Source organism: Streptomyces sp. NPDC040718, from assembly GCF_055593565.1.
The window spans coordinates 221,531-276,462 of record NZ_JBVIXO010000010.1; the positions used below are offsets into that span (position 1 = coordinate 221,531).

Consider the following 54,932-nt stretch of genomic DNA (forward strand, 5'->3'; position numbering starts at 1 on the left):
CCGACCAGGTCCTGCGGGGTGCTGTTGCGGAGCCGGGCGAAGCTGGTTCCGGGGAGCAGCAGCACGTGCCGGACGGCACCGTCCGCGCAGGCGACGCGGCGCAGCAGGACCAGTCCGTGGTTGCCGAGGGCTCCGATGTCGTTGACGTAGCTGACGATGTCGTTGCGGGAGGTGCCGAGGACCTTGGCGAGGATCGGGTCCGGGTCTGCGCGCTCGGCGCGGCCGGGACCGGGGTTGAGGTACGCGAGCAGGGAGCTGGGCAGGCCGAGGAGCGGGTCGGTGGTGGGGACGCCGCCCGCGAGGGTCACCCAGGAGAACTCGTCGTTGACGGGGTTCTCGTCCAGCAGTCCGGTCAGCGCGAGCAGCTCCATCACCACGGGGCTGATGGTGGTGATGGCGCGGGTGACGCCCAGCCGTTCCACGAGGGCGTGCAGGGCGCGGACGGCTTCGAGCCGGTCCCCGGCGACGACGGCGCGGGTGAGCCTGCGGGCGTGGGCGGAGTCGAGGTTGGGGTGGGCCGTGGTGGCCGCCTCGATGCGCAGGGCGAAGGCGTCCACCGCCATGGCCACCGCCGCCGGCCGCCGGCGGGTCATGGTGCCCGCGATGCGGGCGGCTTCGCCGATGGGGCCGCCGTTGGCGCCGAAGCCGAGACCCGCCGGGCTGGTCAGGGCGCGTACGCAGGACAGTGCCGTGCCGAGGGCCCAGGCGGGGCGGCGCAGGGCCTGCAGGGAACAGCGTGCCCCGGTCAGGGCTCCGGTGAGGCCGGCTCCTGCCTGCCTGGCGGCCAGGGCGGCTTCGGCCAGCAGCACGGAGGCGGAGATGAGGAGTTCGGCGTCGGTGCGGGTCCCGGCCGGATCCGGTGCGGCGGGTCCGGCGTCCGGGGCGGCGGGGTTCGAGGTGCCGCGGTTCGAGGTGCCGCGGTTCGAGGTGCCCGAATCGGCGGTGCCCGAATCGGCGGTGCCGGGGTTCGCGCTGCCGGGGGCGTCCTTCCGGTGCCCGTCGGAGAGCTGCCGGGCGGGGTTCCCGGTCGCCTGTGACGTCACGTGCCAACCTCTCGTCGCATGACCGCTGTTCGCGACGCATGGTGGCACCGAACGCGGGAGCCTCCGGCGCACCGGGGGTGCCCGTCGGCGCACGACCCGGATCCCAGCGCCGGCGCGCGCCCCGCAGGCGCTGGGATCCGGGCACCCGCGACACCTCCCGCGGTTCGCCGGATCCGGGGGATGAACGCCGCGTCCCGCGGTTGACGGGGAGGTCAGCGCAGGGATTCCCGCGGGGGCCGTTCGCGCAGGGCGCCGTAGCCGATGAAGTAGGCCGGGACGCGGTTCAGCCAGCGGGACTCCGTGACCAGTTCCGTCATGCGCTTGGCGCGGCGGGGGTCGCCGAAGGCGGTCCGGCCCGCCAACAGGGGTTCGATGACCTGGGCGTGGGCCAGGCGTTGGAGGCCCTGGGTCAGCACGGTGGTGGGCCAGCGGCGCAGTTGGACGCGGCGGACGTCGTGCAGCCCCACGGTGCCCCCGCGCAGCGGCCGCACCAGGTGCCGGGCCGCGGCCACCGCGTCCTGGACGGCCAGGTTGATGCCGATGCCGAAGACGGGCGACATGGCGTGGGCGGCGTCGCCGATGCACAGCAGCCCCGGACGGTGCCAGCGGCGCAGCCGGTCGAGGCGTACGTCGAGCAGCTTGACCTCGTCCCAGGAGGTGACGGCCCCGGCCCGGTCGGCCAGCCACGGCGCGGCTTCCGTGAAGCGGGTCATGAAGCGCTCCAGCCCTTCGGCGCGGCGCTCGGTGTCGGTGCCCTTGGGGATCAGCGCCGCGCACTGCCAGTAGTCACCGCGGTCGATGAGGGCGGTGAAGAACCGGTCGCCCAGGCCGCCGACGAGCCCGCTGGGGTCGTCCTCGCGGCGCGGCAGGCGGAACCACCAGGCGTCCATGGGGCAGGGGAAGCCCTCCAGGCCGAGTTCCGGCAGGGCCCGGGCCAGGGAGCCGCGTCCGTCGCAGGCCACGGTCAGGGTGGCCCGCAGTTCGCCGGTGCGGCCGTCTGCGGTGCGGTAGCGGACTCCGGTGACCCGGCCGCGCTCCATGAGGAAGGAGGTGGCCCCGGTGTCCATGCGCAGCCGGAAGGAGGGTTCCTTGCGGGCTTCGTCGGCGAGGAGGTCGAGCAGGTCCCACTGGGGCACCATCGCGATGTAGTTGTACTTCCCGGGCAGCGCCGCGATGTTCCCGACCGTGACCAGGGACCGGTCCGCGCCGAGGGGCAGCTGTACCGAGGACACCCGGCGCTGCGGCAGCCGGGCGAAGCCTTCGGCGAGGCCGATGTCGTCGAGGAGCGACAGGGTCGAGGGGTGCACGGTGTCGCCGCGGAAGTCGCGCAGGAAGTCCCCGTGCTTCTCCAGCACCGTCACCTCGACCCCGGCCCGGGCCAGCAGCAGCCCCAGCACCATGCCGGCCGGACCGCCCCCCACCACACAGCACGTCGTGCGTTCCACAGCAGCCACAGCAGCAGCACACCCCTTCGCGGGAATTCCGGCGGGCCCCAGGAGACGTATACCGCACGGCGGCGGTGGGGAACGGCAGCGGCGTGGCCGGTGGCGCGACGCGTCCCCGGCTCCCGAGGTGACGACCCACAGGTAGGTGACTAGCATGGACAGGAGACGGCCGCCATCGCGGGAACGGGCCTTTCGCCCGCGGTGATTCACACGGCCCTTGGAAGCGCGATCCGGCCCCCAGGTCCGCGGCTCGAACAGCCGCGTTGACGGCGGACGCGTCCTCCGACACACGTTCATCGGGCGAAGGCAGAACTCCGTGAAGTGACGGAAGGAGGCCGACGGCACTCCGCGCCGTATGAGCGGCGCAGTTACCAGAAGGGTTTTGAACCATGCGAGCACTGAGAGTGAAGCGGCTCTTCGCGGCGTCCGCGATCGGAGTCCTCATGGCCGGCGGCGCCGCCATCGGCGCGGCGGGTACGGCCTCCGCGGCGGTTCCCACCCAGACGGTCGCCGTGAGCCACGGTGGCGGCGGTTGGGACGACGACCACGGCCACGGCTGGTACGACGACGATGACGACTGGGGCGGAGGGTACGGCGACGACTGCTGACGGGTGACCGCCCGAGGCACTGCGCGGACCGCCGAGCCGACGGTCCGCGCAGTGCCGTGTCCGCGTGCCGGGCCGCCCCGGCGCTCACCGGGCGGATCGGCCCGCGGGCGGTGCGGCGGCCGTCCGGCGCGCGGCGGGGCTCAGGGCCGCGTACTCCAGGGGGGCGGACGGGTCGATGGACACGTCCGGCGGCGCCGGATCCGCTCCGGCCCGCACGAGCAGGTCGCCGACGGCCGCGATCATCGCCCCGTTGTCGGTGCAGAGCGTCAGCGGCGGCACCCTCAGTTCCACGCCGGCCGCCGCGCACCGCTCCTCCGCCAGGGCCCGCACCCGCGAGTTGGCCGCGACGCCGCCCACGACCACGAGGGTGCGCACGCCGTGCTCCCGGCAGGCGGCCAGCGCCTTGCGGGTCAGCACGTCGGCGACGGCCTCCTGGAGCGAGGCGGCCCCGTCGGCCAGCGGAACCTCCCGGCCGCTCTGCCGGTGGCGTTCGGCCCAGCGCGCGGCGGCGGTCTTCAGGCCGGAGAAGGAGAAGGCGTACGGGTCGTCGCGCGCCCCGGTCAGCGGGCGCGGGAAGGCCACCGCGCGCGGGTCGCCCGCCCGGGCGGCACGGTCGATCGCGGGCCCGCCGGGGTAGGGCAGTCCGAACACCCGGGCCACCTTGTCGAAGCACTCGCCGGCCGCGTCGTCGACGGTGTCGCCGAGGTGCAGGATCGGGTCGCGCACGAGGTCCCGTACGAGCAGCAGCGAGGTGTGCCCGCCCGACACGATCAGCACCACGCACGGGTCGGGCAGCGGCCCGTGCTCCAGGGCGTCGGCGGCGACGTGCCCGGCCAGGTGGTGCACCCCGTACAGCGGCACCCCCGCCGCGTACGCGAGCGCCTTCGCCCCGGCGAGCCCCACTTGGAGCGCGCCCGACAGGCCCGGCCCGGTCGTGACGGCGACGGCGTCGAGGTCGCGCGGCCGCAGCCCCGCCCGGTCCAGGGCCTCTTGGACGACGGGGGTGAACGCCTGGAGGTGCGCACGGGCGGCGATCTCGGGCACGACCCCGCCGAAGCGGGCGTGCTCGTCCATGCTGGACGCCACGACATGGGCGAGGAGCCGCCCGCCGGACACGATTCCGGCCCCGGTCTCGTCACACGAGGACTCGATGCCCAACACCACCGGAGCGGCCACGCCGGCCCCTTTCACACAGGACTCGCTGTTGCACGTAATGTGCAACAAGATACCCGTGGTGCCGGAGGCTCCTCGAACGCCGTGGCCTGGGGTGGCGGGTGCAGCTGGTTCGCCCCGTCCGCCAGGCGGGATGCGTCGTAAGAGGTAACCCGGTGGGAATCCGGGACTGCCCCGCAGCGGTGAGCGGGAACGACCGCCGTCATACGCACTGGGACCGGACAACGGTCCTGGGAAGCGACGGCCACCACACGCCGCCGGGTCCCTCAACCCGGCCGCGACACCGGGTCCCTCGGCGGCCCCGGTCGTATGTGCGCCGCCTCCGCCCGGAGTTCCGTGGCGGGGTGCCCAAGCTGTGATCAGCGACTCATCCGCTTGGTCCAAAGGCCCGCGGGGTTGTAGCGTCACGGCGACATAAAGACATAGCGACGACGGCGAGACGGAAGTCCGGTGTGAATCCGGCATGGTCGCGCCACTGTGTGCTGCGGCGGCTCCCCTCCCCGGGGTGGCGGCGCGGCGAGTCAGACCCGAGGACCGTCGTCCCGCACCACCGTATGGGACGCGTTGTTCCCCGAGGAGGTTCCACCATGGCCGAGGCTCTCGCTTCCGCTGCCGTATCCGCCCCCGCCCTCTCGCCGTCGGCTCCGCTGCCCGTCAAGGCCGTGCTGCCCTGGGCGCTCTTCGTCGGGCTGCTGATGCTCGTGGCCCTGTACTTCGTCGGCGCGGAGCAGGGCGCCACCGCCGTGTTCTCCGGCGAGGGCGTCCACGAGTGGGTGCACGACGGCCGTCACCTGCTCGGCTTCCCCTGCCACTGAAAGGCGCACGCACCATGTACGCCTCCACTGTCAGAGGTCTGCTGGTCCGCGGCATGCTCGCGGGCCTGATCGCCGGACTGTTCGCCTTCGCCGTCGCCTACGTGGTCGGTGAGCCGCCGGTACGGGGCTCCATCGCCGTCGAGGAGGCCGCGGCCGCCAAGGAAGCCGCCCCCGCCGGGCACACCGGTCACGGGGGCGCCGCCCCCGCCGCCGCGGAGGAGGAGGAAGAGCTCGTCAGCCGGCCCGTCCAGTCCACCGTCGGCCTCGCCACCGGCGTGCTGGTCTACGGAGTCGCGCTGGGCGGCATCGCCTCCCTCGCGTTCTCCTTCGCCCTGGGCCGTGTGGGCGGGTTCAGCGCCCGGGCCACTGCCGCCCTCACCGCCGGGGGCGCGTTCGCGCTGGTCTACCTGGTGCCGTTCCTCAAGTACCCGGCCACTCCGCCGGCCGTCGGCAACCCGGACACCATCGGCCAGCGCACCACGCTGTTCTTCCTGATGATCCTGCTCAGCGTCCTGCTGGGTGTCGGCGCGATCGTCCTGGGGCGGCGCCTGGCACCGCGCCTGGGCAACTGGAACGCGACCCTGGCGGCCGGGGCGGGCTTCGTCGTCGCGACCGGGCTGGCCTTCCTGGTCCTCCCGGACAACACCGACGCCGTCAAGGCCGAGTTCCCCGCAGCCCTGCTGTGGGACTTCCGGGTCGCCTCCATCGCCGTCCAGCTCGTCCTGTGGACGGTGTTCGCCGTCGTCTTCGGCGTCCTCGCCCAGCGGCTGCTGGCCCACCGCACCGATGCCGCCGCTGCGGAGGCGACGGCCGCCCGGCCCGCGTCGGCCCTCGTCTGACCGTACGCCGCGCACAGCGCAGAGCCCTGCCGCCCCGGACCTCCGGGGCGGCAGGGCTCTGGCGATTCCGCCCGGAGCGTCAGCCCGCGGGCCGGGCGTCGCCGCCCGTGAGGCCGGCGCGGACCTCGCGTGCGGCGGCGACGAGGTTCTCCAGGGATGCGCGGGTCTCCGGCCAACCGCGGGTCTTCAGGCCGCAGTCGGGGTTGACCCACAGCCGCTCTGCCGGGATGGCCTCCAGGCCGGTGCGCAGCAGGCCGGCCGCTTCCCGGGTGCCGGGGACGCGCGGGGAGTGGATGTCCCAGACGCCCGGGCCGGCCTCGCGGGGGTAGCCGTGGGCGGCGAGTTCGCGGGCGACCTGCATGTGGGAGCGTGCGGCTTCCAGGCTGATGACGTCGGCGTCGAGGTCGTCGATGGCCTGGACGACGTCGCCGGGGTCAGGGGCGGCGCAGGCGGGGGGCCAGGGCCGCCATCGCCGCCATCAGCGCCGGCAGCACCAGCATCGCCCACCGCAGGGTCGCCGCCTCCGCCAGGGCGCCGATGACCGGGGGGCCCGCGAGGAAGCCGACGTAGCCCACGGCCGAGACGGCGGCGATGGAGGAGCCGGTGTGCCCGGGTCGCAGGGCGGCCGCGTGGGCGAAGACGAGGGGGATGACCGCGGCCATGCCCAGGCCCAGCAGGGTGTAGCCGATGAAGCCCGCCGTCGTCGTCGCGGCGAGGATCGGGATCAGGGCGCCGGCGCCCGCCACGACGGCGCACAGGAAGGTGAAGCGGGCCGTTCCGAGGCGGGCGCGCAGCCGGTCGGCGGTGAGGCGGCCGATGACCATGCCGGCGGAGAAGACGGCGTACCCCAGGCCCGCCGCGCCGGCCGAGGCTCCGGTCTCCTCTTTCAGGTACACGGCGCCCCAGTCGTTGACGACCCCCTCCCCCATCAGGGCGCAGAACGCCACGAGGCCGGGGATCCACAGGCCCGGTCCGGGCAGGGCCAGCAGGGGGCCGCTCCTGGAGGGGCCCCCGGCCGGCGGCGGATCGGGGGCGAGGGCCGTGGCCGCCGTGCCCGCCACCACCAGCAGGACGAGGGCCGTCACCGTGAAGTGGGCGCGGATGCCGATCCCGGCGGTGGCCGCGAGGCCGCCCGCCGTGGCGCCGGCGATGCCGCCGAGGCTGAACATGGCGTGGAAGCCGCCGAGTACGGGGCGGCCGTAGGCGCGTTCGACCAGGACGCCCTGGGTGTTCATCGCGACGTCGACGGCCGTGTTGCCGCACGAGAACACGGCCAGGGCGGCCGTCAGTACGGCGAGGTTCGGGACGAGGGGCAGGCTCGCGAGCGCGGCCAGGTAGGCGGCCATGCCGGTGCACAGGACCTTGCGGCTGCCGTACCTGGCCACCAGCCCGCCGACCAGCGGGAGCCCGGCGAAGGCGCCCCCGCTCAGGCCGACGAGGGCCACGGCCAGTTCCCCGGCGGACAGGTCCAGGCGGCTCTGGACGCCGGGTACCCGGGCCGCCCAGGTGGCGAAGGCCGCTCCGGTGACGAAGAAGACCGCGCAGACGGCCAGCCGCATCGTCCGCGGGCTCCGGCTGCGGTCACGGCCGGGCGGTGCCGTGCGGCCGCCGACGGTCCCGGGCTCGTTGCGCATCTACGTCCGTCCCCTTGTCGTTCGTGCCGGGCCGTGCCCGGCCGGTCAGTGCGCCGAGCCGGCGGCCGTCCGCCGGGTCAGGGCGATCAACGCGTCCCGTTCCTCGACAAGGACCTTGTACAGGACTTCGGCATAGCGGTGCATCGTCGTCACGTCGTTGGGCGGGCCGAAGGAGCTGAAGCTCTGGCCGAGCACGAGGCGGCGCAGGCAGACCTCCTCGCTCACGGGGTACTGCGCCGGGTCGTAGTGGTGGCCGGGGCGGGCGTGCCCGCAGCTCCAGGGGCATCCTCGGCCGTAGCCGCGCAGCTCCTGGAACAGGGTCTGCCCGGGTACCGGCTGGGGCTGCCAGCGCATGATGTGCAGGCCTTCGGCGTTCACCGCCCGGGCGAGCGCGTCGCGGAAGGCGGCGACGGGGAGGCCGTCGAGTCCGAGCTCCTCGGGCATGACGAGCAGCGGGTAGAAGAAGTACACGTGCGTGCGGTCCTCGGGCACGGCCGGTGTGCGGATGCCGGGTACTCCGGCGAGGGCCCGGGTGAGGGCCGCCCCGTTGGCCTGCCGGACGAGGGACATCTGTGACAGGCGGGTGAGCTGGGAGCGGGCGAACGCGGCGGCGAGGACGTCGATGCGGTAGTTCCAGCCCATGATGCGGGCGTTGTAGTCGCGGCTCTGGCCCGGGAGTTCCTCGCCGAACATCAGCACCCGCCGGGCGAGCCGGTGCTGTTCCTCGTCGCGGGTGGCGAACAGGCCGCCTTCGCCGAGGGCGGAGAGGGTCTTGGACCCGTTGAGGCTGGCGCCGCTCATGGTGCCGAGGGAGCCGACGGGGCGGCCCCGGTAGGAGGCGCCGTGGGCCTGGGAGGCGTCCTCGACGAGGACGAGGCCGTGCCGGTCCGCGATCGCCCGGAGGGCGTCGTAGTCGGCGGGCAGGCCGTTGAGGTCCACGGCGACGATGGCGCGGGTGCGGTCGGTGATCCGTTCCTCGATCCGGGCCGGGTCGATGTTGAAGGTGGCGATGTCGGTGTCCACGAAGACCGGGATCGCGTTGGCCTGGAGCACGCAGGAGGCGGAGGCGAGGAAGGTGTCGGCCGGCACGAGCACCTCGTCGCCCGGCTCGACGCCGGCGGCCGCGATCGCCATGTGCAGGGCCGCCGTACCGGAGTTGGCGGCGAGGACGTGGGGCATGCCGGTGAACTCGGCCCAGGCGGCCTCCAAGTCGCCCACCGTACGCATGGGCCAGTGCCAGGGGGTGGCGTCGTCCAGGGCGTCGAGCACGGCCTTGCGGTCGGCGTCGGTGATGTGCGGCCAGGGTGCCGCCGCCTCCCCGGAGAGCAGCGGCGTACCTCCGTCGACGGCTAGCACGGCTTGGCCTCCAGGCTCCGGCGGCCCGGGGTATCACGGCGGAACACCGCCCTGGCGGAGGGGAGTTCGGGGAAAGGCCCGAGCAGGGCGGCCAGCCGGGTGAGGCCCTCGGCCAGGGTGACGCGCGGTGCGAAGCCCAGCCCTGCCAGCCGGGTGGTGTCGGCGAGGAGCGTGAAGCTGTCGGCCAGGCTGGAAGGGTCCGCGTCCAGCAGCGCCGGGCGGCCGGTCGCCGTACCCACCGCCTCGGCGAGCTCGCGCATCGAGACGGCGGTGCCGGTACCCAGGTTGTAGGTCTCGCCGTCGGCGCCGCGGCCGGCCAGGGTCATCAGCGCCCGGCAGAGGTCCTCGACGTGGATGAAGTCGCGGCGCTTGCGGTCGATGTCGCCGACCACGGGGATCGGTTGCTCGTTGAGGTGCCAGCGCAGGAACTGCGAGACCTCCCCGCCCGCCCGGCGGGGGTCTTCGCCGGGGCCGTAGACGACGAAGGACCGGCCGATGACGACGGGCAGTCCGGCGGTGGCGTGCAGGCTGCGCAGGGTCAGCTCGCCGGAGAGTTTCGAGGCGCCGTACGGCAGGAAGGGCTGCGTGGGGTGGTCCTCGCGGATCGGGCTGCGGCGCGGGGTGCCGTAGACGATGGCCGAGGAGAGGTAGACGAGGCGGCGCACCCCGAGCTCCAGGCAGGCGTTGCCGACGTTGCAGGTCGCGAGGGCGTTGAGGTGGAAGTCGTGGCGGGGATTGACCACCGACTCGGTGCCGCTGGCGTTGCCGGCCAGGTGGAACACGGCGTCGGCGCTCCGCAGCGCCAGTAAGGTCTCGCCGTAGTCGCGCAGGTCGGCGCGGACGTGGGTGACGCCGGGCAGCTCCGCGAGGCCGGGCGGAAGGGGGGCGTGGTCGACGACGGTGACCTTCCGGGACAGCAGGCTGAGGGCCGTGACGAGGTGCCGGCCGACGAAGCCGGCTCCCCCGGTGACGGCCACTTCCTCGTAGTGGGTTTCGGGCGTATCGGGGCCGTGGTGCACGATCACTCCGTTTCGGGGTCCAACGGGATCCTTCGAGGTCCTACGGGATCCGTCTCCTCCCCGTCGGCGCAAGGGGGGCCGGGGAGACTGGCCGAGACCGCCTCCCGCCCGGCCGGGCGACGGCGAGAAGAGCGGAGTTGGTATGTTTCCGCCCCCGCCGAGCGCGGAGGGAGAGGCTCCGCCCGAACCGGAAGCAGGGGGCGCACTGCTCCGCGGCAAGGCCCGGATGGCCGGTTCGGCGGCCTTGACCTGGGGCTGGGGAAGGTGCTCCACGGCGGTGGAGTCCCGGGCGCCCGGCGATCGGTGGAACCGGTCGGAAGGCTTGAACACCAATTTCACTGATCTGCTCTTCATACCGGGCCGCGATGGTCTAGATTGACCGTGCTTCAGCTGTTCGTACACGAGCAACCAGTAAACGATCTACAGGCCAGGCGCTACGGAAAAGCAGCAGTCGCGTCCCCTCGGCACGAGGGGTGGGGGATGATCAATTCGCGGGGCCCGGGAAAGGGCCTCGGATGCGGGGGAGCATCCGGGGTTTCGGCGGGTTCTCGCGCTCTTCGGAAGTCTGGCGGGGCATGCGGGTGTGCCACCGCCGGGGGCGGGTTGCCCGAGCAGTTCTGAGATGGCCGGGGGGGGATCCCGGGAAGGAACGGCGCGGCTCGGGAGGCGGGGGCCTCCCGTGCGGAGCACAGTGATTGGCGAACACGTCGTACCACTGGGGACCTGGGGGGTTCTGTGCGGCAAGGGGGATTAGTCAGCCCGTTCCCGTCGGCGCGCGGGCGTCTGGCGAACGGGGCGATCAGCCGGCCCGCGAGTGACTGGGAGCAGCGGTACCGGCGTACCGTGATCATCAGCGATACGGTGGCCACCGCCCTGGTGGTGGCGGCCATCGGCAACTTCTTCGGGGCTCGGGACGCGGCCAACTGGCACGAGAAATGGGGAATTCTCGCATTCGGCACCGAGCTTCTGGTATTGGCCGCGCTCGCCGTCAACCGGTCGTGGGCTCCGGCGGTTCTCGGTCAGGGCGCCGAGGAATTCCGCCGCCTCGGCCGCTCACTGTTCACCGCGACCGTCGTGTTGGCGCTCGGCGGAATCGCCCTCGCCTCGCGCAACATCAAACTCTGGATCTTCGTGGCGATCCCCGCGATCGCGCTCGTCACCATGACCACGCGGTATCTGCTGCGCCTCTGGCTGCACAAACAGCGGAAGGAGGGGCAGTGCCTGCGACCGGTGCTCGCCGCAGGGAGCCCGGCCACCCTGCACGACCTGATCACCCGGACCCGCAAGTTCCCGCACCTCGGCTGGCGGGTGGACGCGGTGTGCACGACGGACGGTCTCGGGCTCGACGGAGACGGTGACCAGCTGGACGGCGTACCGGTCGTCGGCCGGCTGGCCGACGTGGCCAACCACGTCCGCCGCGACGGCTACCGGGTCGTCGCGGTCACTCCGGACCCGCACTGGTCTCCGGACCGGCTCCAGCGGCTGGCCTGGAACCTGGAGGGCAGCGACGCCGAGATGGTCGTGGCCCCGGTACTGATGGAGGTGGCCGGACCGCGGCTGCACGTGGACGCGGTGCTGGGGATCCCGTTGCTGCGGGTCAGCATGCCGATCTTCACGGGCGGCCGCCGGGCGGTCAAAGAGGTCGTCGACCGGGTGGGCGCCGCGGTCCTGCTGATGCTGTTCGCACCGCTCATGGTGTTCGTCGCGCTGCTCGTGCTGGCGGACAGCCGGGGCGGGGCGGTCTACCGGCAGCGCAGGGTCGGCAAGGACGGACGCGAGTTCACCATTCTCAAGTTCCGCACCATGGTGGCCGACGCCGACCGGGTACGTGCGGAGCTGGCCGACCGCAACGAGGGCGCCGGCCTGCTGTTCAAGCTCCGCCGGGACCCGCGGGTGACCCGGGTGGGAGCGGTGCTGCGCCGGTACTCGATCGACGAACTCCCGCAGCTCTTCAACGTGCTGACGGGGTCGATGTCGCTCGTGGGTCCACGGCCTCCGCTGCCGGAGGAGTCCGCCGCTTACGGTCCGGACATCCGGCGCCGGCTGCTGGTCAAGCCCGGGCTCACGGGCCTCTGGCAGATCAGCGGGCGCAGCGACCTGTCGTGGGAGGAGGCGGTCCGGCTGGACCTGCGGTACGTGGAGGACTGGTCGCTCGCCCTGGACACGGTGATCTTGTGGAAGACGCTGCGTGCGGTGGTGTACGGGCAGGGGGCCTATTGATGCGCGGGAGCCGTCGTCGGGCAGGCGCGCGGACCGCAGGCCGTGGGGGCCTGCATGGGGGGAGGAACGAGTCATGAGGGTCAGCGTTTTCGGGCTCGGCTACGTGGGCTGCGTCTCGGCCGCGTGCCTGGCCAGCATGGGCCACGAGGTCATCGGGGTGGACGTCAGCCAGGTGAAGGTCGACCTGGTCAACGACGGCAAGGCCCCGGTGGTCGAGGAGCGGATCGGCGAGCTCATCGCCGAGGTCGTGCGGACGGGGGCGTTACGCGCCACCGGTGACGTCCGCGAGGCGATCATGGACAGTGAGGTGTCGCTGGTCTGCGTGGGCACGCCGTCGGAGCCCAACGGCAGCCTGTGCACCACGTACTTGGAGCGGGTCGCCGAGCAGATCGGCGCGGCGCTGGCCGAGCGGGGCGGGCGGCACACCGTGGTCTTCCGCAGCACCATGCTCCCGGGCACCTGCCTGAACCTGCTGGTGCCGATCCTGGAGAAGGCCGTCGGCGGCACCGCCGGGGTGGACGTCGGGGTCGCGGTCAACCCGGAGTTCCTGCGCGAGGGCACGAGCGTGCGGGACTTCTTCGACCCGCCCAAGACCGTCATCGGCCAGCTGGACCGGGCGAGCGGCGACGTGGTGGCGGCGCTGTACGACGGACTGCCCGGAGAGGTGTTCCGGGTTCCGGTCCCGACGGCCGAGGCGATCAAGTACGCGGACAACGCGTTCCACGGCCTCAAGATCGGGTTCGCGAACGAGCTGGGCGCGGTGTACCGGGCGCTCGGGGTGGACTCGCACCAGGTGATCGACGTGTTCCTGGCCGACCGCAAGCTCAACATCAGCCCCGCCTACCTGCGGCCCGGCTTCGCCTTCGGCGGGTCCTGCCTGCCCAAGGACCTGCGCAGCCTGGTCCACGCGGCGCAGCGGGCCGACGTGTCGGTGCCGATCCTCTCCCACGTGCTGCCCTCCAACTCCGACCACCTGCAACGCGCGGTGGAGCTGGTGGAGCGCACCGGCAAGCGGCGGGCGGGCCTGTTCGGGCTGTCCTTCAAGCCGGGCACCGACGACCTGCGCGAGAGCCCGCTCGTCGAGCTGGCGGAGCGGCTCTTCGGCAAGGGGTACGACCTGAAGATCTACGACGCCAACGTGAGCCTCTCCAGGCTGCTGGGCGCGAACCGCGAGTACATCGAGAACCGGCTGCCCCACCTCGCGCACCTGCTCGCGGACTCCGTCGACGAGGTCCTCGAACACGCCGAGGTGTGCCTGGTCGGTACCAGGGACCCGGACGTGCTGTCGGCGCTGCCGCACGGCGACGGCCCGGTGATCATCGACCTCATCCACCTTCCCGACGCCGACGCGCGCCGGACCGAACCGGGGTACGTGGGCCTTGCTTGGTGAGACTTCGCGTGGTGCGGCCGGCGGCGGCCGCACCACGGGCCGGCGCGCGCTGGTCCTGGTCGAGAACCTGTCGGTGCCGTTCGACCGGCGGGTGTGGCAGGAGTGCACGACGCTGCGCGACGCGGGCTGGACGGTGCACGTCATCTGTCCCCAGGGCAGCAAGCGCGACACGGAGCCGGAGGCCGAGATCGACGGGGTGCGGATCCACCGCTACCCGCTGCGCGCGGCCACCGGCGGGCCGGCCGGCTACCTGAAGGAGTACGGCTCGGCGCTGTGGCACACCATGCGGCTGGCCCGGAAGGTCGGGCCGGTCCACGTGGTCCACGCCTGCAACCCGCCCGACCTGCTGTTCCTGCCCGCCCTGTGGCTCAAGCGGCACGGCGCGCGGTTCGTCTTCGACCAGCACGACCTGGTCCCCGAGCTGTACCTCTCCCGGTTCGACCGCGGCGAGGACCTGCTGTACCGCGCCGTGTGCGCGCTGGAACGGATGACCTACCGGGCCGCGGACGTCGTGCTCGCCACGAACGAGAGCTACCGGGACGTCGCGGTGCGCCGTGGCGGTCGGCGGCCGTCGGACGTGTTCGTCGTGCGCAGCGCGCCCGACACGGACCGCTTCCACCCGGTGGCGCCGGAGCCCGGGCTGAAGCGCGGCAAGCCCCATCTGCTGTGCTATCTCGGTGTGATGGGCCCGCAGGACGGCGTCGACTACGCCTTGCGGGCCCTCGCGAAGCTGCGCGACGAGGTCGGGCGGAGCGACTGGCACGCGGTGTTCGTCGGCGGCGGCGACACCTTCGACGCGATGGTGGAGCTGTCCCGGCGGCTCGGGCTCTCCGAGCAGGTGCAGTTCACCGGGCGCGTGCCGGACGCCGACCTGGCGCGGTACCTGTCGACGGCGGACGTGTGCCTCTCCCCCGACCCGCGCAATCCGCTGAACGACGTGTCGACCATGAACAAGGTCCTGGAGTACATGGTGATGGGCCGGCCGATCGTCTCGTTCGACCTCAAGGAGGCGCGGGTGTCCGCCGGCGACGCCGCCGTGTACGCGCCCGCCAACGACGAGGGCGAGTTCGCCAGGCTCATCGCGCTGCTGCTGGACGACCCGGAGAAGCGGGCCCTGATGGGCAAGATCGGCCAGGAGCGGATCGGCGGGCCGCTGTCCTGGCGCAACTCGCAGGCTTCGCTGCTCTCCGCCTACGCCGCCGCCTGTCGTGACCGCGGTACGGCGTCGGCGGGCTCTTCCGACCGTTCGGGGAAGAGGCCGCGCCGTTGAGCGATGACACGATACGCCTGGTCACGATCGGGCGGATCTTCCGCCGGCGCTGGCGGCTGCTCGCCGTCCTCGCCGTGTTGGGTGCGCTCGTCGGTTACGGCACTTCCCTGCTGGTGCCGCCGCGTTACACGGCCTCGGCCTCGGTGCTGCTGCCGGGGGCGTGGGAGGAGCGCGAGCTGCTGACGCAGGCGGAGATCGCGGCCAGTTCGGTGGTGGTCGACCGTGCGGCCTCCGCGCTCGGCTGGACGAAGGTCAGCCGCAGCGAGCTGCTGGACCGGGTGAGCGCCAAGGCGGCGGACGGGAACATCATCAAGATCTCGGGCACGGCCGACACCCCGGAGCGCGCGCAGCGGCTCTCGGACCAGGTGGCCCAGCAGTTCGTTGCGTTCGCCGCGCGGATCTCGGGTGCCAACGCCGGCCCCGAGGCGGCGGCGCGGCCCGAGGCGCTGCGGCAGCTGGTGACGCAGACCAGCCGCCGGATCACCGAGCTGGCCGACGCGGCGGGACGGGGGCAGACCGTGGAGAGCGTGCAGACCCGTACCGAACTCGCGAAGCTGCGCACCACGCTGCAGGAGGCCGTCGACAAGCTGGACCAGGCCGATCCCGCCGCGGGCAAGGCCATCAAGGCCAACATGGTCGTCATGGGGCCGGCTGCCCGGCCCACCGGCGAGGCCCCGCCGACCAGGACGCAGCTCATCGTCTCCGGGGCGGTGCTGTTCTTCCTGCTGGGGGTGATCGGCCATCTCGCCGCCGCGCGGATGGACCGCCGGCCTCGCACCGGTGCGGAGATCGCCGCGGCGCTGGGCGCTGCGGTGCTGGGCACCGTCGACGTGCCCGCCGGGCGGCCCGCGGACCGGCCGGAGGGGCGTGGCCCGAGGGGCCGGATCCGCCGGCTGCTGGGCCTCGACGTCCGGTGGGACGTACCGGCGCCGCGCACGTCCGGCGACGAGGCCGGCAGGCAGGTCCGCCACCGGCGGGTGCACGCCCGCCTGCGCGACGGGCTGCCGGCCCCCCGGCGGCTGCTGCTGCTCGTCCCGGAGGGCGACGACGACGCCCTGCGGGCCGCCGGGGAGTTCACCGCCGGGACCGGGGGCGATCCGCAGCTGCGGGTGGCCGGGGTCTCGGCGTCCCGGCCGATGGTCGCGGACCGCGACGGGGAGTCCGGTGCCGTGGTCGTGCTGAGCCCGGGAATCCGGACCGCCGGGGAGCTCTCCGGGATCGCCGAGGCGTGTGCGGACGCCGGGCACGAGATCGTCGGGATCCTCCTCGTCGGCACGGCCCAGGCCGGTCCGACGGAGTCCGCCGGCCGTACCCGCGAGGCCGCCGCACCGGCACTCGCGGTCGGCGCCGACGCGACGGGAAGTTCAGGGTGACGATGAGTACGACTCCGGAGCCGTCTCACGCCGCTCCGCTGCTGGACCTGCAGACGCTCGTGGTGTCGGTGCGCAGGCGGCGCCGCCTCTGGTGTTCCCTGGCGCTGCTGGGGCTGCTGATCGGCGCGGCCGTGGCCGTACTGCTGCCGCCGCCCCCGACGGCGGTGACCAAGGTGCTGGTCGCGCACCAGCAGGACCAGCCGAACGACCCCGGAACGCTGATCCGCACCGACGTCGCGCTGCTGCAGACCACGCGGATCGCCGAGAAGGCCCTGCAGGCCCTGAAGTCCCCGGACAGGCCGGAGGACTTCATGAAGGACTACGCGGGTGCCGGACTGACCAACAACCTGCTCCAGATCGATGTGACGGGTGACAGCGACGCGCAGGCCGTGGCCCGTGCCAAGGCGCTGGCCGACGCGTTCGTCGCGGACCACGTGCGGCGGATCCAGGAGGCCGCGGAGGCCGAGTCCAAGACCCTGCTCGACCAGCGCGACCGGTTGCGGGACGAGCTCGACCAGGTCAACAAGGCGATCGGGAACGGAACGCCGGAGACCGGGCCGAAGGGGTCCGCGAACGCGGAGACGCTGTTCGCCCGCCGGGCCGAACTCACCGCCCGGATCACCGACTTCGGCCAGCGCGCCGCCGAGGCGCGGATCGGAACGCCCCAGCTCGTCGCCGGCACGCAGGTCGTGGACGCGCCGCGCGCGGTACGGCACTCGCTGCCCAAGGCGGCCGCCACCGACGCCGCGATCGGGCTGGTCCTCGGGCTGGTCCTCGGGCTCGCGGTGGCCGCGGTCGGCGCGGTGGTGGCCGACCGCCCCGTGCTGCGCCGGGAGATCGCGGCGAACCTGGGGGCCTCCGTCATCGCGGAACTCCCCCGCCGGCCGGCCGGGCGCTTGCAGCGGCGCGGCACCCGGGCGGCGCGGGAGCGGCTCACCGCATCCCTGGCCCGCACGGTACGCGGCTCCGCGGAACCGGTGTCGCTGCTGGAACTGGGCTGCGCGCAGGGCGCGGCCCTGATCGCCCTGGACCTCGCCGGAGCACTGGCGGCGGAGGGACCGGTGTCCGTCGTCGACGGACTGCCCGGTCGCCGGCTCACCGGTCACCGCCGCGAGCCCGGGGGCCTGACGGTGGTCGGCGAGGGTGCCGCGGAGGCGGCCCGCGGAGAGCACCGGTTCGGCGTGGGCTCGGTCTCGCCCGGCACCGCGTGGACCGACCTCCAGTACCTGGGCACCCGGACCGTGCTCGTCGTGCGCGCCGGGCACGGCAGCGCCGCGTGGCTGCACACGGTGGCGCGGCAGCTCGCGGAGCAGGACATCACGGTGCTCGGCGTGGTGCTGATCGACCCCGATCCGCGTGACCGGACCGACGGCACCTTGTGGGACGGGCCGCACAGCGCGCTGCGCGGCCGGAACGAGCGGCCCGCCCGGCCGAACGACGGGGGTACCTCCCACGCCGTCCAGGCAGTGGGAGAGGGCGAGCGGCAGACGGAACGGCTGCCCGTGTGGGCGGCGCGGGTTCCGGACAGCGACCAGGAGGCACGGTAGGACATGTGTGGCATCGCAGGCACTTACCGGTGGCCGGACGGGAAGGCCGTGACCGACCGGCTCACGGAGACCATCGCCCACCGCGGTCCGGACGGGGCGGGCCGGTACGGCCACCCCGTCGGTGACGGCGAGGTGCAGCTCGGGCACCGCCGGCTGGCCATCATCGACCTGTCCGAGACCGGCGCCCAGCCGATGGTCTCCGACGGGCTCGTCCTCACGTACAACGGCGAGCTGTACAACGCGCCCGAGCTGCGCGCCGAGCTGGCGGCCGCCGGGGTGCGCTTCCGCGGCACCTCCGACACGGAGGTGCTGCTGGAGGCCTGGCGGCGCTGGGGCACCGACTGCCTGCCCCGGCTGCGCGGCATGTTCGCGTTCGGGATCTTCGACGAGCGGACCGGGGAGCTGGTGCTCGCCCGCGACCAGCTCGGCATCAAGCCGCTGTTCCTGCTCCGGCGGGGCGGGGGCCTGGTGTTCGCCTCGGAGCTGAAGGCGCTGGCCGCCGCGACCGGGGGGTCGCTGGAGGTGGACCACGCGGCGCTGGTGGCCTCGCTGCTGTACTACTGGGTGCCGGACTCGCGGTGCGCGTACCGCGAGGCGGAGAAGCTGCCGCCGGGGAGCTGGCTGCGGTGCCTGCCCGACGGCCGGGTGGAGCGCGGCCGGTACTGGAACCTCAGGGACGTGGCCGCCGAGGGCCGGGAGCGGGCCCGCGCCGGTGAGCTGCCCGACCTGGCGGCCATCGTCGAGGAGTCGACCCGGCGGCACCTGCTCTCCGACGTGCCCGTGGCGACCTTCCTGTCCGGCGGTCTCGACTCCAGCTACCTGACCGCCCTGGCGGCCCGCCACCGGCCCGGGATGTCCGCCTACACGATCGGGTTCCGCGCCGAGGACGCCAGGTTCGAGGCGATGCCGGACGACCTGCGCTACGCCCGGACGGTGGCCGAGCGGTTCGGCGTCGACCTGCACGAGATCGAGATCGCCCCGGACGTGCTCGACCTGCTGCCGCGGATGACGTACCACCTGGACGAGCCGATCGGCGACCCCGCGGCGATCAACACCTTCCTGATCTGCTCGGCCGCCCGGGAGGCCGGGGTCAAGGTGATGCTCTCGGGGATGGGCGCGGACGAGCTGTTCGCCGGCTACCGCAAGCACCTGGCCAACGTGCTCGCACTGCGCTACCAGCGCGTCCCGCGGCCCCTGCGGCGCGGCCTGTCCGGCGCCGTGGACCGGCTGCCGGTCGCCACCTCCCGCCGGGGGTTCCGGTCGGTGCGCTTCGCGAAGAGGTTCCTGTCCTTCGCCGATCTGCCGGAGGAGACCGCCTTCCGGCGCAGCTACACCATGTACGACCGCGGCGAGCTGCTCGGCCTGATCGATCCGGACCTGGCCGGGACGGTCGACGACGTGCTGACCGAGCACGCGGACGTCTACGAGGACAACGGCCTCGACGACTTCGTCAACCGCATGTGCCTGGGCGACTCCCGGATGTTCCTGCCGGGCCTGAACCTCGCCTACACGGACCGCTCCAGCATGGCCGCGTCGACCGAGGTGCGCGTGCCGTACGTGGACGTCGAGGTGGTCAAGGCCGCGTTCACCTTCCCCGGCGACCGCAAGATCGTCGGGCGGCAGGGCAAGGCCGTCCTCAAGGAGGCGGCGACCTCGGTCCTGCCCCGGGAGATCGTCTACCGGCCCAAGGGCCTGTTCAGCGCCCCGCTGCGCGCCTGGATGAGCCGGGACCTGGCACCCCTGGTGCGCGAGGTCATCAACGACGGCGAGCTCGTCCGCTCCGGGTTCCTGCGCCGCGACGCCCTGGCTCGGCTCGCCACCGAGGACGCGGCCGGGCAGCGGGATTTCTCCAAGCATCTGTGGCATGTGCTGACCCTCGAGTACTGGTATCGCGGCGCGACCTCCGGGTCCGGTCAGAGCGCTCGGTTCACGGCTTAGGAATTTCAGAGGAGTTCGGGTGAAGCAGGTCGTACAGAACTACAAGACCGGCGAGCTGGCGGTGCTGGACGTGCCGGTGCCGGGGTGCAAGCCGGGCGGGGTGCTGGTCCGCACCGCCTACTCGCTGATATCCACCGGGACCGAGATGATGAAGGTGTCCGAGGCCGGCATGTCGATGCTGGGCAAGGCCCGTTCCCGGCCGGACCAGGTCGCCAAGGTCATGCAGAGCGTGGCCGTCAACGGGGTGCCCGCCACGTACCGCAAGGTGATGGGCAAGCTGGACTCCTACACGCCGCTGGGCTACTCGCTGTGCGGGGTGGTCGAGCAGGTCGGTGCCGGGATCGACGACGTGGCGGTCGGCGACGTGGTGGCCTGCGCCGGCAACGAGCACGCGCTGCACGCCGAGTTGAACTGGGTGCCGAAGAACCTGTACGCCCGGGTGCCGGACGGCCTCGCGCCGCGGCACGCGGCCTTCGGCACGGTCGGGTCGATCGCGATGCAGGGCGTGCGCCAGGGCGGGCCCCAGCTCGGCGAGGTGGCGCTGGTCATCGGCCTCGGGCTGATCGGGCAGCTGGTGGTGCAGCTCCTGACCGCCTCGGGGGTCCGCGTCGTCGGAGTCGACCCCGACCCGGTGCGCTGCGAGCTCGCCGAGCGCCTGGGCGCCGCGGCCTGCGGCGACCCGGAGTCCGCGGCCGTGGAGGCCGCCGTCGCCGAGCTCACCGACGGGCACGGTGTGGACCAGGTGTACCTGGCGGCCGGCGGCGGCAGCAACCAGCCCGTCGAGCTGGCCGCCCGGCTCTGCCGGGACCGCGGCCGGGTCGTCGACATCGGCAAGTGCCGCCTGGACCTGCCGTGGAACGCCTACTACGAGAAGGAGCTCGACGTCCGGTTCTCCCGCAGCTACGGCCCCGGGCGCTACGACCCGGAGTACGAGCTGGGCGGGCGGGACTACCCGATCGGCTACGTGCGCTGGACCGAGCGGCGCAACCTGGCGTGCTTCCTCGACCTCGTCGCCCGCGGCAGGGTCGACGTGGAGCCGCTGGTCTCCCACATCGCCGGGTTCGACGACGCCGTCGAGACGTACCAGCGCCTGAAGGACGGCGAGCTGAAGGCCGTGGCCGTCCTGTTCCGGTACCCCGGGCAGGCGCGGGAGGCGGAACCCCCGGTGCTGGCCGTACCCGCGGTCAGGCGCTCCGGCGAGGGGGTGTCCACGCCGTCCCGGGCCGCCGGCACGCCGGTGCGCCTCGCGTTCGTCGGCGCGGGGAACTACGCCACGTCGATGCTGCTGCCGCACCTGGTGCGGCGCGACGGCGTCGAGCTCGCGACGGTCGTCACCACGACGGCGCTGTCCGCGGCCAACGCCCGGCGGAAGTTCGGGTTCGCCGAGGCGACCACCGATCTCGACGCCGTGCTGGGCGACAAGTCCGTCGACGCGGTGTTCGTGGTCACCCGGCACAGCTCCCACGCCGAGCTGACCCGGCAGGCGCTGCTGGCCGGCAAGACGGTGTTCGTGGAGAAGCCCCTCGCCCTCACCGAGGACGAACTGGCCGGTGTCCTCGCGGCGGTGGAGGAGTCCGGCAACGACCGGCTGCAGGTGGGCTTCAACCGCCGCTTCTCGCCGCTGCTCCAGGAGGCCCGGAAGCGGTTCGGCACCCGGACCGGTCCGGCGAGCCTGCGCTACCTGGTGAACGCGGGCCGGCTCCAGCACGGCAGCTGGTACCTCCAGCAGGGCACCGAGGGCTCGCGGTTCGCCGGTGAGGGCGGGCACTTCATCGACACGGCGAGCTGGCTGCTGGGCGCCGACCCGGTCTCGGTGTACGCGGCCGCCACGTCCGGCAACGAGGACCTCCAGGTCGTGCTGCGCTACCCGGACGGGTCCACCGCCACCCTCAGCTACGTCACCACGGGCGCGTCCGGCTTCCCCAAGGAAACCATCGACCTGGTCGCGGACGGCAAGGTGCTGCGCCTGGACGACTTCGTGCGCGCCTCCGTGTATTTCGAGAAGGGAGCGGCCGGACGCAAGCGGTGGGTCAGCTCGCGGCTGCCCCAGGCCCGGGACAAGGGCCAGCTCGCCGAACTGGCCGCGTTCGTCAGGGCCGTGCGGACGGGCGGGCCGATGCCGGTGCCGCTGGAGTCGCTGGTCGCCACCACGGCGGCCACCCTCGCCGTCCAGGCCGGTCTGGCCTCCGGCGTGCCCGTGACGCTGGCGGACGGCCGATGACCGTGATCTCGGGGAGTCCGGGCTGGTACCTGCGGCGGCTGTCCCGGATGGGACCGCAGGAGGTCGGCGGCCGGGTGGGTGACACGGTGCGCAGGCGGCGGTGGCGGTCGGTGCCGCCGGACGCCCCGGCCCTGAGCGGTGCCCGGTTCACCGCGGTGCTCCCCGCGGGGGCGGTCGACGCGGTGCCGCCGGACGCCGCCAAGCGCCTCGTCGCCGAGGCGGACCGGCTGATGGCCGGGCACGGCCGGTTCTTCGGGGTGGACCGCGACGACCTGGTCGACCCGGACTGGTTCTTCGACCCGAAGACGGGGCGGCGGGCTCCGGAGGGCTACGCCTTCGACGTGCCGTACCGCGACGAGGACGCGGTCGGGGACGTCAAGCAGATCTGGGAGCCGTCCCGGCACCAGTACCTCACCGTCCTCGCCGCCGCGTACGCGGTCACCGGGGACGAGCGGTACGCCGAGCGGGTGGCGGCGCACCTGCGGTCGTGGTGGGCGGCGAGTCCGCCGCTGCGCGGGGTGCACTGGACCAGCGGCATCGAGCTGGGCATCCGGCTGCTGTCCTGGGTGTGGGTCCGCCGGCTGCTCGACGGCTGGCCGGGCGCGGCCGGGCTGTTCGAGGAGAACCCGGTGGCCCGGAACCAGATCTGGCACCACCAGCGCTGGCTGGCCGCGTTCCCCAGCCGGGGTTCCTCGGCGAACAACCACGTCATCGCCGAGGCCGCCGGGCAGTTCGCCGCGGCCTGCGCGTTCGGCTGGTTCCCCTCCTCGGAGCGCTGGCGGGCCGACGCGCTGCGGTCGCTGGAGGGGCACCTGCGCGGCAACACCTTCGTGTCCGGCCTCAACCGGGAGCTGGCCACCGAGTACCACGGGCTGGTGCTGGAGCTGGGCCTGGCCGCGCTGGCCGAGGCGGACGCCGCCGGCGTGCCGGTCCCCGTTGCGGTGCGGCTGGTCCTGCTGCGGATGACCGACGCGCTCGCGGCCGTCGTGGACAACCGGCTGCGGCCGCCGCGGCAGGGGGACTCGGACGACGGGCACGGCCTGGTCGTGGACGGTGCGGGCACCGACCGCTGGGGCTCGCTGCTGGCCACCGGGAACGCCGTGTTCGGCCGGCTCGCCTGGTGGCCCGAGGGGAGCGGCACCGATGTGCGCACCGCGCTGCTGGCCGCGCTCGTCCGGCCCGGGGCGCCCGCGGTGACCCGCCCGGCGAGCCGTCCGGTGCACTTCCCCGACGCCGGCATGAGCGTCCTGCGCGGTCCCGGGGAGATCTGGGTCCGCTGCGACGGCGGTCCGCACGGCTTCCTGTCCATCGCCGCGCACGCCCACGCGGACGCGCTGTCCGTGGAGGTCCGGCACGACGGGGTCGACGTACTCGCGGACCCGGGGACGTTCTGCTACCACGGGCAGCCCGAGTGGCGGCAGTACTTCCGGTCGACCCTCGGGCACAACACGCTGGAGCTGGACGGCGGTGACCAGTCCGTCTCCGGCGGGCCGTTCCTGTGGACCCGGCACGCGCAGACCCGCGTCCTGGTCGCGGACACCTCCGACCCGGGGGTGTCGCGCTGGGTGGCGGAGCACGACGGCTACCGGCCGTCCGTGCACCGCCGCCGGGTGGAGCTGACGGCCGCGAGCCGGGAGGTGCGGGTGGTCGACGAGGTGAGCGGGCCGCGCCGGGCGGTGCGGCTGGCTTTCCACCTCGGCCCGGCGGTCACCGCGGTGCTGGAGGGTGACCGGGCGGTGCTCACCTGGAGCCGGGACGGCGAGGACCGCTCGGCGGTGCTCGACCTGCCCGGTCAGCTGTCCTGGCGGGCGCACCGCGGCGAGACGGGCCCGCCGCTGGGCTGGTACTCCGCCGGCTTCGGGCGCAAGGAGCCGGCCACGACGCTGGTCGGCACCGGATTCACCGACGGCACGGCGATGTCAGGGGAGTTCGTCACCGTGCTCGGGTTCGGCGGCTAGGCGGAGGGGGGTGGTTCTGGTGATCAAGTGGCGGAACTGGGCGTTGCCGGCCGTGCCGGTGGCGCTGGTCCTGCTGGCGGCGACCGGCTGTGACAGCGGGCCGGGCGCCCCGGCGGCGAAGCCGAGCGCCGCGCCGTCCGCGACCGCGGCGGTGGCCGCCCGGGTGTGCGCGGCTCCCGCCGCGGGGCCGGCGCAGGTGCCCGCGGGTGCGGTGACGGTCGACCCCGCGGTGGCGGGCGATCTCGCCGCGAAGACCAAGAGCAGCCCCCCGAAGACCACGTTCTGGCTGATGCCGGGCACGCACAGGCTCGATCCGGACCGGTTCGCCCAGGTCATCCCCAAGGAGGGGAACAGCTACGTCGGGGCGCCGGGCGCGGTGCTCGACGGGGGGAAGACGAACCAGTACGCGTTCGGCGGCGCGGCCCCCGACGTCTCCATCCGCCACCTGACCGTGCAGAACTTCGTCGCGCCGCCGGACGAGGGCGTGGTCAACCACGAGTCGGCCGACGGGTGGGTGATCGAGCACTCGACCGTCCAGGACAACTCCGGGGCGGGGCTGATGGCCGGCGCCCGCCAGCAGGTGCGCGCGAGCTGCCTGCGCGGCAACGGCCAGTACGGGATGAACGCGTACAAGGGCGGCGGGCCCATCTCCGGCCTGGTGGTCGAGGGCAACGAGATCACGGGCAACAACAAGGACGACTGGGAGCGGCGCAAGCCGGGCTGCGGCTGTACCGGGGGCATCAAGTTCTGGGCCGTCAACGGTGCCGACGTACGCGGCAACTGGGTGCACGACAACCGCGGGGCCGGGTTGTGGGCGGACACCAACAACAACGACTTCCGCATCGAGGGCAACGTGCTGGAGGCCAACGACGGCGCCGCGCTGATATACGAGATCAGCTACAACGCGGTCATCCGGAACAACACGATCCGGAAGAACAACTGGGTGGAGGGCCGCAGGTCCGCCGAGCGCGGCGACGACTTCCCGTTCGCGACCGTCTACCTGTCGGAGTCCGGCGGGGAGCCGCGGGTCCGCGCCCGTACGGACCGGATCGAGGTCTACGGGAACGCGCTGGAGAACAACTGGAACGGGATCACCCTGTGGGAGAACGCCGACCGGTTCTGCAACAGCCCGGCCAACACCTCGTCCGGCGTGTGCACGCTGCTGGTGGACCGCGCCGACCGCTGCGCGGCGCCGGCGATCGCCGGTGCGCCGCTCTACGCCGACTGCCGGTGGAAGACCCAGCGGGTGGACATCCACGACAACCGGTTCGTGCTGGACACCTCCGTCGTCGACTGCACCGCGAAGTGCGACCGCATGGCGGTGCTGGCGAACTACGGCACCTATCCGGACTGGTCGCCGTACCAGGGCGAACAGGTGGCGGAGGACGTCTCCCTCAAGCAGCAGAACCGCTGGCACGACAACGTCTACGTCGGACCGTGGAAGTTCGTCGCCCACGACCCGAGCCGGGTGCTCGACTCCGGGCAGTGGCAGGGCCCGCCGTACCAGCAGGACCAGGGCAGCACCTTCGGCCCGCGGGCCGGTGGTTGAGGTGGGCGAGAAGAGGACCGTCGGGATCGTCTGGGCACTGCTGATCCTCAACACGCTCGGCTCGGCCGGGGCCAAGACCATCGTTCCGCTCCCCCGGTCCCTCATCCAGATGGCCACCATGGGCGCGCTGGTCGCCGCGTTCGCGCTGGCGCTCTCGGTCAACCTCCGGCTGCGCTTCCGGCCCAGCGCCTACCTGCTCCTGCTCACCCTGCTGCTGGTGCCGAGCGTGATCTCCAGCGCGCACCTGGAGTCCGGGTTCGGCGCGCTGTTCCGCTGCGCCCGGCTGGCCCTCTTCGTCGGCACGCTGTGGCTGCTCAGCCGCTGGTGGGACGGCGGCCTGACGTTCGTCCGGCACCACGTCCGGATGTACCTGGCGGTGCTCGGGTCGGTGGCCGCCGGGCTGCTCGTCTCACCGGGCGCGGCACTGCCCGACCTCTACGGCGGGCGGCTGGTCGGTGCGCTGTGGCCGCTCACCCCGCCGCAGATCGGGCAGTACGCCGCGGTGATCATCGGGCTCACCGTGCTGCTCGTACTGGGCCGCAGGACCGACCGGGCCGGCGCGGCGGTGGTCATCGTGCCGTCCCTGGTCCTGCTCGCGCTGACCCACACCCGGACGGCGACGCTCGGCCTGTTCGCCGGGCTCGCGCTGGCCATCGGCTCGCTGATGCCGACCAGCTCCGCCGCCCGCCGGTTCTTCGCCTGGGCGGTGCTGTGCGCCACGGTGGCCGCGGTGGGGTTCGCCTCCGCCCTCCAGTCGTGGTTCCTGCGCGGGCAGAGCCAGGAGAACTTCTCCAACCTGACCGGCCGGGCCAAGGTGTGGGACGCCCTGCTGGCGGCCCGCCGGACGGCCTCCGAGGAGCTGTTCGGCATGGGCCTGGGCGACAAGTCCTTCGGCGGGCTGCCGATCGACAACAGCTGGCTGGCCGTCTACAACGAGCAGGGGCTGACCGGCACCGCGATCGTGGCGGCGGTCTTCGTCGTGCTGGGCGGCGTCGCGCTGCTGCGGCCGCCTTCGCTGGAGCGGGCCTGCGCGATCTTCCTGATCAGCTACTGCGCGATCGCCTCGTACACCGAGGCCGGGCTGGGCGACGCCTCGCCGTACCTGCTGCACCTGGCCGTGGCCGCCTCGCTGCTGGCGGCGCCCGCCGGGGCCGCGCCGCTCCCGGCGCACGGAGCCCCCGCACGGCGTATCCACCGATGGACCCCGGACCGGGAGGTGACCTGAACGTGCGCGTCCTCGTGGTGCACAACCGCTACGCCTCGGCGCAGCCGAGCGGGGAGAACAAGGTCGTCGACCAGGAGGCGGAGCTGCTGCGCGCGGCCGGCCACCGGGTCGACGTATTCGAGCGGCGCAGTGACGACATCGGCGCCCTGTCCCTGCCTGCCAAGGCCGCGCTGCCGCTGCTGGTGCCGTGGAACCCCGCGGTCCGCAGGGAGCTCGCCGCCCGGCTCCGCGCCGAGCGGCCGGACGTGGTGCACGTCCACAACGTCTTCCCGCTGCTGTCGCCCGCGGTGCTGGCCGCCTGCGCCGACGCCGGCGTGCCCGCCGTGGCCACGCTGCACAACTACACCCAGGTCTGCCCGCCCGGCACGCTCCAGCGGGACGGCCGGCCGTGCGGGGACTGCGTCGGGTCGACGCCGCTGCCCGCCGTCCGGCACGGCTGCTACCGGGGCTCCCGGCTGGCGACGGTGCCGCTGGCGGTCAGCCTGTCGGTCAACCGGCGGCGGTGGTGGTCGGGTGTGGAGCGGTTCCTGTGCATCTCCGCGGCGCAGCGCGAGGTCCTGGTGCGGGCCGGCATGCCGCCCGGGCGGCTGGCGGTGAAGCACAACTTCGTGCCCGACCCGGAGATCCGCCGGACGGGCGCCGGCGAGCACCTGCTCTACCTCGGCCGGCTGGCGGAGGCCAAGGGCGTCCGGCTGCTGATGGCCGCGTGGGACGACCTGGCCGCGGACGGCGGTGTGGGCGTACCTCTCGTGATCGCCGGGACGGGGCCGCTGGAGGGGGAGGTGACCGCCTGGGCGGCGGGCCGGGACGACGTGCGCTACGCCGGCCTGTACGACCCGGAGCAGTGCCGTCGGGCGATCGCCAGGTCGGTGGCCGTGGTGGCCCCCTCGACCTGGCTGGAGGCGTTCGGCCTGGTGGTCGTGGAGGCGATGGCGGCGGGGGTCCCGACCGTCGCCGCCGGTCACGGCGCCTTCGTCGAACTCGTCGGGGACGGGGTGACGGGGCTGCTCCACCGGCCGGGCGAGTCCGCCTCGCTCGCGTCCTGCATGCGCCGGATCACGGCCGATCCGGCCCGCAATCAGGAGATGGGGCGGGCGGGCCGGCGCCGTTACGAGCAGGACTTCAGCCCGGCGGTCGGGCTGGAGCGCCTGCTGGAGGAGTACCGGACCGCGATCGCGGGCCGGTCCGGTGGCGGGGAGTTCCCGCCACCGGTTGGGGAACAAGGGACTGGCCCTCGGCGGGGCGACCTGCCGGGGGCGGGATGGGGGCAGTAGATGACACGATGCCGACTCTGCGGTTCGGCGGCGCTGGCGAGCGTCGTCGACCTGGGGGCGACCCCGCCGTGCGAGAGCTTCCTCGCGGCGGACCAGCTGGACCTGCCGGAGCCCGCGTACCCGCTGCACCTGCGGGTCTGCACCGACTGCTGGCTGGCGCAGATCCCGCCGCTGATCACGCCGGAGGAGACGTTCAAGGAGTACGCGTACTTCTCCTCCTTCTCGACCTCCTGGGTGGAGCACGCCCGGACGTTCGTCGCCGACGCGGCGGAGCGGGTGGGACTGGGCCCGGACTCCTTCGTGGTCGAGGTCGCGAGCAACGACGGGTACCTGCTGAGGCACGTGGTGGAGCGGGGGATCCGCTGCCTCGGCATCGAGCCGTCGGTGAACGTCGGCGCGGCGGCGCGGGAGGCTGGTGTGCCCACGCTCACGGAGTTCCTGGACCCGGCCACCGGCGCCGGCGTCCGCGTCGAGCACGGGCCGGCGGACCTGGTCGTGGCCAACAACGTGTACGCGCACATCCCCGACGTGGTCGGGTTCACCCAGGGGCTGCGCTCCCTGGTCGCCGACGACGGCTGGGTGTCGATCGAGGTGCAGCACCTGCTGACCCTGATCGAGGAGAACCAGTACGACACGATCTACCACGAGCACTTCCAGTACTACACGGTCGCGTCCGCGGCCCGGGCACTGGCGAGCGGTGGACTCTCGCTGGTGGACGTCGAGCTGCTGCCCACGCACGGCGGTTCGATCCGGCTGTGGGCCCGGCCGGCCGAGGCGGCCGGTGAGCCGACCCGGAGGGTGGCCGAGGTTCTGGACCGGGAGAAGGCGGCCGGGCTCCAGGAGCTGTCCGGGTACGCCGAGTTCTCCGCCCGGGTGGCGAAGGTGCGCCGGGACCTGCTGCGGTTCCTCATCGAGGCGGCCGAGCGCGGTGAGACGGTGGTCGGCTACGGCGCCCCGGGCAAGGGCAACACCCTGCTCAACCACTGCGGCGTCCGGCCCGACCTGCTCGCGTACACGGTCGACCGCAACCCCTACAAGCACGGCAGGTTCACCCCGGGCACCCGCATCCCGATCCTGTCGCCCGAGCGGATCGCCGCCGACAGGCCGGACTACGTCCTCGTCCTCCCCTGGAACCTGCGGACCGAGCTGGTCGAGCAGCTGTCCTTCGTGCACGAGTGGGGCGGCCGGCTGGTCTTCCCCATCCCGGAACTGAGCGTCGTCGAGGTGAAGTCGTGAAGGTCGTACTGTTCTGCGGCGGTTACGGGATGCGGATGCGCAGCGGCGCCGCTGACGACGTGCCCAAGCCTATGGCGATGGTCGGTCCGCGTCCGCTGATCTGGCACGTCATGCGCTACTACGCGCACTTCGGGCACAAGGAGTTCATCCTGTGCCTCGGTTACGGTGCCCACCACATCAAGGACTTCTTCCTCAACTACGAGGAGACGACGTCCAACGACTTCGTACTGCGGGGCGGTCGGACCGAGCTGTTGTCCACCGACATATCCGACTGGACGATCACGTTCGCGCAGACCGGCGTGGAGTCGCCGATCGGGGAGCGGCTGCGCCGGGTGCGGCACCACCTGGACGGCGACGAGATGTTCCTCGCCAACTACGCCGACGTGCTCACCGACGCGCCGCTGCCGGAGATGATCGACCGTTTCTCCCGGCGCGACGCCGGCGCCTCGATGATGGTGGTGCCGCCCCAGTCCTCGTTCCACTGCGTGGACCTGGGCGAGGACGGCCTGGTGGGGGGCATCACCCCGGTGAGCGAACTGCCGCTGTGGGAGAACGGCGGCTACTTCGTGCTCCGCCAGGAGGTCTTCGACCACATCCCGGAGAACGGGGACCTGGTCGCCGACGGATGCGCGGAACTGGCCAAGAGCGGCCGGCTGGTGGCGCACCAGCACCGGGGCTTCTGGAAGCCGACCGACACCGTGAAGGAGCGGGCGGCGCTCGACGAGGCCTACGCCCGGGGCGAGCGGCCGTGGGCCGTGTGGGAGCGGGACGGCGCCGGAGCGGGGACCGCGTGATCAAGCTCAGTGCCGGGCGCGTGGACCGGGTCGTCGCGGTCGGCGCGCACTGCGACGACATCGCCATCGGCGCCGGCGGCACCCTGCTGACCCTGTGCGGTGCCCGGCCGGGCGTCCGCGTCGACGCGCTGGTGCTCTCCGGCGGCGGAAGCGAGCGGGAGAGGGAGGAGCGGGCCGCGCTCGCCGCGTTCTGCCCGGGTGCCGACCTGCGGCTGACGGTGCTCAAGCTGCCCGACGGGCGGATGCCGACGCACTGGGACGAGGCCAAGGCCGCGGTCGAGGAGCTGCGCGTGCGGACCGATCCCGACCTGATCCTCGCCCCGCGCACCGACGACGCGCACCAGGACCACCGCGGCCTGGCGCGGCTGGTGCCCACCGCGTTCCGCGACCACCTCGTGCTCGGCTACGAGATCGTCAAGTGGGACGGCGACCTCGGCCGTCCGTCGGCGTACCAGCCGCTGTCGCCGGAGACGGCCGAGCGGAAGGTGCGGCTGCTGCAGGAGCACTACCCCTCGCAGCGGCACCGCCCCTGGTACGACCGGGAGGCCTTCCTCGGGCTGGCCCGGATCCGCGGCATCGAATGCCACGCGCGCTACGCCGAGGCGTTCGCCGTCACCAAACTCACTCTGAACCTGGGGGATTGAACCTTGCGCGTACTGCTGACCGGACACCAGGGCTACCTGGGCACCGTGATGGCCCCGGTGCTCGCGGCCGCCGGCCACGAGGTCGTCGGCCTGGACTCCGGCCTGTTCGCCGACTGCCTGCTGGGCCCGCTGCCCGCGGACCCGCCGGGGCGGCGGGTGGACCTGCGCGACGTCACCGCCGAGGACGTGGCCGGGGTGGACGCGGTGATCCACCTGGCCGCGCTGTCCAACGACCCGCTGGGATCGCTGGCGCCGGAGCTCACGTACGACATCAACCACCACGCGTCCGTACGCCTGGCCCGGCTCGCCCGCGAGGCCGGAGTGCGGCGCTTCCTGTACGCCTCGACGTGCTCGGTCTACGGCGCCGCGGGCGGCGACGTCCTGGTCGCCGAGGACGCCCCGCTGCGCCCGGTGACGCCGTACGCGGAATCCAAGGTGCGGGTGGAGGACGACCTGCACGCCCTGGCCGACGGCGACTTCAGCCCGGTGTACATGCGCAACGCCACCGCCTTCGGCTACTCGCCCCGGCTGCGCGCCGACATCGTCGTGAACAACCTGGTGGGCCACGCCCTCCTGTCCGGCGAGGTGCTGGTGATGTCCGACGGCACCCCGTGGCGCCCGCTGGTGCACGCCGGCGACATCGCGCGGGCCTTCACGGCCGCGCTGGACGCGCCGCGCGGGGCGGTGCACGACCGGGCGTTCAACATCGGCAGCGAGACCAACAACGTCACCGTCGCGGAGATCGCCGGGCAGGTCGCCGACGCGGTGGCCGGCTCGAAGGTGGTGATCACCGGGGAGACCGGTGCCGATCCGCGGTCGTACCGGGTGGACTTCTCCCGCTTCCGCGCCGCGGTGCCCGGCTTCGAGTGCGAGTGGACGGTGAAGCAGGGCGCGCTCGAACTCGCCGACGCCTACCGCGAACACGGGCTGACCCGGGAGGCCTTCGAGCAGCGTTTCACCCGGCTGGCCGTGCTCCGCGCGGCTTCCGAGGCCGGTGCCGTCGACGACACCCTGCGGTGGCGCCGGTGACCGCGCTCGGCCGGGAGATGCACGCCCTGGTGGAGCGGCTGTACCCGCTGTGCCGGAGCATCACCGGCGACGGTGTGCGCGCCACCCTGGACATCGTCGGCGAGTACGTGCCGCTGGAGGTGCACGAGGTGCCGACCGGGACGCAGGTCCTGGACTGGACGGTTCCGCAGGAGTGGAACATCCGGGACGCCTACGTCGCCGACGCCTCCGGGAAGCGGGTCGTGGACTTCGCCGCGTCCAGCCTGCACGTGCTCGGCTACAGCGTGCCGGTCTCGGCGACGATGCCGCTGTCCGAGCTGCGCGCGCACCTGCACACCCTGCCCGACCACCCGTCCTGGGTGCCGTACCGGACCAGCTACTACAAGCCGGAGTGGGGGTTCTGCCTGGCTCAGGAGACCCTGGACGCGCTGCCGGACGGCGACTACGAGGTGCGCGTCGACTCCACCCTCGCGGACGGCCACCTCACCTACGCCGAGCACGTGGTCCCCGGGCAGGTCTCCGACGAGGTGATCGTCTCCTGCCACGTCTGCCACCCGTCGCTGGCCAACGACAACCTGGCCGGCATCGCGGTGGCGGTCTTCCTGGCCCGGGCGCTGGCGGAGCGGACGCCGTACTACACGTACCGGTTCCTGTTCGCGCCCGGCACCATCGGGGCGATCACCTGGCTGGCCCGCAACGCCGAGCGGATCGACCGGGTCAAACACGGCCTGGTGCTGGCCTGCGCCGGCGACCCGGGGCGGCTGACGTACAAGCAGAGCAGGCGCGGCGACGCGGAGATCGACCGGGTGCTCCGGCACGTGCTGCGGGCCTCGGAACGCCCGCACCACATCGCCGAGTTCACGCCGTACGGCTACGACGAGCGGCAGTTCTGCTCGCCGGGGTTCGACCTCGGGGTGGGATCGCTCAGCCGTACCCCGTACGCCGGGTACCCCGAGTACCACACCTCGGCGGACAATCCGGCCTTCGTCAAGCCGGAGGCGATGGCGGACACGCTCGCCCTGTGCCGGGAGGCGTTCGCCGTGCTGGACCGCAACCGGCGGTACCAGAACCTCAGCCCGTACGGTGAACCGCAGCTGGGCCGGCGCGGTCTGTACGACTCGCTCGGCGGCCGCAGCGACGCGAAGCAGGCGCAGATGGCGATGCTGTGGGTGCTGAGCCTCTCCGACGGCGAGCACAGCCTGCTGGACGTCGCCGAGCGGTCCGGGCTGGCCTTCGACACCGTGGCCGACGCGGCCGGCGCGCTGCACGGCGCCGGACTGATCAAGGCATGACGCCGGTGCCCACCGAGGGGGAGAAGACGACGGCGTCGGCGGGCCCGGACGCGGACACCGCCCCGCGGACCGCCAGGCGGGCCGTCCTCGGCCGGCTGTCCTGGGGGCTGGCCGACCAGGCGGCCTCCAGCGTGTCCAACTTCGCGGTGGGCATCTACGTGGCGCGGTCCCTGGGGCTGGCCGCCTTCGGTGTGTTCAGCCTGGCCTGGGTGACCTACGGGGTGGTGCTCAGCGTCTCCCGCGGGCTGGCCACCGACCCGCTCGTGGTGCGCTTCAGCGGGGTTCCGGAGGCGTCCTGGCGCGGGGCGGTGGCCCGGTCGTCGGGTACCGCCCTCGCGGTCGGCGGTGCCATCGGCGCCGTCTGCCTGGTGGCCGGCACGGTGCTCGGCGGGCTCGTGGGGACCGCGTTCGCCTGTCTCGGCGTCGTGCTGCCGGGGCTGCTGCTCCAGGACGCCTGGCGGTACGCGTTCTTCGCCGCCGGGGCCGGGCGCAAGGCCTTCGTCAACGACGTGGTGTGGGGTGTCGCCCTCGTCCCGGCCATGGTGGTGGCCGCCCGCGTGGGCAGCGTGGCCGCCTTCGTGCTCGCCTGGGGCGCGTCCGCGGCGGTGGCCGCGGCGTACGGCTGCTTCCAGTCCGGGATCCGGCCCCGCATGGCCGGATCCCGCGAGTGGGTCCGCGAGCACCGCGACCTCGGCTACCGGTACCTCCTCGAGAACACCTGCGTCAGCGGCGCCGGTCAGCTGCGGGCGTACGGGCTCGGCGCGATCGTCGGGGTCAGCGCGGTGGGCGTGGTACGGGGCGCCGAGCTGCTGCTCGGCCCGTTCCTCGCCGTGCTGATGGGGCTGTCGCTGGTCACGGTGGCGGAGGCGGCCCGGGTACTGCGGCGGGCCCCGCACCGCCTCGGCGTGTTCTGTCTGTTGCTCGGCGGCGTGCAGGCCGTCGCCGCGCTGCTCTGGGGCGCGGCGCTGCTGCTGGTGCCGGACCGGCTCGGCGGGCTGGTGCTCGGCGAGGTATGGGGATCGGCCTCGCAGCTGATCGTGCCGGCCACGCTCGGCGTGGCCGGCGCCGGCCTCGGCACCGGCGCGGCGGCCGGGCTTCGCGCGCTCGGCGCGGCCCGGCGCAGCCTGCGCAGCCAGTTGTTCGCCTCCGCCTGCTACGCCGCGGGCGGGCTCGGAGGTGCCGTCCTGGCCGGCACGCTCGGCTCGGCCTGGGGGGTCGCCGCCGCGACCGCCTGCGGCTCGGCCGTGTGGTGGCTGCACCTGCGGTCCGCCCTGCGCGAACGCACGAATTCCATCCGCGAAGTGAGGACCCCATGAACGACCGTCCCAGGCTGAGCATCGGCCTGCCCGTCTACAACGGCGAGGAGTACCTCGCCGAGTCGCTCGACGCCCTGCTCGGCCAGACCTACGAGGACTTCGAGCTGGTCATCTCCGACAACGCCTCGACCGACGGGACCCGGGACATCTGTCTCAAGTACGCCGCGCGGGACTCGCGCATCCGCTACCTGCGGCTGCCCCGGAACATCGGCGCCGCGCCGAACCACAACCACGTGTTCACCGAGTGCCGCGGCGAGCTGTTCAAGTGGGCCTCGCACGACGACCTGTACGCCCGGGACCTGCTGAAGCGCTGCGTGGAGGCGCTGGACGAGCGGCCGGACGTGATCCTCGCGCACAGCGGCCAGGCCGTCATCGACGGCGACGGCAGGGTGAAGGTCCCGTACGAGTACGGGATCGCCACGGACTCGCCGCGCGCGCCGGAGCGCTTCCGCAGCTTCCTGTTCGAGCCCGGTGGCGACGACTTCTACGGGGTGATGCGGGCCGACGTGCTGCGCCGGGTGAAGCCGCACGACAGCTACCACCACGCGGACCGCACGTTCGTCGCCGAGATCGTCCTGAACGGCCCCTTCCACCAGGTGCCGGAGCTGCTGTACTTCCGCCGCGACCACCCCACCCGCGCCGAGCGGGCCAACCCCGGCAAGCGCTCCCGGTGCGTCAATCTGGACCCGCGCCGAGCGGGCGCGCTGCACCCGACGCCCCGGCTGCTCGCCGAGTACGTCCTGGGGTTCCTCGGGGCGATCGGGCGGGCGCCGCTGTCGGCGGCGGACCGGCGCGCCTGCTACCGCCACCTGGCCGTCTGGATGGCCAGCCGGGCCCGGCCGGGCGCCGGCGAGCGGGTCGAGGACCGGGCCCCGGTCGTCCCGGCCCGGCTGGCCGTCTCCGTCGACGACCTCGTCGCCGGCCGTGAGGGGAGGGGGGCATGAAGCGGTCGGACGGAACCCCCGTGCGCGTCGGGGTGTTCGGCCTGCTCGGCTCCGGGAACCTGGGCAACGACGGATCGCTGGAGGCCGTGCTCGGGTACCTCCGCGACGCGCACCCCGAGGCGTTCGTGGACGCTCTGTGCGGCGGGCCCGGGACCGTCGCGGCCCGGTACGGGATCCCGGCGACGCGGCTGCACTGGTACCGCGGGGAGTACCGGACCGCGTCCCGTGCCGGCGCCATCGCCGGCAAGGGCCTGGGCAAGCTCGTCGACGTCTTCCGCACCGCCGCCTGGGTGCGCCGGCACGACGTGGTGATCGTGCCGGGCATGGGCGTCCTGGAGGCCACGCTGCCGCTGCGGCCGTGGGGATTCCCGTACTCGCTGCTCCTGCTCTGCGCGAGCGGGCGGCTGCTCGGCACCCGGGTCGCGCTGGTGGGCGTGGGCGCCGCCCCGATCGGCGACCGGCCGACCCGGGCGCTGGTGCGCTGGTCGGCCCGGCTGGCCGCCTACCGGTCGTACCGGGACGGCCTGTCCCGCGACGCGATGCGGGCGATGGGCGTGGACATCTCGCGCGACGAGGTCTACCCGGACCTCGCGTTCGCCCTGCCGGCGCCGCCGGCGGGCGTGCCCTCGGGCGTGCCGGGGGCGGTCTGCGTGGGCGTCATGGACTTCCACGGCGGCAACGACGACCGGGCGCGGGCGGAGGAGATCCACCGGCGCTACCTCGACGGGACGACCCGCTTCGTCCGCGCGCTGGTCGAGGAGGGCAGGCCGGTCCGGCTGCTCACCGGTGACGAGTGCGACGCGCCGGTGGTCGCCGCGATCCTCGAAGCGGTGGATTCGCCGCTGGTCAGCGCCGCCGCGACGGGCTCGCTGGCCGACCTGATGAAGGAGGCGGCGGCCGCCGACGCCGTGGTGGCGACCCGGTACCACAACCTGGTCTGCGCGCTGAAGGCCGGCACGCCGACGATCGCCCTGAGCTACGCGGCGAAGAGCGACGCGCTCATGGCCCGGATGGGGCTGGACGCGTTCCGGCACCCTGCGCGCGAGGTCGACGCCGACCGGCTGCTCGGGCAGTTCCGGGCGCTGGAGGAGCGGGCGGCGGAGCTGCGGAAGACCCTCGCCGAGCGGAACCTCGTCGCGTCCCGGCTCCTCGAGGACCAGTTCGCCGCCCTGACCGCGGCCCTGTTCCCGGCGGCCGGCCGCATCCGGGGCCGCGCCGCCGGCCATGCCCACGCCGACGCCCATGCCCACACCACGCGGGAGACACCGTGAAAGCGACCGAAGTCCCGGCGATCGCCGGCGCGTACCTGTTCGAACCGACGCCGTACGCCGACGAACGCGGCTTCTTCTGCCGCACCTTCGACGCGGACGTGGTCCGCTCGGTGGGCCTCGACCCGGACGCCTTCATCCAGGACAGCGTGTCCCGTTCGGTGCGGGGCGTGCTGCGCGGCCTGCACCTGCGTTCCGGGGCCGGCGAGGCCAAGCTGGTGCGGTGCTCGTACGGAAGCATCTTCGACGTGGTCGTGGACCTGCGGCCGGACTCGCCGACGTACCGCAACCTGGCCTTCTTCGAGCTGTCCGGCGAGACGCAGGCGACCCTGTACGTTCCGGCGGGGTGCGCGCACGGATTCCAGGCGCTGACCGAGACCGCCGACACCTCGTACCGGATCGACCGCCCGCACGATCCGGCCGAGGACGTGACGATCGCCTTCGACGACCCGGAGCTCGCCATTCCGTGGCCGCTGCCGGTCACCTCGATGTCCGGGCGGGACCGGGAGGCGCCGAGCCTCGCCGAGGTACTGAAGAAGAACGAGAGCTGAGGCCGGCGTGGACACCTACGAGAACCGAGAGCCCGGCCTGCCGCGGTCGCGGGCGGCGAACGAGCGGCTGCACGCCCTGGTCCCCGGGGGCGCGCACACCTACGCCAAGGGCGACGACCAGTACCCCGAGGACCTGGCCCCGGTCATCAGCCACGGGCGCGGTGCCCACGTGTGGGACGTCGACGGCAACCGCTACGTCGAGTACGGCTCCGGCCTGCGGTCGGTCAGCCTCGGGCACGCGCACCCGCGCGTGATCGAGGCGGTACGGCGCGAACTCGACCGCGGCAGCAACTTCGTGCGGCCGTCCATCCTGGAGGTGGAAGCCGCTGAGCGCTTCCTCGCCACGGTGCCGACCGCCGAGATGGTGAAGTTCGCGAAGAACGGCTCCGACGCCACCACCGCCGCGGTGCGCCTCGCCCGCGCCGCCACCGGGCGCCGGCGGGTGGCGATCTGCGCCGACCATCCGTTCTTCTCCACGGACGACTGGTTCATCGGCACCACCCCGATGTCCGCCGGTGTTCCGGACGCGGTCAACGAGCTCACCGTGACCTTCCCCTACGGGGACCTGGCCGCCACCGAGGAGCTCCTCGGCCGGTACGAGGGCGAGGTCGCCTGCCTGGTCCTCGAACCCGCCACCCACACCGAGCCCCCGCCCGGCTACCTCGCCGGGCTGCGCGAACTGGCCGACCGGCACGGCTGCGTACTGGTCTTCGACGAGATGATCACCGGCTTCCGCTGGTCCGAGGCGGGCGCCCAGGGCCTGTACGGCGTGGTCCCCGACCTCTCCACGTTCGGCAAGGCGCTGGGCAACGGGTTCGCCGTCTCCGCGCTGGCCGGGCGCCGCGACCTGATGGAGCTGGGCGGGCTCCGCCACTCCGGCGAACGGGTGTTCCTGCTGTCCACCACGCACGGCGCGGAGACGCACTCCCTGGCGGCCGCGATGGCCGTGCAGGCCACCTACGTCGAGGAGGGCGTCACGGCGCGGCTGCACGCCCTCGGCGAGCGGCTGGCCGCCGGCGTCCGCGACGCCGCGGCCGCCATGGGCGTCGGCGACCACGTCGTGGTCCGGGGCCGGGCAAGCAACCTGGTCTTCGCCACCCTCGACGAGAACGGGCGGCCGTCGCAGGAGTACCGCACCCTGTTCCTGCGGCGGCTCCTGGCGGGCGGGGTGCTGGCCCCGTCGTTCGTGGTGAGCAGCGCGCTCACCGACGCCGACATCGACCACACCGTCGACGTGGTGGCCCAGGCGTGTGCGGTGTACCGCAAGGCGTTGGACGCCGCCGACCCCGTGCCCTGGCTGGCGGGCCGGCCGGTGAAGCCCGTCTTCCGCCGCCTGGCGTGACCCAGGGGGTGTCCGGCGTGGGCGGTTCGGCGTGGGCGGTTCGGCGTGGGCGGTTCGGCGTGGGCGGTTCGGCGTGGGCGGCGCCTCAGCGGCGCTCACGCCGGCGGCCGGCGTCGGCCGTGCGGTCGACGAGCCACGCGGTCGCCGGCACCACCGCCAGCGCGGTGCACCAGCCGCCCAGGACATCGGTCGGGTAGTGGGCGCCCAGGGCGACCTGCGCCCAGCCCATGGCGGCGCCGGCGGCCAGCGCCGCGGCGAGCACGAGCGCCGTTCCGGCCGTCCTGCCCAGGCCGAGCCGGCCGGTCGCGAGCAGCGCCACCGTGAGGGCGAGCGCGGTGGCGAAGGCGGTGTGCCCGCTCGGGTAGGACAGGTTGTCCCCGTGGATGGTGCGCCCCACCAGGGACTTGAGCAGCGTCGCCGTCCCCACGGCCAGGGCGGCGCCGGCCACGACGAGCACCGCCGCGCGGGGGCGCCCGAGCAGCAGGCAGCCCGTCACGGCGGCCCCGACCAGCACCGCCGCTCCCACGGGCTCCCCCAGGAAGTCCGTGGCCAGGGCGACGTACCGCCAGGACGGCCCCACCCCGTAGAGCGCCTCCCCGAGCCGCGCGTCCAGCGTGCCGGGATCGCCGGCGTCGGCGTACATGACGCCGAGCCCGAGGACCGCCAGGGCGGCGAGGGCGGCGATCAGCCCGAGCCGCGCACGTAACGACGGGGGTATCACCGCGGGCGCCGGCCGGCGGCTCTTCAGCAGGATTCCAAACACGCCAAAACCCTAACCAACGCCGCGTTGTGACGGGGGGGCGTCGACGAAACCGGCGTGAAGCCGCGTCGAAGCCGGGCGGCCGCAAGCTCCGTGGACATCCACTGCCACGAGAGGGCCGCCATGAGCGAGATCATCCACCACCTGTCCCCCGACCGGCTCCAGGACCCCGCGACCGGCTACGCGGGCCTCCGCGGCGGGGACGGCCTGCCCCGCGTCGTGCTCCCCGGCCTGCGGACGCCGGTGCGGCTCGTCACCCGCTACGAGGACGTCAAGGCCGCGCTCACCGAGCCCCGGCTGATCCGGGACCGCACCAGGGTGCCCGGTGGCGCGGACGGGCCCGACGCGCAGGAGGAACTGCTGGAGCCGCTGGGCGGGCTCCCGCCCGAGTACGCCCGCTACGTCTCCGCCCACCTGGCCTTCTTCGACGGCGAGGAGCACGCCCGCCTGCGGGCTCCCCTCACCCGTGCCTTCACCGCACGGCGCATCGCGTCCCTGCGGACCTTCGTCGAGGAGACCGCCGGACGGCTGATCGGCGAACTGGCCGGGCAGGAGGAGGCCGACCTGCTGAACGAGTTCGCCTACCCCCTGGCCACCTCCGTCATCTGCGAGCTGGTCGGCGTCGACGCCGAGGACCGGGCCCGGGTCTGCGACTGGATCCGGGACTTCGCGTACGGCGACGGCAGCGGGATGAGCGACGGCCTCGCCGGGGTCGTCGAGTACGTCAAGTCGCTGATCGGAAGGCGCAAGGCGGTCCCCGCCGACGACCTGATCACCGCCCTGCCACGTCCGCGTCGGCGGCGACACCGGCGAGCGCGACCAGGTGGACGGTGGGCTGCGCCGCGTCCCGGGCGACGGCGGCGGCGAGCCGGGTCTTGCCGAGCCCGCCGGGCCCCACGACCGAGGTGACGCGGGAGGTCCGCAGCAGCCGCTTGACCTCGGCGATGTCGCCCGCGCGGCCCAGGAGTTCGTTGGGCTCGTGCGGCACTCCGCGGCGGACCACCGGCGCGTCGGCCCGCAGCAGTTCCCGGTGCAGGGCGCGCAGGGCCGGCCCGGGGTCGGTTCCCAGGCGGTCGCGCAGGGCGCGGCGGTAGCGTTCGTAGGTGGCCAGTGCGGTGGAGGCGCCCGCGCTGGCCGCCTGGCAGCGGACCAGCTCCAGCAGGAGCTCCTCGTCCCGCGGGAGTTCCCGTACGAGTTCCGCCAGCGGCTCCGCCGCCTCGGGCTCCCGGCCGGTGCGCGCCAGCCCGAGCGCCCGGGCACGGAGCAACGAGCGGTACGCCGGGCGGCGTTCGGACCTGAGCGCGGACAGCGGATCGCCGGGTACGGGTTCCGCGTGTCCGGCGCCGTCCGCGCCCCACAGGGCCAGCCCCGCTTCGGCTTCGGCGAGGGCCCCGGCGTGGTCGCCGGAGCGGGACTTCTCCGCGCACGCGGCGGTGTGCAGGAGGACGGCCGATGCGTCGACCCGCTCCTCGCCGAGCGTGAGCCGGTACCCGCCCGGCGTGCGGGCGATGACCTCGGGCCCGAGCCGGGTGCGCGCCCGCGAGACGAGGATCTGCAGCGCCTTGACCGGGTGCTCGGGCCGCTCGTCCGGCCAGAGCCCGTCGATCAGCCGCCCGGTGCCGCATCCCGTGCGCAACTCGCCGGCGAGCAGGGCCATCAGTGCCCGCATCCGGGGTGCGGTGATCTCCTGGCCCCGGAAGGCCACGGTCGTCAGAGTGGTCAGCTCCATGGTCACCCGAGCAGCGTAGAACGAGGACCGGCCCGGCCCCGAAGGGGCCGGGCCGGTGTCGCGAACCCAGGTCAGGCGGTGCAGCGGATCATGGTCAGCGGGCGGTTGGCGTTGTGGTCCGCCCAGTACTCCTCGCCGTACTTCTCCACTCCGGCGTCCGAGACCTCGAGGGTGACCCACTCGATCCCGGTGAATCCGGCCGCCTTCAGCGTCTGCTCGTACGTCTCCTTCGAGGGCGTGGTGGCCTCGAAGGAGACCGGGGGGTCGAGCAGGGCGGTGAGCCGGATCCCGCTGCCGATCCCGTTGTCCTTGCCGGTCGGTTCGAGCAGGAAGCCGTACTTCTCCAGCGACGGGCCGCCGAAGTCGTAGCCGGGGTCCTGCACGAACAGGTGGAACGAGCCGCCGGCGACAAGGCTGCGGCGGATGTTGCGCATCATCCGCTCGATCTCGGCGACGTCACCCGCGTAGTTGAACGCCTGCACGGCGATCGCCACGTCGAACGGCTGGTCGAACTCGCGCAGGGTGGTCGTGTCCGCGACCTCGTAGTCGATGCCGAGGGGCTCGGCTCCCTCGATCGACTTGGCCGCGTCGACCATGGCGCCGGAGATGTCGAAGCCGAAGACGCGGGACGCGCCGCGGCGCTTGAGCTCACGGCTGTAGAAGCCGGTGCCGCAGGCGACGTCGAGCACGGACTTGCCGGTGACGTCGCCGACCAGGCCGAGGAAGCCCGGCACCTCGGCGTAGCGGATGATGGGCAGGGTCTTGAAGCCTTCGAACGCTTCACCGATGCCGTCGTACAGCTGACCACTCATCGCGGTGGTTCCCCCTCGTTCTGTGGCGTCGGCTCCCATGACGAGCCGCGGCCCTCGGCGGGAAGTCTGCTCCGTCGGCGACGGAAGTCCGTACTGGCGGAACGCACGAACCTGCTGGTCATGTCGCCGAGGTGCACACAAGGCGACGCGGCCCTTCACGGTCGGTGAGGTTCGCCCCAACGGGCGTGCGGGGGCGGCCGACTGGCATGTCCGCCGCCCTCCGCTTACACCTCGGTGATCAAGGAACGCCACGGGGCGCTCGGGCCGCCCCGGCCTTCCGCTTCGACAGCCACGGATCAGCAGGGGTGCCCGACGGGCCTGCCCGGCACCACCAGTCCGGCCTCGTACGCGACGGCGACCGCCTGCGCACGGCTGCGCAGCCCCAGTTTGGTCATCGTGCGGTGCAGGTGCGTCTTGACGGTGGCCTCGGTGACGACGAGCTCGGCGGCGATCTCGTCGTTGCCGAGCCCCCTGGCCACCAGCCGCAGCACGTCCTGCTCCCGGTTGGTGAGCCGGGACAGGGTGTGGCCGTCGCCGCACGGCCCCCCGGTGCGCGCGCTGTAGGCCTCGATGAGCCGCCTGGTCACGGCGGGCGCGAACAGCATGTCGCCGCCGGCGATCGTGGTCACCGCGGAGATCAGCCGCTCGGGCGGGGTGTCCTTGAGGAGGAAGCCGCTCGCGCCCGCGCGCAGCGCCGCGTACACGTACTCGTCCACGTCGAAGGTGGTCAGCACGATGATGCGCGAGCGGGTGCCCTGCTGGCCGGCGAGGATGCGTTCGGCCGCCGTGATGCCGTCGATGCCCGGGAGGCGGATGTCCATGAGGACCACGTCGGGCCGGTGGGCGAGCGCGGCGGCCACCGCGGACTCGCCGTCCGAGGCCTCCGCGACGCCGGTGAATCCGGGCGCGGCGCGCAGGAGTGCGGCTATGCCTCCCCGGATCAGGTCCTGGTCATCGACAACGAGCACGTCCGTCACTGCCGTCCCCCTCATGTCCCGTCGCGGCCGGGCGCCATGCGTCCTCCGGGAGCTCCGAGCCGGTCGGAAGGGAGAGACGGACCTCGAATCCCCCTTCACCCAGAGGCCCGGCGGACAGCCTGCCGCCGCAGATCCTCACCCGTTCCCGCATGCCGATCAACCCGTGCCCGGAAGCCGGAGGAGCGATGGCCGGTTTCCCCTCGCCCCCGTCGTCACGCACCAGGATGGTCAACCGGTCGGGCAGATAGGCGATATGTACCTCCACACGGGCACGACGGGCGTGTTTCACCACATTCGTGAGCGCTTCCTGGAGTACCCGGTAGGCACATACCTCAAGTCCCGGGTCGAGTTTCCGGGGCAGGCCCGTTGTCCGTATGTCGACGCCCACTCCCGCCGCCGCGACGCGCCGGGCGAGCTCGTCCACCCGGCTGAGCTCGGGTGGCGGGCCGAGCGGCGCGGACGACGGGTCGGCCTCCGGGCCGAGGTCGACCCGGAGCACGGTGAGCAGCCGGCGCAGGTCGTTCAGCGCTTCGCGGGCGGCGCCCGCGATCGTGGTGAGCGCCGAACGGGCGGTGGCGGGGTCAGAGGCGAAGACGTAGTCGGCGAGGCCCGCCTGGACGGAGATCACCGACATGTGGTGGGCGACGACGTCGTGCAGTTCGCGCGCGATGTGGATCCGCTCGTCGACCACCGCGCGCCGCGCCCGTTCGCGCTGCTCGTGGGCGAGCGCCTCGGTGAGCCTGACCAGTTCGAGGTTCTGCAGGGCGACCTGGCGCCGTCCGTGGCCGAAGGCCAGACAGATGACCGGGACCATGACCGCCTGTCCGAGGACCAGCAACGGGCTGAGGCCGCCCGATAGCCCACTGAACGCCACGGTCGCCGCACCGAGCAGGGCGCCGGGCGCCGACACCCGCAGCGGACACCGGCAGGCCGCGTTGACGAGGGCCACGGTGACCGCCCACCAGTTCAGCGACGGCTGGTAGCCGGCGGCGAGGTAGAGCGAGTACCCGAGGCAACAGGCGGTCAGTGCCGTCACGGGCCGGGCCCGCCGGACGACGAGCGGCAGCGCGGTCAGGCAGGTGAGCAGATATGCCGGGACGTCGAACGACGCCCAGTCGGCGTGCGGGTACTCCTCCCCCGCGACGCAGCCGCCCACCGTGAGGACGACGGGGAGCGCGCTGTCGAGAAGGGCTTGCCGGAGGCGTGACCGGGTGCTCATCGCTGGAAGGTATGCGGATCGGGCGGGGCCGTCGTCCACCGTGGGGTTGATGTCCGCGGGGGCGGCGGGACGGGCCGGCCTCCGTCAACCCGGGGGTGTGCGCGGACGTCAACCGCCGGGTTGAGGCGGGTCCGCACGTCAACTCCTCGGCTGACGAAGCCCGTCACAAAGGTCAGCCCGTCAGCGGACGTCGGGGCACGCGGCCGGCTCCTAGCCTTCCAACCGTCAACTCCGGCAGCCACCGGGGGCCGAGGGCCCCGGTCACCTTCTCGAGGAGGCTTGAGTGAGAGCGATTCCCGCTGCCCGAATACCGGTCCTGGCCACCGGCGTCGCGATGGCAGCCCTGCTGGGCTCGATGCCGGGCGCGTCGGACGCGTACGCCCTCGACCAGGTCCGCGTCGAGCAGTCCAACCTCGCGGGGCTGGGCTACCTGGCGGCGGACCGGGTGGACGGCGTCGACGGCCCCGCGACCCGGGCCGCGCTCAGGAACTTCCAGGGCGACAACGGCCTCGACGCGGACGGCACGTACGGCGCCCGCAGCGAACTCGCCCTGCACCGCCAGGTCGAGGCCGTACAGGCCAAGGCCGGGGTCGCGGCCGACGGGGTCTTCGGCGCCGGCACCAGGGCGGCCGTCAAGCGGTGGCAGAGCGCCCACCGGCTCGGCGCCGACGGGACCGCAGGGCCGGCGACGATGTCCGCGATGGGAGTGGCCCGCACCGTCAGGATCGCGGCACAGAAGCAGTTCGGCGCGCACGGCTGGACCGTGTCGGCGCAGTTCGGCTGCCTGAACGACCTCTGGAACGGCGAGAGCGGCTGGCGGGTGTACGCCGCCAATCCGAGCAGCGGCGCCTACGGGATCCCCCAGGCGCTGCCGGCCACCAAGATGGCGAGCTCCGGCGCCGACTGGAAGACCAACCCCGCCACCCAGATCAAGTGGGGCCTGAAGTACATCGACGACCGGTACGGGACGCCCTGCAACGCGTACAAGGCCTGGAAGTCCCGCTCGCCGCACTGGTACTAGACCTTCTCCGCACGAACCCGAACCCCTGCCAACTCCGAGGAGTCCACCATGCGCACCCTGCACCGCTTCGCCCTGACCGCGGGCGCCATCGGCGCGGCCACGGTACTGGCCCTGCCCGGCAACGCGTTCGCCGTCTCCAAGCTCTCCCAGTCCCAGGCGGCGTCCCAGCTGCGTGCCGCAGGCGTCACCTGGTCGTCCAGCGGCAGGTGCACGGATCGGCAGAACCCCACCTGCACCTCCTTCGAGCAGATCAACCAGGCCACCGTCACCGGGCTCAAGACCCTCAAGAGCGCGAGCAAGTGCGCGATCAACGTCACCGGAGGCACGGAGGTCGGACACGACCGGACCTTCCGGTACAGCCACGAGAAGGGTTTCAAGGTCGACATCAACCCCGCCGACTGCATCAGCAACTACATCACGCGCAGCTTCACCCGCATCGCCCCCAGGGGCACCGACCCCCGCTACCGGTCCTCGGCGGGCAACGTCTACACCCTGGAGAAGCAGAAGAACCACTGGGACATCACGTTCTGCGACGGCGTCGCGGCCTGCACGGCCGAGGCCGGCAGGTGACCGCGATGCCCCTGTCCCGTACCTCCGGGAGGGCCGCGGTCCTGCGCGCCGCCCTCGTGGTCCCGGCCGCCGCCCTGGTGGCGTTCGCCGGTCCCGCGCAGGAGTCCCTCGCCTACGGGCGCGCCCAGTACCCCGCGCAGTCCGCGGGCAACCGGGGCACCGACGTCCTGGCCCTCCAGCGGCTGCTCGTCTCGAAGGGCCAGTCCACCCCGGCCGACGGGGTGTTCGGGGCCTCGACCACCGCGGCCGTGAAACGCTTCCAGGCCTCGCGCGGGCTCGCCGCCGACGGTGTCGTCGGCGCCGGCACCTGGGCGGCCCTGGCCCCGACGCTGAAGGAAGGGGCCTCCGGGCCCGCCGTGTCCGCCCTGCAGAACGAGCTCAACGCCAAGACCGGGGCCGGTCTCGGGGTGGACGGGGCGTTCGGCGCCGGGACCAGGGCGGCGGTGCGCAGGTTCCAGACCGCCGCGGGGCTGGCCGCCGATGGCGTCGTGGGCCCGGCCACCTGGAAGAACCTGCTCTGGCACTACGAGCGCGTCACCTTCTCCGGCAACAACCTGTGCGACCAGAACCCGGACGGGAACAAGACGGCGAACTGGGGCACGGCCGCGGCCGTCGCCCAGCTGGAGGCGGCGGGCCGCGCCTTCGCCCCGGCCGGCCGCGGCCGGGTCCCGGTGGGCGACCTCGGGCTGGAGCTGGGCGGGAACATCCCCGGCCACGCCAGCCACGAGCAGGGCCTGGACGCGGACCTCTGGCCCGTCCGCGACGACGGGGCCCAGTGCACCGCCGCCCGGATCACGTGGAAGTCCGCCGCCTACGACCGGGCGGCCACGCGCCGCCTCGTCCAGGAGATCCGCCGGACCGCGCCCGGACACGTCAAGACCGTCTTCTTCAACGACCCCCAGCTGATCGCCGAGGGCCTGACCACCTCCTGGGCGGGCCACGACAACCACCTGCACGTCCGCTACTGCGAGCCCGCGCACTCCGACGCCGCCTACCGGTGCTGACCCTCCAGAGGAGAACTCCGTCTTGAACACCACCCGCTCCACCACCGTCGCCGCGGCGGGGATCGCCGCCGCGGCCGGTCTGCTGGCACTCTCCGCGGCTCCGGCGTCGGCGGCCGCGCCCCACGGCTGCGCCTCGTCCAGCGTGTGCTTCTACCTGAAGACGGCGGACTACGACGCCAACCGCCCCACCGCGACGTACAAGGACGTCACCAGCGGCTTCCGGACCCTGGGGGCGCGCGGCAAGGGGGCGAAGGCCGTCGTGAACAACCGCGGCAGCCGGGTCCGGATCCGCTTCCTCGACGGAGGGGGCTCCTACACCGCCTGCCTCGGCCCCCGGCAGACCTGGGCCCCGGTGCAGTCCGGGTTCACACTGACCGCCGTGAGGCTGGAGAGCGCCTCGGCCTGCCCGAACAGCCCCTGAGGGCGGGGAGCGGGCCGGGGAACCAGGGCGCCCGGGGCCGGGGCGGGTGTCGGGGGCACCCGCGCCGCCGGCCCCGGGCGCCCGCCGCGCCCCCGGGGCGTTCCCGGCCCGGCGAACATACGATGGGCCGTATGGCACAGGCCGTGGAGACAGCGCGGACCGTCATCCTGACCGTGGACGACGACCCGGGCGTCTCCCGCGCCATCGCCCGTGACCTGCGACGACGCTACGGCGCCGGGTACCGGATCGTGCGCGCCGAGTCCGGGGAGTCCGCGCTGGAGGCGCTGCGCGAGCTGAAGCTGCGCGGTGACCTGGTGGCCGTGATCCTCGCCGACTACCGCATGCCCCAGATGAACGGCATCGAGTTCCTCGAACAGGCCCTGAACGTGTACCCGGGCGCGCGGCGCGTGCTGCTGACCGCGTACGCGGACACGAACGCGGCGATCGACGCGATCAACGTGGTCGACCTCGACCACTACCTGCTCAAGCCCTGGGACCCGCCGGAGGAGAAGCTCTACCCGGTCCTGGACGACCTGCTCACGGCCTGGCGCTCCAGCGACTACCGGCCGGTGCCCGCCACGAAGGTGGTCGGGCACCGCTGGTCGGCCCCGTCGTCCCGCGTACGGGACTTCCTGGCCCGCAACCAGGTGCCGTACCGCTGGTACTCCTCCGACGAACCCGAGGGCCGGCGGCTGCTGGAGGCGGCCGGAGCCGACGGGCAGCGCCTGCCCCTGGTGGTCACCCCGGAGGGCACCGCGCTGATCGAGCCGGAGACGGCCGAGCTGGCGGCCCACGTGGGGCTCGCCACGACCCCGGCGGCCGAGTTCTACGACCTCGTGGTCATCGGCGGCGGCCCGGCCGGCCTCGGCGCGGCGGTGTACGGGGCCTCCGAGGGGCTGCGTACCGTACTGGTCGAGCGGTCGGCGACCGGCGGACAGGCCGGGCAGAGTTCCCGCATCGAGAACTACCTCGGTTTCCCGGACGGGGTCTCGGGCGCGCAGCTCACGGAACGCGCCCGCCGCCAGGCCGCGCGGTTCGGCGCCGAGATCCTCACGGCCCGCGAGGTCACCGGCCTGGAGGTCCGGGGTCCGGCACGGGTGGTCCGCTTCTCCGACGGCTCGGCGGTCGCCGCGCACAGCGTCATCCTGGCGACCGGTGTCTCGTACCGGCACCTGGGGGCGCCCGGCTGCGACGAGCTGACCGGCCGCGGGGTGTACTACGGCTCCTCCCTCACGGAGGCTGCCTCCTGCGCGGGCCAGGACGTGTACATCGTGGGCGGCGCCAACTCGGCCGGGCAGGCGGCGATGTACCTGGCGCGGGGCGCGAAGTCGGTGACGCTGCTGGTGCGCGGGGAGTCCCTGACGGCGTCGATGTCGTACTACCTGGTCCAGCAGATCGAGGAGGCCGCGAACATCACGGTGCGCACACGGACCGTCGTCGAGGCGGCGCACGGTGACGACCACCTGGAGCGGCTGGAGCTGCGGGACGTGGACGGCGGCGCGACGGACCTGGTCGACGCCCAGTACGTGTTCGTCTTCATCGGCGCGGCCCCGCTGACCGACTGGCTGGACGGCACGGTGCTGCGCGACGAGCACGGCTTCATCCTGGCCGGGCCCGACCTGACGCCGGACGGGCGGCCGCCGCCCGGGTGGGAGCCGGACCGGCTCCCGTACCACCTGGAGACCAACGTTCCCGGCGTGTTCGTGGCGGGCGACGCGCGCGCCCGGTCCGCGAAGCGCGTCGCGTCCGCCGTCGGAGAGGGAGCCATGGCCGTGATGCTCGTCCACCGGTACCTGGAGCAGTCGTGAACGGGCAGGGCGGCGGCGGGCAGGTCCTGCCCTGCGCCCCGCACGAGATCGCCTCCCTGTTCCTGTTCGAGGAGCTGTCCCCGGAGCAGCTCGGGCGGCTGTGCGCCGAGGGGCGGGTGGAGCGCTTCGAGGCCGGTCCGGTGTACACCGAGGGCGACCCCGCCACCTGCTTCTACGTGATGATCGAGGGCACCGTCGTCATGTCCCGGCGGGTCGGCCGCGACGACGTCGAGGTGAGCCGCACCTCGCAGCGCGGTGTGTACTCGGGCGCGATGCAGGCCTATCTGGGCGAGCGGGTGCCCCAGACGTACACCAACTCCATGCGCGTGACGGAGCCCACGCGGTTCTTCGTGCTGCCCGCGCAGTCGTTCGCGGACATCATGCGGGAGTGGTTCCCGATGGCGGCGCACCTGCTGGAGGGGCTGTTCTTCGGTTCGAAGAACACCCAGCGGGCCATCGGGCAGCGGGAACGGCTCCTGGCGCTCGGTTCGCTGTCCGCCGGGCTCACCCACGAGCTGAACAATCCGGCCGCGGCGGCCGTCCGGGCGACGGCGACGCTGCGCGAGCGGGTCGGCAAGATGCGGCACAAGCTGGCCCACATCTCCCAGGGCCGGTACTCGCGCGAGGCGATCGCCGATCTCATCGAGATCCAGGAGCGGACGGTCGAACGGGTCGCGAAGGCCCCGGTGCTGAGCCCGCTGGAGGCCTCCGACCGGGAGGACGAGGTGGCCGACTGGCTGGAGGACCACGGCTTCCCGGAGGGCTGGCGGGTCGCGCCGACCTTCGTGCAGGCCGGTCTGGACACGGACTGGCTGGAGCAGGTCGCGGCGGCGGTGGCCGGGGACCTGCTGCCGGCGGCGATCGGCTGGCTCAGCTACACGGTGGAGACCGAGCTGCTGATGGGCGAGATCGAGGACTCCACGGCCCGGATCTCCCACCTCGTCGACGCGGCGAAGCAGTACTCGCAGCTCGACCGGGCCCCGCACCGGGTCGTCGACGTCCACGAGCTCCTCGACAGCACGCTGCTGATGCTGTCCGGCAAGATCGGGCCCGGGGTGCGGGTGGTCAAGGAGTACGACCGCTCGGTGCCGGACGTGCCCGCCTATCCGGCCGAGCTGAACCAGGTGTGGACGAACCTGATCGACAACGCCGTGTCCGCCATCGCGGAAACGGGCGGCGAGGGCACGCTGACGGTCCGCACGGCGCGGGAGGGCGACCGGCTGCTGGTCGAGTTCCGCGACACCGGCCCGGGCGTCCCGGCCGAGATCCGCAGCCGCATCTTCGACCCCTTCTTCACCACCAAACCGGTCGGTGAGGGCACCGGGCTCGGGCTGGACATCTCCTGGCGGATCGTGGTCGGCAAGCACCACGGCAGCCTCCAGGTCGAATCCGCCCCCGGCGACACCCGTTTCCAGGTGCTGCTGCCGCTGACCCCACCGGACACCTCCGAGGAGACCGCATGACCGAGATCGACGGGATCGACCCGAGCGTGCCGCCCTCCGGCACCGGCTGCGTCGAATGCGAGGAGGTGCACGGCTGGTGGTTCCACCTGCGCCGCTGCGCCCAGTGCGGCCACATCGGCTGCTGCGACTCCTCGCCGGCCCAGCACGCCACCGCCCACTGGAAGGCCACCGGCCATCCCCTGGTGCAGAGCTTCGAGCCGGGCGAGGACTGGTTCTGGAACTACACCACCAACGCCCTGCACGAGGGCGGCCCGGAACTCAGCCCGCCGTCCGAGCACCCGCCGACCCAGCCGGCCCCGGGTCCCTCAGACCGGGTTCCGCAGGACTGGACGAGACGGCTGCACCGCTGAAGGCCTCCAGCCGCGCGAGCTCCTCGCCGGTCAGCGTGAGCTCCGCCGCCGGCGGCGTGGCCGATGGTGCGGTACCGCATGGTGGCCCCGTTTCCTCAGGTGACGGGTGACGGCTCGGTGGGCGACGGCCGGGTGGCGAGGGTTTCGGCTGCGAGGGCGCGGGCGGCGATGGCGGCCTGCACCGGGGTGCAGCAGACCTGGTCGACCACGGCGCCGAAGGCACGGCGGTCGAGGGCGGCCCTCAGGGCGGCCTCGGCGCCCCGGTCGTCGCCCGCAGCACCCGCGGCGTCACCCTCACCACGTCACCACGCTCGTCCGCGCCCTTCGCGGGCCGCCGCGCGGCACGCCGGGCGCCGACCCGCCGGCAGGCCGTCTACCGGGTGTACCTGCGGATGCGGTAGCGCAGTCCGGACGTCGAGGACTGCCAGGCGTCGTCCCCGCCGGCGGTCCATTCCGGGCCGGGTACGGGGGCGTGGGTGTCGCCGTCCACCTTCGTGTCGATCTCGGTCACCGAGAGCACCGTGGCGTGTTCGAGGGCGGCCCGGTAGATCTCACCGCCGCCGATCACCCACGTCTCGGCGGAGCCGGCCGCGATCTCCAGGGCCTCGGCGACCGAGCCGGCCCGCACCGCTCCCTCGGCCTGCCAGTGCGGGTCGCGGGTGACCACGATGTTGCGCCGGCCGGCGAGCGGGCGGAACCGCGGGGGCAGCGAGTCCCAGGTCTTGCGGCCCATCACCACGGGGTGCCCCAGGGTGGTGGCCTTGAAGTGCGCCATGTCCTCGGGCAGCCGCCACGGAATCGTGTTGTCCGCGCCGATGACGCCGTCGAGGGTCTGCGCCCAGATCAGTCCGACGTTCACACCGCCACCGGTGCCTTGATGGCCGGGTGGTGCCGGTAGTCGAGCACCTCCACGTCGGAGTAGGCGTAGTCGAAGATCGAGTCGGCCTGGCGCAGCCGAAGCTGCGGGAAGTCGTACGGCGTGCGCGAGAGCTGCTCGGTCACCTGTGCGACGTGGTTGTCGTAGATGTGGCAGTCGCCGCCGGTCCAGATGAAGTCACCCGGTTCGAGGCCGGCCTGCTGCGCCACCATGTGCGTGAGCAGGGCGTAGCTCGCGATGTTGAACGGGACGCCGAGGAACAGGTCCGCGCTGCGCTGGTACAGCTGGCAGGAGAGCTTGCCGTCTGCCACGTAGAACTGGAAGAAGGCGTGGCACGGGGCGAGCGCCATGCGGGACAGCTCGGCGACGTTCCAGGCGGAGACGATCATCCGGCGGGAGTCCGGGTCGCTCCGCAGCGTGTCGAGCACCTCGGTGATCTGGTCCACGTGCCGGCCGTCGGGGGTGGGCCAGGACCGCCACTGGACGCCGTAGACCGGTCCGAGCTCGCCGTTCTCGTCGGCCCATTCGTCCCAGATGGTGACGCCGTGCTCCTGCAGCCAGCCGACGTTCGAGTCGCCGCGCAGGAACCACAGCAGCTCGTACACGATCGACTTCAGGTGCACCTTCTTGGTGGTGATCAGGGGAAACCCCTGTGAGAGGTCGTAACGCAGCTGGTGCCCGAACACGCTTCGGGTGCCCGTGCCCGTCCGGTCGGCCTTCGCCGTCCCGGAGGTGAGCACGTGCCGCAACAGGTCTTCGTACTGGGTGTCCGCCACAACCGTCGAGTCTACGAGCCCGCGGCCGCTGCCTCGACCAGGGCCGCCGCTCAGCGGCGCCGCCACCGGGCCACGATGTGGGCGGACAGGTCGGCCCCTCGGCACGTCGGGCACGTCGGGCCACACCTTGCGGGTCGGCCCCTCCGGGCGAACTCCCCCGGGCCGGGGGCTCCCTGACGGGCAGTCCTGTCACGCAGGTCCCTGACCTGCGACGTCTTTCATACCGAGACCGACCCGTCCACGATCCGGTCGCGGTCTTGCCGGAAGGTCACTTCCGGGCAAGTATTCCTATCAATCCGATGGGAAAAGTGGGGATCCGACGCCGCCCGTCTTCGGCTCCCCGCACTCCCAGGCCTCCCGGCCACCGGCCGGCGCCACCGACAACGTCCCGGAGCAGCCGACATGACCACCGCCATCCCTCCCGGCAGCACCCTCCGCCCGTCCCCCGCGCCACTGCGCGGCACCCGGGTCTGCCGATGACGCCCGTGCCGACGGCCCCGGCCACCGCGGGCCGGCCGTCCGACGCCGCGCGGCGCCGCACGCTCCTGCGTACCGCCCGCGACGTGGCGGAGGACCTGGCCGCCGACTCCGTGACCCGCGAACAGGCGGGCAGGCCTCCGGTCGACGAGACGGCCCGGCTGCGCGAGGCGGGCCTGCCTGCGGCCCTCACCCCGCCGCGGCCGGGCCGGGGCGCGGACTGGCGTACCGGATGCGCCGTCATACGGGAAATCGCCGCGGCGGACAGCTCGCTCGGCGAGGTTCTCGCCCGCCACTACGTGCACGCGTGGGGCGGGCGGTTCTACGGGGCCGACCACCGCGCCACCGCCCTCGAAGAGGAGTCGGCGCGCGAGCAGTGGCTGTGGACCGGCGCGGTCCACGTCCCCGCGCCGGACGGCGACGCCTGCCGGCCGGACCTCACGCTGAGGCCGCGCGGCACGGGCTACGTGCTGAGCGGGCGCCGGTCCGTGGACACGGCCGTGGCCACCGCCGACCAGATCGTGGTGGACGCCGTGTGCGCCGGGACGGGTGACGTCCTGGTCGTACGGATACCGCCCGGCGCGCGGGGCGTGACCGTCGAGCCCGCCCCCGACCGGCTCGGCCAGCGCGTCGCCGGCGCGGGTGTGGTCGTCCTCGACCGCGTCGCCGTCGCGCCCGGGCAGGTGCTGGGGCGCCGCCCGCACGACGAGGAGTCGACCGCGCCGTTCACCGCGCTCGCCGAGCCGGCGCTCCGGCTCGCCCTCTGCCACGTCGGCCTCGGCATCGCCGAGGGCGCCCTCACCGAGGCGCGCGACCTCAGCAGGGGCGGCCGCGCGCACCGGCTTCCCGGCGAGGACCCGGACCTCTTCCTCGCCTACGGGGAACTCGCCTCCGCCGCCCAGACGGCCACCGCCGTGGTCGACCGGGCCACGGAGGTGATGGCGCAGGCACTCGACGCGGGTGAGCAGCTCGACGCCGAGGAACCCGCGGGCGTCGCAGCCCTGGTCGCCACGGCCGAGACGGTGACGTCGAAGGCCGCCCTGCACATCACCGCCCGGGTGCTGGAATTCGCCGACGCCCCGGGCCTGGACCGGTTCTGGCGCAACGCCCGCGTCCTGACGGCCCACCGCCCGGCCGCCCACCGCCTGCGCTCGATCGGCGAGCACTACCTCAACGGCTCCCACCGCGCGGTGGCGGCGGCTTTCCGCTGATCCGGGGCCCGCGCGGGACGCGGGCCGGAACCGTACGGGATAATGTCCGCATGCGGATCTCAGCCAGGGCGGACTACGCGGTACGTGCCGCGCTGCAGCTCGCCGCGTCGCCGGACGACGGGCCGCTGAAGGCCGAGGCCATCGCCGACGCCCAGGACATCCCGCACAAGTTCCTCGAAGGCATCCTGAACGACATGCGCCGGGGCGGTCTCGTACTCAGCCAGCGCGGCGGCAACGGCGGCTACCGACTGGCCAGACCGGCCCGGGCCATCAGCATCGCGGACGTGATCCGCGTCGTGGACGGACCGCTCGTCTCGGTGCGCGGGGTGCGCCCGCCCGACCTCTCCTACACCGGCCCAGCCGAGGCGCTGCTCCCCCTGTGGATCGCGCTGCGGGCCAACGTGCGCGAGATCCTCGACGGCGTGTCGCTGGCCGACGTCGCGGCGTCGGACCTGCCCGCCTCGGTGTCCGCGTTGGCCCTGGCCCCGGGCGCCTGGACCAATCCCTAGGCATCCGACCTGCATTTTCTCGTATCACGAGACTGCGGCGTCCATCATCTGGTCAACCTCTTGGGGCGGTTGCGCCGGTCTGCCAAGATGCCTATCAACCAGGTGGGAAAACTAGGAATTCGGGGGGCTGCCGTGCGAGCACTGCGTCACGCACACCGGATGCCGTCCCTGATCTCCCGTCGGCACATCGACCTGGTCCGCACCTCCAGCGCCATCTGTCAGCCTGCCTGACGGTCCCTCAGAGGGCCCACCTCCCCGGCGGAGCACCGCCGGTCGGAGCACACCCGGGCGCCGTCCCGTCCCCACGCCGTCCCGTCCCCGCGTCGTGCCGGCCGGGCCTCGACGCCCCGGCCGCCCGACGGCCCACCGTTCCCCAGCCTGCGACCGTGATCCGGCCACCGACCGCCGCGCGCGGGTGCCGTGTGTACCGGTGGCTTCGAGACTCCCGTCTCACCCCTTGAACCCATCCCGTGAAAGGACACCTCCGTGTCTGCCGCAAGATCGCTCACCGCCCTGCGCGCCGTCGCCGTCACCGCCGCGCTCCCGCTGCTCCTCAGTGCTTGCGGCTACGGCTCCGAGGCCGAGAAGAAGGACGGGAAGCCGGCCGGTGCCACCGCCGCCGAGGGAGGCAAGCAGCTCTCCGCGTCCGAGGTCCG

The 54,932-nt window shown here is 73.4% G+C and carries 46 protein-coding genes, 2 pseudogenes and 1 riboswitch (1 of these 49 cut by a window edge); of the genes and pseudogenes, 34 read left to right on the forward strand and 14 right to left on the reverse strand.

Translation table 11 applies throughout. The features are described from left to right. Positions 1–1,043 carry the 5' portion of a lipase family protein gene (locus ACZ597_RS24845; protein WP_471333993.1) on the reverse strand. It extends 502 nt beyond the left edge of the window, so the window shows 1,043 of its 1,545 coding nt (coding positions 1–1,043); the start codon lies at positions 1,041–1,043; its stop codon lies off the left edge, out of view. A 212-nt stretch (positions 1,044–1,255) separates the two neighbouring features. Then, on the reverse strand, positions 1,256–2,488 hold the full coding sequence (locus ACZ597_RS24850) for an FAD-dependent oxidoreductase (protein ID WP_471333995.1): 1,233 nt from the start codon (positions 2,486–2,488) through the stop codon (positions 1,256–1,258). 389 nt (positions 2,489–2,877) lie between these two features. Between ACZ597_RS24850 and ACZ597_RS24855 the strand changes: the two genes are divergently transcribed. Continuing rightward, positions 2,878–3,096 (forward strand): hypothetical protein, encoded by a 219-nt coding sequence (locus ACZ597_RS24855; protein ID WP_471333998.1) that lies wholly within the window; start codon positions 2,878–2,880, stop codon positions 3,094–3,096. A gap of 84 nt (positions 3,097–3,180) precedes the next feature. On the opposite strand, the gene tsaD is transcribed toward ACZ597_RS24855, so the two are convergent. Then, positions 3,181–4,260 carry a tRNA (adenosine(37)-N6)-threonylcarbamoyltransferase complex transferase subunit TsaD gene (tsaD, locus tag ACZ597_RS24860; protein ID WP_471334124.1) on the reverse strand — a complete coding sequence of 360 codons (1,080 nt, stop codon included), beginning with the start codon at positions 4,258–4,260 and terminating at the stop codon, positions 3,181–3,183. Between the two features lie 155 nt (positions 4,261–4,415). Continuing rightward, positions 4,416–4,541, forward strand: a riboswitch (cobalamin riboswitch). 315 nt (positions 4,542–4,856) lie between these two features. Between tsaD and ACZ597_RS24865 the strand changes: the two genes are divergently transcribed. Together ACZ597_RS24865 and ACZ597_RS24870 are read left to right on the forward strand one after the other, a co-directional pair. Beyond that, the gene (locus ACZ597_RS24865) at positions 4,857–5,084 is read left to right on the forward strand and encodes a CbtB domain-containing protein (protein WP_125814294.1); all 228 of its coding nucleotides are present in this window, start codon (positions 4,857–4,859) and stop codon (positions 5,082–5,084) included. Between the two features lie 14 nt (positions 5,085–5,098). Next, the gene (locus ACZ597_RS24870; RefSeq protein WP_471334002.1) at positions 5,099–5,923 is read left to right on the forward strand and encodes a CbtA family protein; all 825 of its coding nucleotides are present in this window, start codon (positions 5,099–5,101) and stop codon (positions 5,921–5,923) included. Positions 5,924–6,002: 79 nt separating this feature from the next. Here ACZ597_RS24870 and ACZ597_RS24875 read toward each other — a convergent pair. From ACZ597_RS24875 to ACZ597_RS24890, 4 genes and pseudogenes are all read right to left on the reverse strand, one after another. Beyond that, positions 6,003–6,353 (reverse strand): annotated as a pseudogene (locus ACZ597_RS24875) (5-methyltetrahydropteroyltriglutamate--homocysteine S-methyltransferase); the annotation flags it as partial. 4 nt (positions 6,354–6,357) lie between these two features. Next, complete coding sequence (locus ACZ597_RS24880) at positions 6,358–7,557, reverse strand: MFS transporter (RefSeq protein WP_471334005.1); 1,200 nt, start codon at positions 7,555–7,557, stop codon at positions 6,358–6,360. 45 nt (positions 7,558–7,602) lie between these two features. Then, positions 7,603–8,913, reverse strand: coding sequence for a DegT/DnrJ/EryC1/StrS family aminotransferase (locus ACZ597_RS24885; protein ID WP_471334007.1), 1,311 nt, complete (start codon positions 8,911–8,913; stop codon positions 7,603–7,605). After that, positions 8,907–9,932, reverse strand: a complete 1,026-nt coding sequence (locus tag ACZ597_RS24890) for an NAD-dependent epimerase/dehydratase family protein (RefSeq protein ID WP_471334010.1) — start codon at positions 9,930–9,932, stop codon at positions 8,907–8,909. Before ACZ597_RS24890 ends, ACZ597_RS24885 begins: the two co-directional genes overlap by 7 nt. Positions 9,933–10,667: 735 nt before the next feature. Between ACZ597_RS24890 and ACZ597_RS24895 the strand changes: the two genes are divergently transcribed. The 21 genes from ACZ597_RS24895 to ACZ597_RS24995 all read left to right on the forward strand — a co-directional run bounded on the left by ACZ597_RS24895 (position 10,668) and on the right by ACZ597_RS24995 (position 38,292). Continuing rightward, complete coding sequence (locus tag ACZ597_RS24895) at positions 10,668–12,152, forward strand: sugar transferase (protein WP_471334013.1); 1,485 nt, start codon at positions 10,668–10,670, stop codon at positions 12,150–12,152. A 73-nt stretch (positions 12,153–12,225) separates the two neighbouring features. Beyond that, positions 12,226–13,542, forward strand: a complete 1,317-nt coding sequence (locus tag ACZ597_RS24900; RefSeq protein WP_471334016.1) for a nucleotide sugar dehydrogenase — start codon at positions 12,226–12,228, stop codon at positions 13,540–13,542. Next, complete coding sequence (locus tag ACZ597_RS24905) at positions 13,532–14,812, forward strand: glycosyltransferase family 4 protein (protein ID WP_471334019.1); 1,281 nt, start codon at positions 13,532–13,534, stop codon at positions 14,810–14,812. Before ACZ597_RS24900 ends, ACZ597_RS24905 begins: the two co-directional genes overlap by 11 nt. Next, positions 14,809–16,185: a Wzz/FepE/Etk N-terminal domain-containing protein gene (locus tag ACZ597_RS24910; RefSeq protein WP_471334022.1), complete on the forward strand. Its 1,377-nt coding sequence runs from the start codon at positions 14,809–14,811 to the stop codon at positions 16,183–16,185. Before ACZ597_RS24905 ends, ACZ597_RS24910 begins: the two co-directional genes overlap by 4 nt. Continuing rightward, on the forward strand, positions 16,182–17,732 hold the full coding sequence (locus tag ACZ597_RS24915; RefSeq protein WP_471334025.1) for a Wzz/FepE/Etk N-terminal domain-containing protein: 1,551 nt from the start codon (positions 16,182–16,184) through the stop codon (positions 17,730–17,732). The genes ACZ597_RS24910 and ACZ597_RS24915 overlap by 4 nt, the downstream gene beginning before the upstream one ends. A gap of 3 nt (positions 17,733–17,735) precedes the next feature. Further along, positions 17,736–19,670 (forward strand): asparagine synthase (glutamine-hydrolyzing), encoded by a 1,935-nt coding sequence (asnB, locus tag ACZ597_RS24920; RefSeq protein WP_471334028.1) that lies wholly within the window; start codon positions 17,736–17,738, stop codon positions 19,668–19,670. Positions 19,671–19,689: 19 nt separating this feature from the next. Next, complete coding sequence (locus ACZ597_RS24925; protein WP_471334031.1) at positions 19,690–21,891, forward strand: bi-domain-containing oxidoreductase; 2,202 nt, start codon at positions 19,690–19,692, stop codon at positions 21,889–21,891. Continuing rightward, complete coding sequence (locus tag ACZ597_RS24930; protein WP_471334033.1) at positions 21,888–23,849, forward strand: heparinase II/III family protein; 1,962 nt, start codon at positions 21,888–21,890, stop codon at positions 23,847–23,849. The genes ACZ597_RS24925 and ACZ597_RS24930 overlap by 4 nt, the downstream gene beginning before the upstream one ends. Before the next feature lie 16 nt (positions 23,850–23,865). Further along, positions 23,866–25,398 (forward strand): right-handed parallel beta-helix repeat-containing protein, encoded by a 1,533-nt coding sequence (locus tag ACZ597_RS24935; RefSeq protein WP_471334127.1) that lies wholly within the window; start codon positions 23,866–23,868, stop codon positions 25,396–25,398. Continuing rightward, positions 25,391–26,623 (forward strand): O-antigen ligase domain-containing protein, encoded by a 1,233-nt coding sequence (locus tag ACZ597_RS24940; RefSeq protein ID WP_471334035.1) that lies wholly within the window; start codon positions 25,391–25,393, stop codon positions 26,621–26,623. Before ACZ597_RS24935 ends, ACZ597_RS24940 begins: the two co-directional genes overlap by 8 nt. 2 nt (positions 26,624–26,625) lie before the next feature. Next, on the forward strand, positions 26,626–27,897 hold the full coding sequence (locus tag ACZ597_RS24945) for a glycosyltransferase (protein ID WP_471334038.1): 1,272 nt from the start codon (positions 26,626–26,628) through the stop codon (positions 27,895–27,897). After that, positions 27,898–29,133, forward strand: a complete 1,236-nt coding sequence (locus tag ACZ597_RS24950; protein ID WP_471334041.1) for a class I SAM-dependent methyltransferase — start codon at positions 27,898–27,900, stop codon at positions 29,131–29,133. Further along, positions 29,130–29,927 (forward strand): glycosyltransferase family protein, encoded by a 798-nt coding sequence (locus ACZ597_RS24955; protein ID WP_471334044.1) that lies wholly within the window; start codon positions 29,130–29,132, stop codon positions 29,925–29,927. The genes ACZ597_RS24950 and ACZ597_RS24955 overlap by 4 nt, the downstream gene beginning before the upstream one ends. Then, positions 29,924–30,571 carry a PIG-L deacetylase family protein gene (locus ACZ597_RS24960; RefSeq protein WP_471334047.1) on the forward strand — a complete coding sequence of 216 codons (648 nt, stop codon included), beginning with the start codon at positions 29,924–29,926 and terminating at the stop codon, positions 30,569–30,571. Before ACZ597_RS24955 ends, ACZ597_RS24960 begins: the two co-directional genes overlap by 4 nt. 3 nt (positions 30,572–30,574) lie before the next feature. After that, positions 30,575–31,600, forward strand: a complete 1,026-nt coding sequence (locus ACZ597_RS24965) for an NAD-dependent epimerase/dehydratase family protein (protein ID WP_471334050.1) — start codon at positions 30,575–30,577, stop codon at positions 31,598–31,600. Further along, the gene (locus ACZ597_RS24970; protein ID WP_471334052.1) at positions 31,588–32,871 is read left to right on the forward strand and encodes a DUF4910 domain-containing protein; all 1,284 of its coding nucleotides are present in this window, start codon (positions 31,588–31,590) and stop codon (positions 32,869–32,871) included. The genes ACZ597_RS24965 and ACZ597_RS24970 overlap by 13 nt, the downstream gene beginning before the upstream one ends. Next, positions 32,868–34,187, forward strand: a complete 1,320-nt coding sequence (locus ACZ597_RS24975; protein WP_471334055.1) for a hypothetical protein — start codon at positions 32,868–32,870, stop codon at positions 34,185–34,187. The genes ACZ597_RS24970 and ACZ597_RS24975 overlap by 4 nt, the downstream gene beginning before the upstream one ends. Continuing rightward, a complete protein-coding gene (locus ACZ597_RS24980; RefSeq protein WP_471334058.1) occupies positions 34,184–35,131 on the forward strand; it encodes a glycosyltransferase family 2 protein in 948 nt (315 codons plus the stop codon). Before ACZ597_RS24975 ends, ACZ597_RS24980 begins: the two co-directional genes overlap by 4 nt. Continuing rightward, positions 35,128–36,402: a polysaccharide pyruvyl transferase family protein gene (locus ACZ597_RS24985; RefSeq protein ID WP_471334061.1), complete on the forward strand. Its 1,275-nt coding sequence runs from the start codon at positions 35,128–35,130 to the stop codon at positions 36,400–36,402. The genes ACZ597_RS24980 and ACZ597_RS24985 overlap by 4 nt, the downstream gene beginning before the upstream one ends. Continuing rightward, positions 36,399–36,950, forward strand: a complete 552-nt coding sequence (locus tag ACZ597_RS24990) for a dTDP-4-dehydrorhamnose 3,5-epimerase family protein (RefSeq protein ID WP_471334064.1) — start codon at positions 36,399–36,401, stop codon at positions 36,948–36,950. The genes ACZ597_RS24985 and ACZ597_RS24990 overlap by 4 nt, the downstream gene beginning before the upstream one ends. Positions 36,951–36,957: 7 nt before the next feature. Beyond that, positions 36,958–38,292, forward strand: a complete 1,335-nt coding sequence (locus ACZ597_RS24995) for a glutamate-1-semialdehyde 2,1-aminomutase (RefSeq protein ID WP_471334067.1) — start codon at positions 36,958–36,960, stop codon at positions 38,290–38,292. A gap of 85 nt (positions 38,293–38,377) precedes the next feature. On the opposite strand, the gene ACZ597_RS25000 is transcribed toward ACZ597_RS24995, so the two are convergent. From ACZ597_RS25000 to ACZ597_RS25020, 5 genes and pseudogenes are all read right to left on the reverse strand, one after another. Further along, on the reverse strand, positions 38,378–39,055 hold the full coding sequence (locus tag ACZ597_RS25000; protein WP_471334070.1) for a phosphatase PAP2 family protein: 678 nt from the start codon (positions 39,053–39,055) through the stop codon (positions 38,378–38,380). Between the two features lie 778 nt (positions 39,056–39,833). Then, positions 39,834–40,787, reverse strand: a pseudogene (locus tag ACZ597_RS25005) (AfsR/SARP family transcriptional regulator); the annotation flags it as partial. A 65-nt stretch (positions 40,788–40,852) separates the two neighbouring features. After that, a complete protein-coding gene (locus ACZ597_RS25010; protein ID WP_471334073.1) occupies positions 40,853–41,593 on the reverse strand; it encodes a class I SAM-dependent methyltransferase in 741 nt (246 codons plus the stop codon). Positions 41,594–41,889: 296 nt separating this feature from the next. Beyond that, positions 41,890–42,585: a response regulator gene (locus ACZ597_RS25015; protein ID WP_471334076.1), complete on the reverse strand. Its 696-nt coding sequence runs from the start codon at positions 42,583–42,585 to the stop codon at positions 41,890–41,892. Then, positions 42,545–43,789, reverse strand: coding sequence for a sensor histidine kinase (locus ACZ597_RS25020; protein WP_471334078.1), 1,245 nt, complete (start codon positions 43,787–43,789; stop codon positions 42,545–42,547). The genes ACZ597_RS25015 and ACZ597_RS25020 overlap by 41 nt, the downstream gene beginning before the upstream one ends. Positions 43,790–44,072: 283 nt before the next feature. Here ACZ597_RS25020 and ACZ597_RS25025 point away from each other — a divergent pair, with 283 nt between their 5' ends. The 7 genes from ACZ597_RS25025 (at position 44,073) to ACZ597_RS25055 (ending at position 50,426) form a co-directional block, all read left to right on the forward strand. Then, the gene (locus ACZ597_RS25025; protein WP_471334081.1) at positions 44,073–44,810 is read left to right on the forward strand and encodes a peptidoglycan-binding domain-containing protein; all 738 of its coding nucleotides are present in this window, start codon (positions 44,073–44,075) and stop codon (positions 44,808–44,810) included. Positions 44,811–44,858: 48 nt separating this feature from the next. Beyond that, the gene (locus ACZ597_RS25030; protein WP_471334084.1) at positions 44,859–45,380 is read left to right on the forward strand and encodes a hypothetical protein; all 522 of its coding nucleotides are present in this window, start codon (positions 44,859–44,861) and stop codon (positions 45,378–45,380) included. 5 nt (positions 45,381–45,385) lie between these two features. Further along, entirely contained in the window at positions 45,386–46,384 is a 999-nt protein-coding gene (locus ACZ597_RS25035; RefSeq protein ID WP_471334086.1) for a penicillin-insensitive murein endopeptidase, read from the forward strand. A gap of 22 nt (positions 46,385–46,406) precedes the next feature. Continuing rightward, positions 46,407–46,805: a hypothetical protein gene (locus ACZ597_RS25040; protein WP_471334089.1), complete on the forward strand. Its 399-nt coding sequence runs from the start codon at positions 46,407–46,409 to the stop codon at positions 46,803–46,805. A 131-nt stretch (positions 46,806–46,936) separates the two neighbouring features. Then, positions 46,937–48,613, forward strand: coding sequence for an NAD(P)/FAD-dependent oxidoreductase (locus ACZ597_RS25045; RefSeq protein ID WP_471334092.1), 1,677 nt, complete (start codon positions 46,937–46,939; stop codon positions 48,611–48,613). After that, on the forward strand, positions 48,610–50,076 hold the full coding sequence (locus ACZ597_RS25050) for an ATP-binding protein (RefSeq protein WP_471334094.1): 1,467 nt from the start codon (positions 48,610–48,612) through the stop codon (positions 50,074–50,076). Before ACZ597_RS25045 ends, ACZ597_RS25050 begins: the two co-directional genes overlap by 4 nt. Continuing rightward, complete coding sequence (locus ACZ597_RS25055) at positions 50,073–50,426, forward strand: UBP-type zinc finger domain-containing protein (RefSeq protein ID WP_471334096.1); 354 nt, start codon at positions 50,073–50,075, stop codon at positions 50,424–50,426. Before ACZ597_RS25050 ends, ACZ597_RS25055 begins: the two co-directional genes overlap by 4 nt. Before the next feature lie 373 nt (positions 50,427–50,799). Here ACZ597_RS25055 and ACZ597_RS25060 read toward each other — a convergent pair whose 3' ends face one another. Continuing rightward, positions 50,800–51,285, reverse strand: a complete 486-nt coding sequence (locus ACZ597_RS25060) for a dihydrofolate reductase (protein WP_471334098.1) — start codon at positions 51,283–51,285, stop codon at positions 50,800–50,802. Then, positions 51,282–52,079, reverse strand: a complete 798-nt coding sequence (locus ACZ597_RS25065; RefSeq protein WP_471334101.1) for a thymidylate synthase — start codon at positions 52,077–52,079, stop codon at positions 51,282–51,284. Before ACZ597_RS25065 ends, ACZ597_RS25060 begins: the two co-directional genes overlap by 4 nt. 476 nt (positions 52,080–52,555) lie before the next feature. On the opposite strand from ACZ597_RS25065, the gene ACZ597_RS25070 reads away from it, so the two are divergent. The 3 genes from ACZ597_RS25070 (at position 52,556) to ACZ597_RS25080 (ending at position 54,507) form a co-directional block, all read left to right on the forward strand. Continuing rightward, positions 52,556–53,767, forward strand: coding sequence for an acyl-CoA dehydrogenase family protein (locus tag ACZ597_RS25070; RefSeq protein WP_471334104.1), 1,212 nt, complete (start codon positions 52,556–52,558; stop codon positions 53,765–53,767). A 50-nt stretch (positions 53,768–53,817) separates the two neighbouring features. Further along, positions 53,818–54,276 (forward strand): RrF2 family transcriptional regulator, encoded by a 459-nt coding sequence (locus ACZ597_RS25075; RefSeq protein ID WP_471334106.1) that lies wholly within the window; start codon positions 53,818–53,820, stop codon positions 54,274–54,276. Between the two features lie 159 nt (positions 54,277–54,435). Further along, complete coding sequence (locus ACZ597_RS25080) at positions 54,436–54,507, forward strand: putative leader peptide (RefSeq protein ID WP_350325368.1); 72 nt, start codon at positions 54,436–54,438, stop codon at positions 54,505–54,507. Positions 54,508–54,932 lie beyond the last annotated feature (425 nt).

Bases quoted from the DNA above. Each gene is read 5' to 3' on its own strand.
- ACZ597_RS25070 (WP_471334104.1), top strand. From the start codon at position 52,556: ATGACGCCCGTGCCGACGGCCCCGGCCACCGCGGGCCGGCCGTCCGAC.
- ACZ597_RS25020 (WP_471334078.1), bottom strand. From the start codon at position 43,789: ATGAGCACCCGGTCACGCCTCCGGCAAGCCCTTCTCGACAGCGCGCTC.
- ACZ597_RS25045 (WP_471334092.1), top strand. From the start codon at position 46,937: ATGGCACAGGCCGTGGAGACAGCGCGGACCGTCATCCTGACCGTGGAC.
- ACZ597_RS24975 (WP_471334055.1), top strand. From the start codon at position 32,868: ATGACGCCGGTGCCCACCGAGGGGGAGAAGACGACGGCGTCGGCGGGC.
- asnB (WP_471334028.1), top strand. From the start codon at position 17,736: ATGTGTGGCATCGCAGGCACTTACCGGTGGCCGGACGGGAAGGCCGTG.
- ACZ597_RS24980 (WP_471334058.1), top strand. From the start codon at position 34,184: ATGAACGACCGTCCCAGGCTGAGCATCGGCCTGCCCGTCTACAACGGC.
- ACZ597_RS25035 (WP_471334086.1), top strand. From the start codon at position 45,386: ATGCCCCTGTCCCGTACCTCCGGGAGGGCCGCGGTCCTGCGCGCCGCC.
- ACZ597_RS24900 (WP_471334016.1), top strand. From the start codon at position 12,226: ATGAGGGTCAGCGTTTTCGGGCTCGGCTACGTGGGCTGCGTCTCGGCC.
- ACZ597_RS24855 (WP_471333998.1), top strand. From the start codon at position 2,878: ATGCGAGCACTGAGAGTGAAGCGGCTCTTCGCGGCGTCCGCGATCGGA.
- ACZ597_RS24880 (WP_471334005.1), bottom strand. From the start codon at position 7,557: ATGCGCAACGAGCCCGGGACCGTCGGCGGCCGCACGGCACCGCCCGGC.
- ACZ597_RS25055 (WP_471334096.1), top strand. From the start codon at position 50,073: ATGACCGAGATCGACGGGATCGACCCGAGCGTGCCGCCCTCCGGCACC.
- ACZ597_RS24870 (WP_471334002.1), top strand. From the start codon at position 5,099: ATGTACGCCTCCACTGTCAGAGGTCTGCTGGTCCGCGGCATGCTCGCG.
- ACZ597_RS25015 (WP_471334076.1), bottom strand. From the start codon at position 42,585: ATGAGGGGGACGGCAGTGACGGACGTGCTCGTTGTCGATGACCAGGAC.
- ACZ597_RS25075 (WP_471334106.1), top strand. From the start codon at position 53,818: ATGCGGATCTCAGCCAGGGCGGACTACGCGGTACGTGCCGCGCTGCAG.
- ACZ597_RS24930 (WP_471334033.1), top strand. From the start codon at position 21,888: ATGACCGTGATCTCGGGGAGTCCGGGCTGGTACCTGCGGCGGCTGTCC.
- ACZ597_RS25030 (WP_471334084.1), top strand. From the start codon at position 44,859: ATGCGCACCCTGCACCGCTTCGCCCTGACCGCGGGCGCCATCGGCGCG.
- ACZ597_RS25010 (WP_471334073.1), bottom strand. From the start codon at position 41,593: ATGAGTGGTCAGCTGTACGACGGCATCGGTGAAGCGTTCGAAGGCTTC.
- ACZ597_RS24985 (WP_471334061.1), top strand. From the start codon at position 35,128: ATGAAGCGGTCGGACGGAACCCCCGTGCGCGTCGGGGTGTTCGGCCTG.
- ACZ597_RS24950 (WP_471334041.1), top strand. From the start codon at position 27,898: ATGACACGATGCCGACTCTGCGGTTCGGCGGCGCTGGCGAGCGTCGTC.
- ACZ597_RS24865 (WP_125814294.1), top strand. From the start codon at position 4,857: ATGGCCGAGGCTCTCGCTTCCGCTGCCGTATCCGCCCCCGCCCTCTCG.